Genomic DNA, 54847 nt, shown 5'->3' with positions numbered 1-54847 from the left:
TCGTGGACGAACGGGGCTACGTCCTGGAGTGGAACGGCGGCGCCGAGCGGCTGCTGGGCCACCCGGCCGGCGACGTCGTCGGCAGCCCGGCGGGAAACCTGCTGGTCGCGGGGGGTGCGGACCCGGCCTTCCGGTCGAACAGGATCCGCTGGAGCGGCATGGTCACCCTCCGCCACCGCGACGGGCACACCCTGTCCCGGTGGCTCCTCGCCCACCATCTGCGCCCCGCGGGCGGCGGCCCCGACCAGTGGCTGCTGGTCACCCCGCTGGAGGGCGGCACCCCCACCGCCCCCGACGACCCGCTGTCCACGGCCGCCCTCACCCAGTCGCCCTGTGCGGTCGCGGTCTACGACGACCGGCTCCGGCTCCGCTGGGTCAACGACGCCATGGGCCAGGTCATCGGCCTGCCCGAGGAGCGCATCAAGGGCCTGCGGATCTCGGAGATCGGCGGCGGACCGCGCAGCGCGGAGCTGGAGGCGCATCTGCTGCGGGTGCTCACCTCGGGCCGCGCCGAGGACATCCAGACCTATCTGCGCACCGGCGGCGAGGAGCGCGCCCACGCCTGGCTGGCCCGGATGGCCCCGGTCACCGACCGCGAGGGACGGGTCAGGGGCGTGTGTCTCGCGGCCCACGACTTCACCGAGAACCACCTGGCCCGGGAGCGGCTGCACCTGGTCAACGAGGCGAGCGTCCGCATCGGCACCACCCTCGACGTCACCCGGACGGCCCAGGAGCTCGCGGACGTCTGCGTGCCCGCGCTCGCCGACTTCGTCAGCGTCGACCTGCTGGACCCGCACGAGGGCGGCGATCCCGCGCCCGCGCTCGGCGCGCCGGTGGGGCTGCGCCGCGCCGCGCACCAGTCGGTGAACTCGGGAAGCCCCGAAGCCGTCGTCAAACCGGGCCAGTTGGAGTCCTACCCGGCCTCCTCCCCGCAGGCCGACTCACTGGTCGCGGGCCGCACGATCGTCGCCACCGTGGCCTCCGGCGAGCTGGAGGCATGGCTGACGGGCGACGAGGCGCGCAACGCGCTCGTCCAGGAGGTCGGCATCCACTCCACGATGTCCGTGCCGATCCAGGCCCGCGGTCTCACCCTCGGGGTCGCGGTCCTCACCCGGTTCCGCCGGCCCGACCCGTTCACCCCGGACGACGTGCTGCTCGCCGAGGAGGTGACGGCGCGCGCCGCGGTCTGCATCGACAACGCCCGCAGGTACTCCCGGGAGCGGGAGACCGCGCTCGCCCTCCAGCGCAGCCTGCTGCCCCGCTCGCTGCCGCGCACCGCGGCCGTGGAGGCGGCCTCCCGTTACCTGCCCGCGGCGCGGGCCGGGGTGGGCGGCGACTGGTTCGACGTGATCCCCCTGTCGGGCATGCGGGTCGCGATGGTCGTCGGGGACGTCGTCGGACAGGGCATCCAGGCCTCCGCCACCATGGGCCGGCTGCGCACCGCCGTCCGCACGCTGGCCGACATCGACCTCGCCCCGGACGAGCTGCTCACCCACCTCGACGACCTCGTCGTACGGCTGTCCGCGGAGGCCGGGAGCGAGGGCAGCCCCGGTGAGGTGGGCGCGACGTGTCTGTACGCGGTGTACGACCCGGTGTCACGGCGGTGCACGCTGGCGCGGGCCGGGCATCCCTCGCCGCTGGTGATCCCGCCCGGCGGCCGGGCCAAGCCGGTCGTGCTGCCGTCGGGGCCGCCGCTGGGCGTGGGCGGGCTGCCGTTCGAGTCGGCGGAGCTGGAGCTGCGCGAGGGGTCGGTGCTGGCGTTCTTCACGGACGGGCTGCTGGAGTCCCGCGAGCGGGACGCGGACGCCGGGCACGAGCTGCTGCGCGAGGCGCTGGCCGCCCCGTCCGACTCGCTGGACGAGACGTGCGACCGGGTCCTGCACACCCTGCTCCCGGTGGGCGGCGCCTCCGACGACGTGGCACTGCTCCTGGCGCGCACCCGGGGTCTGCCGTCCTCGCAGGTGGCGACCTGGCACATCCCGGCCGATCCGGCGCTGGTCGCGCCGATCCGCAAGCAGGTCGTCGAGCAGCTGGAGAACTGGGCTCTGCTGGAGGCCTCGTTCACGGCGGAGCTGGTGGTCAGCGAACTCGTCACCAACGCCATCCGCTACGGCGCCCACCCCATCAGGCTGCGGCTGATCCATGACGAGGCGACGCTGATCTGCGAGGTGTCCGACACCAGTCACACCGCACCGCATCTGCGCCGGGCCAAGACGTGGGACGAGGGCGGGCGCGGTCTGCTGCTGGTCGCCCAGCTCACCCAGCGGTGGGGCAGCCGGCACACCGGCGACGGGAAGACGATCTGGGCGGAGATCGGCCTCATCGAGGACGAGGACTGACCCCTCCGGCCCGCCCCTCCCGGGCGTCCGGCACCGATGTGCACCGTGCCGTCGCCGGGGTACTCCAGCACAGTGGAGTACCGGCGGGCACCGGGTCCCGTACCGGGGAGAGGAGTGCGGAGCGTCATGGCGAACACGCATCGACGGCGGACGGCCCTGCTGGCGGGTCCGGTCACGGCCCTCGCGCTGCTGACCGCGTGCGGCGGCGCCGACGGCGCCGCGGCGACGACGTCCTCGACACCGCCCGGCAGCTCCGCTCCGGCGGCCTCCGAGAGCGTCCCGTCGGCGACGCCCTCCGTGCCGCCGAGCGCCGGGCCCACCACGACCGCGCCGTCGGCCCGGCCCGCGAGCAACGCCCGCTGCCACACCTCCGAGCTGGAGGCGGTCCTCGGCCGCAACGACCCCGGGGCCGGGCAGGAGAACTTCCCCGTGGTCCTCACCAACACCTCTTCACGGACGTGCACCCTGCACGGCTATCCGGGGGCCGCCTTCGTCGACGCGCAGGGCCGGCAGCTCGGCCCTGACCCCCTGCGCACCCCCGGCGCGGAGGTCGTCACGGTGACACTGGCTCCGGGGGACAACGCCTGGTCGGGCATCACCTTCGCCAATCCGGAGATCAGCGGGGCGCGCACCGCCGTTCCGGACGCGCTGCTGGTGACACCGCCGGACGAGCGGGACCCGCTGAAGGTGTCGTGGTCGGCCGGTGAGGTGCCCGTGTCCGGCGACGAGCCCTCGGTGCGCCTGACGCCGTTCGGCGCGGGGCCCGGCGGCTGACCCTGCGGACGGGGTCCTTACCCTGGCCTGTTTTCATGGGCGGGTACGCCCGCGTCCCGAAGGAACCGCCCTGAACACCCCGCTCGCCGAAGCCCTGTCCGCAGTCCTGCTCGTCGCCGTGCTCGCCTGGGCGGTCATCCGCCCCAAAGGCCTGCCGGAGGCGGTGCTCGCGGTCCCCGCAGCCGCCGTGCTCATCGTCGCGGGGGCGATCTCCCCTGAACACGCCTGGGCGGAGGTCGAGCGGCTCGGGCCGGTGGTCGGCTTCCTCGCGGCGGTGCTGGTCCTCGCCCACTTCTGCGATGTCGAGGGGCTCTTCCGGGCCTGCGGCGCCTGGATGGCGCGCCGCTCGGCGGGCAGTCCTGGACGGCTGCTGACCTCGGTGTTCGTACTGGCCTCAGCAATCACGGCGGTACTCAGCCTGGACGCCACGGTGGTGCTGCTGACGCCGGTCGTGCTGGCCACGGCGGCCCGCGCCGGGGTCCGTGCCAAACCGCACGTCTACGCCTGCGCGCATCTGTCGAACACGGCGTCGCTGCTGCTGCCGGTGTCCAATCTGACGAACCTGCTGGCGTTCGAGGCGAGCGGGCTGAGCTTCACCCGGTTCGCGGCGCTGATGGCCCTGCCCTGGCTGGTGGCGATCGGCGCCGAGTACCTGTTGTTCCGGCGCTTCTTCCGCAGCGACCTGACGGCGCCCGCGCACCCGGTCGAGGCCGGTGAGGCGCCCGAGCTGCCGCTGTTCGCGCTGGTCACCGTGGGCTGCACGCTGGCCGGGTTCGTGGTGGCCTCGGCGGTCGGCGTGGAACCGGCGTGGGTGGCGCTCGTGGGCGCGCTCGTGCTGGCCGGGCGGGCGCTCGTGCGGCGGCAGGCCGGGCCGCTCACGGTGGTACGGTCCGCCGCGCCGGGCTTCCTGGCGTTCGTGCTGGCGCTCGGCGTGGTCGTGCGGGCGGTCGTCGACAACGGGCTCGCGGACGCGCTGCGGCACGTCCTGCCCTCGGGGACCGGTCTGGCGGCCCTGCTCGGCATCGCCGTGCTGGCCGCCGTGCTGGCGAACCTGATCAACAACCTGCCGGCGGTGCTGGTGCTGCTGCCGCTGACCGCGGCGGCCGGGCCCGGGGCGGTGCTCGCGGTGCTGATCGGCGTGAACATCGGCCCGAACCTGACCTACGCGGGTTCGCTGGCGACCCTGCTGTGGCGGCGGATCGCGCAGCGGCACGGGCACCCCGTCGAGCTGACCGAGTTCACCCGTCTGGGGGCCCTCGCGGTCCCGGCGTCCCTGATCCCGGCGACGCTGGCGCTGTGGGCGTCGCTCCAGGTCGTCGGGTAGGGCCGCTCGGCGGATGGGCCGGGCCGCCGTCGCCGGGACCTGCGACCCGGGGCAGCTCCCGCCTCGACGCCGGAGGGCGTCAGCGCCGGCCCCCACCGCCGTGGTGGTCGCCCGATCCGTAGCCGCCGCCGTAGCCGCCGTCCCAGTCGCAGGAGTACGTGGCGGCGCAGGAGGTCTCCGTGGCCGTCGGGGTGGTGGCGGACGGCTGCGCGGTGGAGGCGCTCGCGGACGGCGTCGGGGTGGGGCTCGCCTTCTTCGGCGTGGGTGTCGGGCTGGGCGCGGGCGGCGCGGAGGTCTCCGTCGCGGCGCCCCAGTTGACCCACTCCATCTGGGGGTCGGTCTTGGAGGTGTCGAAGACCCAGCGCTGCACCTCGGCCTCGTCCTGGCGGCTCTTGGCGACGAGGGCGCCCGTGCCGTCGGTGGCGGCGGGGGTCAGCGCGAGGTCCTGGTCCCAGCGTGGCACCAGGTTGCCCTGGAGGGTGAAGTCGTAGCGGACGTTCTTGGCGTTCGCCCCCGCGGCCGTGCACGGGGCGAGCCGTACCGAGTAGGCGATGTGGGAGTCCAGGCACAGATCGGGCTCGGCGACGCTGCGCAGCAGGCCGTCGGTCCGGTACGTCCAGAGCTCGGTCGGTGCCGCGGCGCACTTGGCGACCTGGACCTCGGCGCCCTGGACGGCCTTGCCGCCGGCGACGGAGACACAGAGCCCGGAGTCGACGTTGTGCAGCCGGCCGCTCAGATCGCCCTGGGCCTCGTCGCCGGAACCGACCCAGGTCGGGTCGTTCGTGGACCGGTCGGTGCCGGGGGCGTCGGCGACCTGGGTGCTGCCGCCGGCCTGGGCGGTGCTGTCGCCGTTGCCGAGGGACCACAGGACCAGCGGGATGACGACCAGGCCGCTCACCGTGACGACGGCCGCGGTGAGGTTGCGGCGCCGGGCCGCCGCGCGCCGGGCGGCTCGCTTGGCGGTACGGCGGGTGCCGGAGCCGCGGGGCGCCGCGGGGCCGCCGTCGAAGAACGCCTCGCCGGGGACGACCGGCCGCTCGTGCAGCAGCGCGGCCTCCTGCGGCATCGACCGCATCTCGACGTAGGCCGCTCCGCCCCAGCCGAGCACCGCCTCGGCGAGGGCGACGCCGAGTCCGGCGCCGAACTGGTGGAGTTGGTCGGCGATGTCCCGGCAGTGCTCGCAGCGGTCGAGGTGGGCGCGGAGATCGGGGTCGACGTCGACGCCGCCTCGCCGGTAGGTGACGTCGAGCATCCGCAGGAAGCTGCGGCACTCCTGCTCGGGGGCGAGTTCGCGGTGGACCTGGAGGCATTCCTCCCGCAACCGCTCGCGGGCCCGGCCGAGTTCGAGGCGGGCCGCCTCCTCGTCCAGGCCGAGGAGGGAGGCGGGTATCTCCATCGGCTCGGCCTCGACCTCGTGGTGCCACAGCAGGCAGCGGGCCGACTGGGGAAGCCGCTGGAACGCGGCGGAGAGCAGGCGTCGTTCGGCGGAGGGCAGCAGGCGCGCGGCGGCCCGGCCGCCGTCCTCGGTCTCGGAGCGCAGATCGGGGTGGAGCTGCTCCCGATTGCGGTCGGTGTCCCATTCGGCGGCGATCCGCCGTACGGTGACGAGGAGTTGGGGTCGCCAGGCGGCCGTCGGGCCGTTGTGCCGCAGCGTTTCCCCGAAAAGCCGTGTGAATGACGCGGTGGTGAGCATTCCGGCGGAACGCGCCCCGTCGGTGCACAACCGGGCATAGGCGAAGGCGGCTTCCCAGTGCCGGTCGAGGAGTTCACCGACGGGCTGGAGCGCCGGCGCGGCGCCGGTCCACTTCTTCAGCTCGGCACTGAGTTGTGCGTCGGTCACATCGAAGAGGCGGGCCGGAGCGGGAGAATTCGGCAGGCCTGCGTCATTCACGACTGCATTCCTCTCGGGGCTTACACAGATTGGTCCATACCGAAGGATATGGAGCCCCGTTGACGACAGCTCTCGCGAAGCGCGTGGGACTCCCACAAGCCTCGCACAGGTCAACTCGGCACAACAAGTGATCTCGCCGTTTTGTGCATTGCGTGCGTGACACGTTATTTTGACGAAACGTCAATAGCGTTCCGGGGTGGATTAGCGCTCTGTCGACAAGTGCTCTTTCGCCCGGTAAGCGCCGGGGGTCGTACCGAATCGCTCACGGAAGACCCGGTGGAAATGGAAGGGGCTCGCGAACCCCGAAGCGGCGGCGACCCGTTCCACCGAGAGTCCGGTCGCCTCCAGCAGCCGGGCGGCGTGCCGCAGCCGTGCCTCGCGCAGCGCGCGCATGGGTGAGACACCCGCCTGGCCCGTGTAGAGGTGCGCCAGCCGGGACGGCGACAGGGCGACCTGGGCGGCGAGCGAGGCGACGGTGTGCGGGGCGCCGGGGTCGGCGGCGATCAGTTCCTGGACCCGGCCGACGCGCGGGTCGAGGTCGGGCGCGGACACCGGTCCGCGCGCTCCCGCGGACGTCAGCAGCACGACCTCCTCCAGGGCGCACAGGGCGAGTTCACGGGCGGCGCTGCCGTGCGCCACGGCGATCCGGTCGTCGGAGCCGTCCGCGCGGGCCGGCGCCCGGTCCGCGCCGGGTCCGCGCGCGTCGGCGCGCATCCGGCGGAACGCGGCGTCGACCCGCTCGCGCACCCCGCCGGACGCGGGCGGGACGACGTACAGGCCGGTCCCGCGGTCGTGGGGGCGCAGCCAGGGCAGCCAGGTGGGGCGGACCCGGCAGTGCACCCACCAGAACCGCCAGTGCGGGGCGCCGGGTGCCGTGCCGTAGCCGTGCGGGCTGCCCGGGGCGAGCGCCACCAACTGGCCTGCCGTGGAACGGGTTTCGTCCGGGCCGTGGCGCAGCAGTCCGGCGCCGCCGGTGGTCCAGGTGAACAGCCAGCTGTCGGGACCGCGCGGGCGGGTGACACCGTACCCCGGCGGCTCGTCGTAGCGGCCGAGGACGACGAGGCCGGGCGGGGGCGCCGGTACATCCGGTGCAGCAGTCCTGGGCAGTCGCGCAGCGGTCATGAGCATCCTCCCGAGACGGTCCGCGACCTAGCGTGACATGGACGGACAGCGTGCAGGGGACGACAGAGGAGTGGACGCGTGACAGTCATGGACAGGGATGCCGCCGCACTGCGGGCACGGTTCGACGAGGACGGGTTCGTCGTGGTGCGGGGACTGTTCGGGCACGACGAGATCGACCGGCTGTGTGCCGCCTTCGCGGCGCTGCACGCGGCGGGTCCCGTCCCGGGGCACTTCGAGCCGCGGCCGGGCGGCGATCCGCTCGGGGTGTGGCCGCGGGTGATGCAGCCGCACGAGATCGCTCCGCCGGCCCGCGAGACGCTGCTGGACGCGCGGTTGCGGGAGGTGCTCGAAGTGCTGTTCGGCGAGGAGGTGCTCGCCGCGCAGAGCATGTTCTACTTCAAGCCGCCGGGGGCGCGCGGGCAGGCGCTGCACCAGGACAACTTCTATCTGCGGGTCGAGCCGGGCACATGTGTCGCGGCGTGGGTGGCCTGCGATGTGATCGACCGGGAGAACGGCGGCCTGGAGGTCGTGCCGGGCACCCACCGGATGGACGTGTTCTGTCCCGAGGAGGCGGACGCGGGGGTGTCGTTCGCGCGGGAGTACGTTCCGCCGCCGCCGGGGCTCGCGGCCGTGCCGGTCGACATGGCGCCGGGCGACGTGCTGTTCTTCAACGGCAGCCTGGTGCACGGATCGCAGCCCAACCGCACCGCCGACCGGTTCCGCCGCTCCTTCATCGGGCACTACGTCGGCCGTTCCGCCGAGCGGATCGGGGCGTACTACCGGACGGTGTCGATGCGGGGCGACCGGGTGGCGCTCGCCGAGAGCGAGGGCGCGGGTCCCTGCGGCACGGAGTTCGCGCCGCAGGGACCCCACTGAGCGCCGGTCGCCCGAGGGATCAGTGGCCGCTGATCGGGCGGGCCGTATAAGGCGCCTGGAGTTCCTCGATCTCCTTCTCGCCGAGCTCCAGGCCGACCGCGGCGACCGCGTCCTCGATGTGCCCGGGCCGGGCCGCGCCGACGATGGGGGCCGCGACGGTGTCCTGGTGCAGCAGCCAGGCCAGGGCGACCCGGGCGCGCGGGACGCCCCGGTCGGCGGCGATCCGGGTGACCGCCTCGACGATCGTGCGGTCGCTCTCCAGATAGAGACGACCCCCGAAGTTGTCGTTGCTGCTGCGCTCGGTGACGGTGCCCCAGTCACGGGTCAGCCGGCCCCGGGCGAGCGGGCTCCAGGGCAGCGCGTCGACGCCCTGGTCCGCCAGGAGCGGCAGCATCTCGCGTTCCTCCTCGCGGTAGAGGAGGTTGTAGTGGTTCTGCATGGAGACGAACTTGGTCCAGCCGTGCCGCTCAGCCGTGTACTGCATCTTGGAGAACTGCCAGGCGTACATCGAACTGGCCCCGAGATAGCGGACCTTGCCCGCCTTGACGAGGTCGTGCAGGGCCTCCATCGTCTCCTCGACCGGGGTGTTCGGGTCGTAGCGGTGGATCTGGTAAAGGTCCACATAGTCCGTGCCGAGGCGGGCGAGGCTGTGGTCGATCTCGGTCATGATCGCCTTGCGGGACAGTCCCTGGCCGTTGGGTCCTGGCCGCATCCGGCCGTTCACCTTCGTCGCGAGGACGATCTCGTCACGGTCGGCGAAGTCGCGCAGCGCCCGGCCGACGATCTCCTCGCTGGTGCCGTCCGAGTAGACGTTCGCCGTGTCGAAGAAGTTGATGCCCGCGTCCAGCGCCTGCCGGATCAACGGGCGCGAGGCGTCCTCGTCCAGCGTCCACTCGTGCACGCCCCGGTCGGGCAGTCCGTAGGTCATGCATCCCAGACAGATCCGTGACACGTCCAGGCCCGTCGAACCGAGCTTCACGTACTGCATCGTCGCTGCTCCCGCCTTCCGGGTGGTTACCCGCCGAGCGTACGGCCTCACCTGCACGTCCGGTCCGGTGGACCACGACAGTCGCACGAACACGTCCGGGCACCGCGCGGCCTCAGCCGAGCAGGTCCAGGGCCCGTTCCCAGCCGAACTCCTCTCCCGGTTGCCCCGAGTACGGCGGTCCGAACCGGACTCCCATGCCGCGCAGGCGTATCAGGGCGTCCTGGTGGGCGGGGTGGGCGGCCAGGGAGTCGGCGACGCACGGCAGGGCGGCGACGGGGACGCCGAGGCCGTAGGTCTCGCACAGGGTGGCCACCGCGAGGGTGTCGGCCATCCCGGCGGCCCACTTGTTGAGGGTGTTGAAGGTGGCGGGCGCGACGACGACGGCGTCCGGCGGCGGGAAGGGCCGCGGGTCGCCCGGGGTGCGCCAGGTGGAACGGATCGGGCGGCCGGTCTGCGTCTCGACGGCGGCGGCGTCGAAGAAGCCGTTCATCGCGACGGGGGTGGCGATGACCCCGACCTCCCAATCCCGTTCCTGGGCGGCGGTGATGAGCTTGCTGACGTCGGCGGCGATCCCCGCGGCGCAGACGACGACATAGAGGAAGGGCTTCCCGTCCGGTTCGGTCATCCGGGAACCCTACGGCGCGGGGGCCGTCCTACGACACGGTGATCGCGCTCACCGGGCAGGCGCGGGCGGCCTCGCGGACCATCGGGTCGGTGACGCCGTCGGTGGGGTCCGGCAGCAGCGTGCTGTAGCCGTCGTCGTCCTGGGTGAACACCTTGGGCGCGGCGAGGGCGCACTGGCCGGCGCCGATGCAGACGTCTTTGTCGATCTCGATCTCGATGTGCATGGCGTCGAGCCTCTTACCAGGTCACGGGGAGTTCCAGCATCCCCTGGATCGTGTCGCCGGGTTTGAAGGGGATCTCGTCCGCCGGGACGGCGAGGCGCAGGGCGGGGAAGCGTGCGAACAGGGTGCGCAGGGCGATCTCCATCTCCGCGCGGGCGAGGTTCTGGCCGAGGCACTGGTGGATGCCGAAGCCGAAGCCGACGTGGTGGCGGGCGGGCCGGTGCCAGTCCAGGGTGTCGGGTGCGGGGTAGACGTCCGCGTCGCGGTTGATGACCGAGGTGGAGAAGACCACCCCGTCGCCCGCGCGGATGGTGCCACCGTCGGTCTCGATGTCCTCGGTGGCCTGCCGCAGCAGTCCGTCCGCGATGGACAGCATGCGCATGAGTTCCTCCACGGCGCCGGGCAGCAGGTCCGGCCGCGCCCTCAACTCCGCCAGCTGGTCCGGGTGCTGGAGGAGGGTGAAGACACCCAGGGAGATCATGTTGGCGGTGGTCTCGTGTCCGGCGACGAGGAGGATCGTCGCGAAGGAGACGATGTCCCGGCGGTCCAGCTCCCCCGTGCGCAGCCGTTCGTGGACGAGTTCGTCCAGGACGCCCGCGCCGGGTTCCGGGTCCTTGAGCTTGCTGTCGATCAAGTCCTGGAAGTAGGCGTCCAGTTGATCCCGGGCGTCCTCCGCGTCGGCGGCCGTGGGCCCGCGCAGCAGCTTTCGGGACCGGCTCTCGAAGAAGTCGTGGTCGCCGTAGGGCACCCCGAGCAGGGCGCAGATGACCATGGACGGCACGGGCAGCGCGAACGCGTTCACCAGCTCGGCGGGCGGGCCCAGTTCGGTCATCCGGTCGAGCCGCTCGTCCACGATCCGCTGGATCGCCGGACGCAGTTCGGCGGCCCGCCGGAGGGTGAAGCTGGGCACCATCATGCGCCGCTGGGTGTGGTGCTCGGGGTCGTCGTAGGAGAGCAGGGCGATCTTCCGCTTGCGCACGGCCGAGAAGCGTTCGGTGGGCGCGGGGAAGTCGGTCCGGGTGCGGTCGGAGGACAGGCGCTGGTCCGCCAGCAGCTCGCGGGCCAGGGTGTGGCCGGTGACCAGCCAGGCCGGACGCCCGTCGAAGAGGGTGATCCGGGTCAGCGGGCGGGCCTCGCGCAGCGGGGCGTAGGCGGTCGGGGGGTGGTAGGGGCAGGTCCGGTCCTGGGGGAACGCGACAGGTTCCGTTTCCGTCATGGAAGACCTCGCAGACGAAGGGTGCGTCGAGCAGCTCCCATTAGATGCCCCGGGCATCCATCCGGCACCGACAAGTTCGGCCAGTTCGGTGAGCGGGGCGATCTGGCCGGGGATGGCCGCCAGGGCGCGAAAACCGGTTGTGGCCGCTCCCCGGCGGACCGCACAATCCCGCCATGTCCAAGACCGCAGCCCTCCTGCCGCCGACCACCGCTGCCGCTCCGGCGCGGTGCCGACAGCAGGCCCGCCGTCCCGGAAGGCCGACGCCTGTCGCGTCGTGACCGGCGCGCTCGTCGCGGGACTGCTCGCGGGCTACGGCATCGCCGTGCCCGTCGGCGCCGTCGCGACCTATCTGATCTCCCTCACCGCCCGCACCTCCCTGCGCACCGGTGTCTGCGCCGCCCTCGGCGTGGCCGCGGCCGACGGGCTGTACGCCCTGGTGGCCACGCTCGGCGGTGCGGCGCTCGCCGCCGCGCTGCGCCCGTTCCTCGGGCCGCTGCGCTGGGCCTCCGCGCTGGTGCTGCTCGCCCTGGCGGCCCGGGGTGCGGTGACCGCCGTACGCCGGTACCGCGCCCGTCGCCTGGACGTCCGCGCCGATCCGCCGCCGCCGAGTCCCGCGCGCGCCTGCCTGGCCCTGTTCGGGATCACGCTGCTCAACCCCACCACGGTGGTGTACTTCGCGGCCCTCGTGCTGGGGGGCCGCACCGGTGGCCCGCCGACGGAGCAGGGCGTGTTCGTCCTCGCCGCGTTCGCGGCGTCCGCGAGCTGGCAGGTGCTGCTGGCCGGGGGCGGGGCGATGCTCGGGCGGGTGCTGACGGGCCGGCGGGGGCGGCTGGCGACGGCGCTGGTGTCGAGCGGGGTGATCGTGGTGCTGGCGGCACGGATGGCCGTATGAGGCGGGGGCCGGACGCGGGACGGATGTGGCGCGATGTGTCCGTCCCCAGGACCGTCGGACCCGCGGGATCACGCCGCCTGGATGATTGACGGGGCTCCCGATGTTGGAAGTGACGGTGAGACAGCCGCCGGCAAGGCGGCCCGTACACGACGATGGGACGGATGACATGCCTCTGGAGGGCGAGTACGAACCCAGTCCGACCGGATGGGTCCGTGAGCAGGTGGAGCTGTACGAACGGTCGGGCGGCACCGAGGGGACGACCCTGCGGGACACGGGCCTGCCCGTCATCGTGCTGACCACGCGGGGCGCCCGCAGCGGCAAGATCCGCAAGACGCCCCTGATGCGGGTCGAGCACGAGGGCCGGTACGCGGCGGTCGCCTCCCAGGGCGGCGCGCCGAAGCACCCCGTGTGGTTCCACAACGTCCAGGCGGAGCCGCTCGTCGAGCTCCAGGACGGGGCCGCCAAGCAGGACATGGTCGCCCGCGAGGTGACCGGTGCGGAGAAGGCCGAGTGGTGGGAGCGGGCCGTGGCGGCCTTCCCGCCCTACGCCGAGTACCAGAAGAAGACCGACCGCTCGATCCCGGTGTTCGTCCTGGAACCGGCCCCGCGGGACTGACCGGACCGCACACGCCCTGGGCCCGCCCGCACGACGGGCGGGCCCAGGGCGTTCGAGGAGCGGGCCCAGGGCGTTCGAGGGGTTCGAGGCCTTCGCGGAAAAATCTGTCGGCGGCGCGCATGAAGCACCACGGGCCGGGAACCTGTGCGCTAGGCCCCGCCGCGCTCCCCCGTCGCGGCGGGGTCCTCCCGCGTCTCGCGGGCGTTGCGGTCGGTGATGTCGAGGAAGATCTGGTCCCCCTCGGGGAAGGTCTGCCCGATGGACCGCTTGATGCGGACGGCGACCTCCTCCACGTGTTCGCTCTCCATGCCGGGCACCAGGTCGACGCGGGCCGCCACCAGGGCCGACTCCAGGCCGGTGCGCATCGTGAAGAGGGCCTCCACGCTGTCGATCTCGGGCTGCGCGTCCAGCAGCGCGCGGATCCTGTCGCTGCTCTCGGGGTCGACCGCCTCGCCGATCAACTGGTCGCGCGCGTCACGGCCCAGCCGGTAGGCGACGTAGACGAGCAGCACCCCGATGGCCAGTGAGGCGGACGCCTCCCAGACGACCTGCCCGGTCACCATGTGCAGGGCCATCCCGGCGAGGGCGAGCGTGACGCCGAGGACCGCCGTGCCGTCCTCGGCGACGACCGTGCGCAGCGCGGGGTCGCGCAGCCCGCCGTCCTTTCCGCCCTGGCTGCGCATCTGGTGCAGGGCCCGCAGCAGCGACGCCCCTTCGGCGAGGAACGCGACGCCGAGCACGACCAGTCCGGCGACATAGCCGCCGAGTTCCTCCCGCGCCCCGGAGCGCAGCGCCTCGATGCCCTGGTAGACGGAGAAGCAGCCGCCCATGACGAAGATGCCCACGGCGGCGAGCAGCGACCAGAAGTAGCGCTCCTTGCCGTAGCCGAAGGGGTGGCGGGCGTCGGCCGGGCGCCGGCTGCGGCGCAGCGCCGCCAGGAGGAAGATCTCGTTGACACTGTCGGCCACCGAGTGCGCGGCCTCCGACAGCAGCGCCGGAGAGTGCGCGAGAAGGCCGCCGACCGCCTTGGCCACGGCGATCAGCAGATTGGCGCCGAGGGCGACGAGCACGGTGACCCGCGTGCCGCGGTCGTTGTGGTGTCCGGTGGGCGCATCGCGGTCGCTCCCGTGGCCGGTGGGTGCCTCGCGGTCGTCCCCGCAGCCGGCGGACGTACCGCGATCGTCCCCGTGGCCGACGGGTGCCTCGCAGTCGGTCTGGTGGCCGGCGAGTGCCTCGTGGTCGTCCCCATGGCCGGTGTACGTCCCGGGATCGCTCCCGTGGCCGGGGTGCGCACTGCGATCGCTCCCGTGGCCGGTGGACGTACCGCCGTCGACCCCTTGTCCGGTGTGTGCCTCGCGGTCGTTCTGGTGGCCGGTGGACGTTCCGCGGTCGTTCTCGTGGCCGGTCGATGTGCCGCTCATCCCCGCCGACTGCCCCTCTGCGCGCGGCTCACACGCGCTGCCCCTACCCGGCGCGCGGATCAGGTGGCACCGTCGGGCCATGACCAAGAAGCACCGGCCCATGAAGCTCAAGCTGCCCCTCGCCTACAAGCCGCTCGGACTCGCGCTGGGGTGGGGCGGCGGCGCCTTGTCGGCGCTCGCCTTCCGCAAGGCGTGGCGGGCGCTGCGGCACGAGGACGACGCGCCCGACCCGCTGGACCGGGACCGGGGCTGGGGCGAGATCCTGCTCGCCGCGGCGGTGCAGGGCGCCATCTTCGCGGTGGTGCGCAGCGCGGTGGACCGCACGGGCGCGAAGGCCGTCGAGCGGTCCACCGGGATCTGGCCGGTCGACGACCGGCGCGGGCGCGACTGACCTAGGGGGTGTTGCGACAGTCCGGTGCGGCGAGGGTACGTGCCGGGCGCCGCACAGGACTGTCGCAACACCCCCCTAGAACGGTCCCCCTTCGGCCGTCGTGGGCGGGCGGCGCAGGGTGAAGGAGTGGCCGGCCGGGTCCGCGTAGCCGCGCTCCGCGAACGGACCGGGCCCGTCCCTGGTCTCCAGGGGGCGTCCGCCCAGTCCGATGATCCTGCGTTCCGCCTCGTCCAGGTCCTCGACGACGAACTCCAGGTGGACCTGGAGGGAGTTCTCGGGGCGCGGCCAGGTCGGCGGCGGCGCGTTGACGTCGCGGCGGAACGCCATCCTGGTCCCTTCGGCTCCCCTGATGCCCACCTGGTCGACCGTGACGTCGGTCTGCTCGCCGTCGAGCAACTCCTTGTAGAACGCCGCGAGTTTCTCCGGTTCGGTGCAGTCGAGAACCAGGACGCCCGCTTCCACCAGTGCCATGTCCCCTCCGAAGGATCCGGGTGCGGGGCGTGGGTGCCCGCGTCCCTCTCCGATGCGGATATCCCGGATCGGCGGATTCAGTCGGCGGGCCGCCTTATCCGTGACGGGCAACGGTAAATGACGTGTCGTCAGGCCGGATCACCACGCCGGACCGCACTCCGCTTGGCGGGGCGGCGGGCCGGTTCAGGGGTTCACGGGCCCGCGGGGCGCGCTCGCGCACCCGGGCGGTGCGCGAGTATACGCAGCTCAACTGCGTCCAGCAGTAACGGAGATCACCGACAGACCGCGGTGTAGATCATTTACCCTCTGGGAAGCATCGTTCCGCTTCTAGGTTCAACTTTCTTGCCAGGAAGCCGAGTTCGAGTGCTCGGACGGTTCCCCCCGCACCGTCCGGTCGCAGCGGTGAGGGCCCTGCGCGCCGTCTCCCGGAAGGAACCACATGCCACAGGACGCCAGCTTCGACATGCCCTCCGACGCCCCCTGGCTCCCGCCCACCGAGTCGGCGGACGCGCTGACCAGGCTTCTCGCGCAGGGCATCAACGGGATCACGGACCGCTACCGCACGGCCCAGGAGGCCGCCCGGCAGCGGCTGGAGGCGGTCGGCGCCCCGCACGCCGGCACCGCGCACCCCCGCACCGCACGCCCCGGGACCTCGCTGCGGGTGGAGGGCGCCCTGCGGCCGGCCCGGCCCGAGTTCCTCCCGCCGGACGAGGAGGGCCGCGCCCGGCTGAGCCGCCTGGACGCCGGCCTGCGCACGATAGAGGCGGCCTTCCCGCAGGTCGCCGCCGACGCCGAGATGTGCCGGCTGACCTGCATGATGCTCGAAGGGGCCTGGCGGACCCGGGCGCTCACCCCGCCCGCCGGGCCGGAGGAGGGGACGGACGTCTGCTCCTGCCCCCTGTGCCTCCGGCTGCCCTCTCCCCCCGAACGCGCCCTGGACGACTACGGCTGGCGGCAGAGCGCCGGCCGTCCCCTCACCGTGAAGACCTGGCCGAACCGCCCGGAGCTCGACAGCGTCCTGACCGGCGGCTGGTCGTGGACCCGCCAGATGAACGACCTGGAACACGACCTCGGCCACCGGTACCGATTCGAGGACGACATCCTCGTGTTCCACGAGTACAAACGCGTGATCGACACCATCGACACCACGAGCCTGACCCGGCTCATCGAGGACCGTCTCGCCGAGGACTTCAGCACCAACACGGCACGGGCGCTGATCTGCGGGCTCTTCTCGGCGCACAAGCGGTCCGTGGACGAGTACTGGCTCCGCGAGCACGAGGCGGGCCGGGTCACGCTCCCCCAGACCAACCCGCTCACCCACGGCACCTACTCGGCCCTCCAGATGCTGGACTGCCTGTTCTGGCACGTCGCTCCGGACACCGAGCTGTGGCAGGAGGAGAACGTCGCCTCCCTGCTGCTGTGCCGGGTCATCGACGACATGGCGGACGTCCGGGCCGACGCCCTCACCGGCGAGATCAGCAACTTCTGGCTCGCCGGGATGCCCACCCACACCAAGGCCCTCTACGCGGCCTGCGCCATCGCCCTCGTCAAGTACGGCTGCATGCCCGAGGCGCACCAGCCGATGTGGAACACCTGGCTGCTGACCACCACCGTCGTCTGGATGGGGCTCACGGGCCGCCACGCCCTCTGGTTCGACGGCATCACGCAGGGCCTTCCCCCGGCCGAGGAGTGCCCGCTCTGCGACCTGGGGCCCAACCCCTGCACCGGCATCCTCACCGAGGGGACCACCCTCACCCTCGCCCCGCGCCCCGCCGTGGAGACGCTGAGCCCCCTGGCCGCCCGGCTGTCCGCGCGCTGCCGTGCCGAGTTCCCCTCGGCCTGGCCGCTGTTCGACGCCGAACTGCACGCCTTCGAGGCGCTGCACGGCACCTGGCAGGGGAGCGTCGAGAGCGCGTGGGAGATCCTCCGCCGCACCTACATAGCCGCCGTGGAGGCGTCCCGGAACGACCCGTCCCCGGCCCGCGCCCGTGCGGTCCAGCAGGATGCGGGGGCCGTGGGGTCCGAGCAGTTCCACACCCTGCACGACCCCGGCACCGGGCGGGAGGACACCGCGCTGCTCGCCTACATGTTCGGCGGCGCCCACCCGCACTTCCTGTGGAACGCCACGGGCCACCGCCCCGCGCAGGTCGCGGGCGACTGGCTCGACGGCTGAGCGACCGCAAGGCGCGACACGGCGCCGCCCGGCCGGAGTTCCGGCCGGGCGGCGCCGTCGCACGAGGGGTCAGACGGGGAACTCGACCGGCAGCCTGTCCAGCCGGGAGTCCCAGGTCGTGGCGGTCGAGGACAGCTCCTCCGGCGGCACGGACAGGCGCAGGCCCGGCAGCCGGTGCAGCAGCACGTCCACGCCGATCTCGATGATGGCCTGCCCGATGTTCTGTCCGGGGCACTCGTGCGGCCCCGCGCTGAACGCGAGGTGTGCGTGGTTGCCCTGGACGGCGACGGCCGCGTCGGGCCGTACCTCCGGGTCGACGTTCCCGGCGGCCAGGCCCAGGACGATCAGTTCGCCCTCCTGGATGTGGTGGCCGCCCAGTTCCAGGTCGGCGGCGGCGAACCGACCCGGCAGCACGGACAGCGGCGGGGTGTCCCACATGACCTCCTCGACCACCGAGGAGATGCTCATCTGCCCGCTGACCAGGCCGGACAACCGGGCCGCGTCGGTGAGGACCAGTTGCAGGACACGGGCCAGCAGATTGCTGGTGGTGGCGTGCGCGGCGATCAGCACGAGCCGCAGATGGCTGACGATCTCGTCGTGGTCGAGGCCGGCCGGGTGCTCCAGCAGGGCCGTGGCGAAGTCGGAGCCCGGTTCGGCCCGCTTGCGCTCGGCGAGTTCGGAGAGGATCTCCATGATCCGGCCGTTGTGCTCCAGGGCCGCCTCCCCGCCCTGGAACACCTGGGCGCACGACTCGACCAGGCGCAGCGCGTCCGCCGTGGGCAGGCCCAGGATGCGGGTGAGGACGAGCATCGGCAGATACTCGGCGTACTCCGCGACCAGGTCGGCGCACCCCTCGTCGATGAACGCGTCGATCTGCTTGTTGGCGAAGTACGTGGCGTGCCGTCGCACACCGCGGCCGGACGCCGCGAGCAGCCCGTCCGTGACCGCGCCGCGCAGCCTGCGGTGCGGTTCGCCGTCCTGGGAGACGCAGTCGGGCCGCCAGCCGACCATCGGGATCAGCGGGTGCGTCTCGGCGACCCGGCCCTCGCGCCAGTCCCGCCAGATCCGGGCGTCCCTGCTGAACTGGCGGGGGTTGTCCAGGACCCGCCGGTTCTCGCGGTATCCGAGGACCAGCCAGGCGGGGACGTCGCCCTCCAGCAGGACCGGCGCGACCGGGCCGTGCTCCTTGCGCAGCCGCTCGTAGATGCCCTGCGGGTCGGTGGCCGCCTCCGTCCCGTACAGCCGGGCGAGGTCGGCTCCGCCGTGCGCGACGGGGCAGCCGCGTGGGGCGTCGGCGCCGTTTAAGGGCTGATCGGTCATCGGGACTCCAGAACGGCGCCCGAGCGTTCCTTCAAGTGACGTATCAGGGCGACGAGTACGTCACGGCTGGAGGCACGGTCGCGGGCGTCGCAGGTCACGACCGGGGTGTGCGCGGGGATGTCCAGCGCGTCCCTGATCTCCTCGACCGGATAGTCCTTCGAATCGGGGAAGACGTTCAGCGCGACGACGAACGGCACGTTCTGCCGCTCCATCTCCTCGATCGCCCGGAAGCTGGAGGCCAGCCGCCGGGTGTCGACCAGGACGACCGCTCCGAGGGCACCCTTGAAGAGCCCGTTCCACAGGAACCAGAAGCGTTCCTGCCCGGGGGTGCCGAACAGGTACAGCGTCAGGCTGTCGTTGAGGCTGATCTTGCCGAAGTCCAGGCTGACGGTGGTCTGCGTCTTGTCGGCGACGCCCACCAGGGGGTCGACGTCGGCGCTGGCCTGGGTGAGGGTCTCCTCGGTGGTCAGCGGCTTGATCTCGCTGACCGAGCGGACCATCGTGGTCTTTCCGGTGCCGAAGCCTCCGGCGATCATCACCTTCACCGAGCGGGCGGCGCCGTCCGCGCCGTGCGCGGCGTCCGGCCGACCGGGGTGGTCAAAGCCTTTCAAGTCCACTGAGTACCTCCTCAAGGAGCGCGAGGTCGGGCCCGCGGCCGGCGTTGTGCGCCGGAATGGGGTCACGGGCTTCGACACGGTCCGCTTCCAGCAGGTCCGCGAGCAGCACCGCGAGAATGTTGAAGGGCAGTTGGAGGTGGGCGCCGAGTTCGGCGACCGACAGCGGATCACGGCAGCGCCGGAGGATCTCCTCGTGCTCGTGCTGCATCCCCGCGCCGGGTGGGGTGCGGGAGACGATGAGGGTCGCCACGTCGAGGCTCGACGCCGAACCGCCCGGTCCGCTACGTCCTCGGGTGACGACGTAGTAGCGCTCCAGACCGGACGGATCCGTGGGCGGGCGGGGAGCACTCATCCAGAGTGCTCCTCCAGCCGCGGGGTGGTGCCGAGGAGCTCACCCATCCTGCGGGCCACGTCCCTCATCTGGTGCCCGAGCAGCCCCTGGTCGAGGCCCTCGCGGGCGAGCACTCCGAGATACGTCTCGACGCCGGCGCGGACGACGAAGAGATGCCCGCCGTCGACCTCGATCATCGCCAGCCGCAGCTGCCCCGCGTACTTGGGGAACTGCTCGGCGACGGGCTGGGCGAGGGCCTGGAGGCCCGCCACCACCGCCGCGAAGCGGTCCACGTCGTCGGGGTCGTCGGCGCCGAAGGAGGTGATGGCCTTGCCGTCGCTGGAGGCCACGAGGGCGAAGCGGATCTCCGGGATGGACTCCACGAGGTCGCGGAGCGCCCAGCTCACGTCGGTTCCCTGTTGCGTCATGGGGACTAGTCGCTCTCTTCAGTGCGGTACTGCTCGGTGGGCTCCTGGCGCTCTGCCGTGGCGTCGCCCCGGTCCTCGGACGGGCGTCCGGCGGTGGCGAAGGCGGCGAGACCGGCGAAGGACGCGTCCGGCGGGACGGCGGAGACGGCCGTCTCCCCGGTCCGCCCGGTAGTACGCTCGGCCGGCTCGTGCCCGGCCGTCTCGCCCCGCCTGCTGCGGCGCCGGGGCAGTCCCCCGGGCGTGGTGTCCGACGGACCGGCGGTGCCGTCCGGATCGGCGTCGGTCCCGGCCGCGGGTTCCAGGACCGGGGCGGACGCGGCGGCCCGGTCCACGGGGGCCGTCGTCGGCGCGGCGGCGGGCAGCGGGCTGAAGTACTTGTGGGGGACGACCACGACCACCGAGGTGCCGAGCCAGGGCGAGTCCGCGTAGGTGACGCGGATGCCGTAGCGGCGGGCCAGGATGCCGACGACGCGCAGGCCGATCGTGGCGTCCTCCGAGACGCCGCCGAGGCCGGGTCCCGCACCGGTGCCCGCGAGGGCCTGCGCGGCTTCGGACTTCTTCTCCTCGCTCAGGCCCTTGCCGGAGTCCTGGATCTCGATGCCGACGCCGTTGGGCACCTCCTTGCCGGAGACGAGCACCGGCTCGCTGGGCGGCGAGTAGCGGGCGGCGTTGTCCAGGAGGTGGGCGAAGATCAGCGTCAGGTGGTCCACGAGACCGCCGTCGACGCCGAGTTCGGGCAGATGCCGCACGTCGATGCGGTGGAAGTCCTTGATGCGGCCGATGCCGCCGCGGACCACGCTCAGCAGACGCTGCGGCTCCTGCCACTGGCGTCCGGGCCGGTCCGAGCCACCGAGCACGCCGATGCTCGCGGCGAGACAGTCGGCGGGGCCGATCTCCTGGTCGAGTTCCATCAGACCGCGGGCCACCGAGGGCAGCCGGCCGTGCTCGCCCTGCATCTCGTGCAGCCGACCGCGGAGCTTGCTGGTCAGGACGTGGATACGGTTGCCGATGCCGATGACGGCCTGCTCGGCGGAGGAGGACCGGTCGAGTTCGCGCTCGACACCGATCAGCGAGGTCCGCAGGACCTTGCGCAGTTCGCTCTGGAGTTCGGCGCTGACCTTGGCGCACCGGTCGGCGGCCGGAAGCAGGTCGTCGATGGGGTCACCGGCGCGCAACCGCTCCAGCGCCTGCGGGAGTTGTTCGTCGGCGAGCCGGGTGACCGCGGCCAGCTGGTGGGCGAGCTGCTCCCGCCAGACCTCGGCCTGGTCGGCGAGCTGGGACTCGTAGGAGGCGGCCTGGTCGGTGAGCCGCTCCTCGTGGGCGCGGGAGTCCTCGTTGAGCCGGTCCTCGTACGCGCGGGAGTCCTCGGCGAGCCGCTCCTCGTAGGCGCGGGACTGCTCGTCGAGCCGCTCCTCGTAGGCGGCGGCCTGGTCGGCGAGCCGGACGTCCTGGGCGGCGTGCTCGGCGGCGAACTTTCTCTCCAGGCCCGCGACATGCTGCTGCCACTGCTGGGAGTGCTCGGCCTGCGAGGCACGGGAGGTGCTCTCGCTGCGGGCGAGCTGCTCACGGGTACGGATCAGCAGCCGTACGCAGACGGCGCCGGCCGCTGTCGCGGCGGCGCCGGCGACGCCCGCGGCGATCCGCTCCGAGCTCATGAAGGTGGCGGCAACCGTCCCGCCTCCTAAAGCGAGCGGCATCAGCCACCAGCTGTACCAGGCGACAGGGGCCCGCGCCGCCGGCGGCGGAGTGGCGAGTTCCATCTGCATCCTTAGAAGCAACACGATCGAACAGGGGGGTGTGCAGGTCGGGGCGCGCGCAGACCATGGGCGACCGGAGTCGACGGATCGTGACCGGGTCAACTCGCAGCGCCGCAGGGGAGCTTATCGGGTTTGAAGCACAAAAGATCAACCGCGCGATCCTGCGGACGTGAAGGTTCCGTCACGCTGCGCCAGGATGTTCCGGTCGACAAATACCCATACTGACCAGGGCAGTTAGGGAACCGGACGGCGAACGGAAGCACGCTCCCCGCCCGGGCGCCGCCACGCTCGGTACAGGCGGCCCGGTGATCGCTTATGGCGCTTCCTGATCGTTCATCGCCGCAGGCCGGGCGGTCCTGTCGACATCATGGACAGTCGTCCAGCTATAGTGGACACCTGTCCAAGAGGAGTGAGGAAGTCCATGGAGACGGTCGCGAACGTACTGGTGGGCCTGGTGGCCGCGCTGCACGCGTACATCCTGGTGATGGAGATGTTTTTGTGGCAGAAGGGGCCCGGACTGAACTTCCACGGTTTCTCCACGGAGATGGCACGGGAGACCGCCCCGATGGCCGCCAACCAGGGGCTCTACAACGGCTTCCTCGCGGCGGGCCTGGTGTGGGGCCTGATCGCGGACGACCCGACCGGGTTCCGCGTCCAGGTCTTCTTCCTGGTCTGCGTCATCGTCGCGGGCGTGTTCGGCGCCGTGACGGCCAACCGGCGCATCCTGGTGGCCCAGGCACTGCCCGGCGCGCTCGCCCTGGCCGCCGTGCTCGCCGCCCGATGACACCCGACGCGGACCCCCGGGCGGCCCGCACCAGGGCCCGGCTGCGCGAGGCGCTGCTCGCCGAGTGCGCCGAGCGCCCCCTGCCGGAGGTCGGGGTGGCCGCGCTGGTACGGCGGGCCGGGGTCGGACGGGCCACGTTCTATGTGCACTACGACGGCCTGGAGGCACTGGCCGTCGACGCGTGCGCGGACGTCGTGCGCGAGGCCGTCGAGGCGCTGCACGCCTGGCGCGGGCGGCCCGACCCGGTGCACGCCCCGCCCGCGCTGGCGGAGTTCTTCGCCTCGCTCACCCCGCACACCGGCCTGTACGGCGCCCTGCTCACCCCCGGCGGCGGCGGACCGCTCGGCCGGGTGCTGCACCGGGACCTGCGGGCGTACAGCCTGCGCGAGCGCGAACTGGCGGGCGCGGCGGACGCCCCGCTGGTCGCCTCGGCCGTCGCGGCGACGTTCGCCGGGGTGCTGGGCGACTGGCTGCACGGGCTGCTGGAGGGCGGCCCGCGCGACATCGCCGACCAGGTCTGGCAGTTGCTGGTCGCCCTGCACGCGAGCCGCTGACGCTCACTTGCACAGACCGCCCTGCCGCACCCTGGGCCAGGCTTCCACGCCGTCGGGCGTGCGGACGTAGACCCGCGCGGGGTCGTCGGTGAGCCACAACCTCCAGTCGTCCAGGCGGTATCCGCTGTCGCGGGCGCCGGCGGGCAGGGTCGCGTCACCGTCGTAGCGACCGGTGAGGGTCTCGGGGCCCAGGACGCCCTGCGGGTCCCGGGCGTAGGTCCGGGCGTCCCGGCCCTCCCCCAGCCCGAGGAAGTGCGCCGACTGCCAGTCGCAGTGCGCGGCGCCGACCGCGCTGCTGACGACGGCGACCGGCACCCGGTCCCCGTCCCGGTCGGTCCACACCTCGTACCCCTTGGAGTCGGTCCAGCTCGCCGGGAGTTCGGCGGGGTCGCAGGAGGCGCTGGTCTCGGGTCCCCAACCGGGCCTGTCCTCGCGGTCCTTGGCGACGATCACGGCCACCTTCGTCCGGCCGCCGACGTCGTAGGAGTAGAGGACGCGGCCGGCCTCCTCCCGCTCCACGCGGTAGCCCCGCTCGGGGACTTCGGGCTGCTCCATGGCGAAGTACGCCCGCAGGCCGTCCTCGGGGGTGGCGCCGCCGTCGCCCTCGCTCCACGGGTCGCTGCCGCCCGCCGTGTAGATCTCCGCCTCGCACTCCAGCGCCCGGGCGGCGGCTCCCGAGTCGAGGAGTCCGGCCCGGCCGTCCTCGTCATCGACATCGACCTCCTTGACCGGCAGGTGCAGGAGGCCGTCGTAGGGCGTCGCCGGGGCCGTGCCCCCGACCACGACGTCCCCGTCACCCGTCCCGCATCCCGCCGCCACCGCGATCAGCAGCGCCGTCGTCGCCCTCACCCGAACCCCGCGCATCCCCACCCCTGTTCATCCGCGCCCGTCCTGCTCCTCCGACGCCGGGCGGCGGGGAAACGTTCGGGTGGGGAACCGTTCAGTGGGCCGCCTGGAAGGTACGCCGGTACGCCTGGGGCGACACCCCGATCGCGGTGTGCAGATGCTGGCGCAGCGAGGCGCCGGTGGCGAAGCCGACGCGGCCCGCGATCTGGTCCACGGACAGGTCGCTCGACTCCAGCAACTGCCGTGCCCGGGCGACGCGTTGCTGGATGAGCCAGCGGCCGGGGCTCATGCCGACCTCGTCGTTGAAACGGCGGGCGAAGGTGCGCAGGCTCATCCGGGCGTGGGCGGCGAGCTCGGTGAGGGTGAGGGGTTCACCGAGGTGCTCCATGGCCCAGGCGCGGGTGGCGGCGGTGCTCGCGGCGCCGCTCTCCGGGACGGGCTGCTCGATGTACTGGGCCTGGCCGCCGTCCCGGAAGGGGGGTACGACACAGCGCCGGGCGACCTTGTTGGCGAGTGCGCCGCCGTGGTCGGTGCGGACGATGTGCAGACAGACGTCGACGCCGGAGGCGGCGCCGGCCGAGGTCAGGATGCGGCCGTCGTGGACGAACAGGACGTCCGGGTCGAGCTCGACCTGCGGGTGGCGGCGGCGGAAGTGCTCGGTGACCTGCCAGTGGGTGGTGGCCCTGCGGCCGTCGAGGAACCCGGCCGCGGCGAGGACGAAGGCGGCGGTGCAGATGGACACCACGCGGGCGTCGGGACGGATCAGGGCGAGCGCGGCGGTGAGCTCGGCGGACAGCTCCAGGGGGATGTACGGGGCGGCCATGGAGGCGACGACCACGGTGTCGGCCGTGGCGAGGATCTCCGGGCCGTGCTCCACCCCGATGGTGAAGTCCGCGTTGCTGCGCACCGGCCGTCCGTCGACGCTGCACGTCAGCACCTCGTACAGGCCGTCGGCCGCGCCGAAGATCCGGCTGGGGATGCCCAGCTCGAAGGGATACACACCGTCCAGGGCCAGCACCACGACCCGTTCCACCCGCCGCTCGTCACGCATGGCACGATCCTATCGGAGGTTGGCCATCATGCCATTTTCCCGGGCGGCGGACCCCGGCAGGCTGGTTGACCATGAGCACTGTGAACACGATGCGAGCCATCAGCCAGGACGTCCTCGGCGGTCCCGAGGTCCTCAAGGAAGTGGAGCTGGAGCGCCCGGTCCCGCGGGCGAACGAGGTGCTGGTGCGCGTGCGCGCCGCCGGCGTCAACCCGACCGACTGGAAGCACCGCGCGACCGGCGGCTTCCTGGGCGAGCCGCCCTTCGTCCTGGGCTGGGACGTCTCCGGGGTCGTCGAGGCGGTCGGCGTCGGCGTCGCCCGGTTCGTGCCCGGCGACGAGGTCTTCGGCATGCTGTCCTACCCCTGGGGCCACGGCTCGCACGCCGAGTACGTCTCCGCCCCGGCCCGTTTCTTCGCCCACAAGCCGGCCTCCCTCGACCACACGCAGGCGGGCGCGCTGCCGCTGGTCTCGCTGACCGCGTGGCAGGCGCTGGTCGAGTACGCCGACGTCCGGCCCGGTCAGCGGGTCCTGATCCACGCGGCGGCGGGCGGGGTCGGCCATGTGGCCGCTCAGATCGCCAAGGCGCGGGGCGCTTACGTGATCGGCACGGCGAGCGCGGGCAAGCACGGCTTCCTGCGCGAGATCGGGGTGGACGAGGCGATCGACTACCGGGAGAGCGACTTCACGGAGGCCGTGAAGGACGTCGACGTCGTCCTGGACACCCTCGGCGGCGGCAACGACGTGCGCTCGCTGCGCGTGCTGCGGCCGGGCGGGCTCGTCGTCTCGATCCTGCCGGTCGGTTCGCCGGAACTGTTCGAGGAGGCCGAGCGGCTCGGGGTGCGGGCCCTGCGGATGCTCGTCGACGCCTCGCACAGCGGCATGAAGGCGATCGCGGAGCTGGCGGAGGCGGGGAAGCTGCGCCCCGCGATCGCGGGCACCTTCCCACTGGCCGAGGCGGCCGAGGCCCACGCACTCGGTGACACGGGCCGCACGACGGGAAAGCTGGTCCTGACGGTGGAGTAGGGGCCGAACGGGGTGAGGGATCTCACTGCGCACCACGAGAAGGGGTTCCGCCAGGCACTCTCCCGTGCCTGGCACGCCCTCTCATGAAGTTGCGCTGAGATTCGGCGACATATGTCAATCGAACATGCTCAAATTCACTCCATCGAGGGTAACTTGCAGTGCGGAGAACGGATCCGCGCTCACTCCGGACCCCGGAGACCCGGCTGGAGGCGATGTCGTCGTGGAGCAGGACTCCGCACCGGTGAGCCGGCATCTGCGCGTCCATGAGCACCGGGGGCACACGGTGCTGGAGTTCCGGGGCGAGATCGACATCGCGGCGGCGCTGGAGATCGCTCCCTACCTCGACCGGCTGACCGGCGGGGACGCTCCGCGGCTGGTGATCGACCTCGGCGGGGTCGAGTTCTTCGACTGCTCGGGGCTGCGGCTGCTCTACCGGGCCCGCCGCCGGGTCCTGGACCACGACGGGCGGCTGCACCTGGTGTGCGCCCACCCCCTGACCCTGCGGGTCATGCGGGTGACCGGACTGACCCGGCTGCTGCCGGCGCATCCGACGCTGGACGCGGCCCTGCAGCAGCCGGAGGCCCTCACTTGAGGATCTTGGTGACCTGCCCGGCACCGACCGTCCGGCCGCCCTCGCGGATGGCGAACTTCAGCCCCTCCTCCATGGCGATGGGCTGGATGAGCTGGACGAGCATGCCGGTGTTGTCGCCCGGCATCACCATCTCGGTGCCCTTGGGCAGGGTGACCACCCCGGTGACGTCGGTCGTGCGGAAGTAGAACTGGGGGCGGTAGTTCACGAAGAACGGCGTGTGCCGGCCGCCCTCGTCCTTGGACAGGATGTACGCCTGCGCCTCGAACTCGGTGTGCGGGGTGACCGTCCCGGGCTGGATGACGACCTGCCCGCGCTCCACGTCCTCCCGCTTCACCCCGCGCAGCAGCAGGCCCACGTTCTCCCCGGCCCGGCCCTCGTCCAGGAGCTTGCGGAACATCTCGATGCCGGTGACCGTCGTCCGCGTCTTGTGGTCGTGGATGCCGATGATCTCGACCTCCTTGTTCACGTGCAGCGTGCCGCGCTCGATCCGGCCGGTGACGACGGTGCCGCGCCCAGTGATGGTGAAGACGTCCTCGATCGGCATCAGGAACGGCTTGTCCACGTCCCGCCGCGGCTCCGGCACCGCCGTGTCGACCGCGTCGAGCAGGTCGAGCACCGACCGCGCCCACCGCTCGTCGCCCTCCAGTGCCTTGAGCGCCGAGACCTGGACGACCGGCACGTCGTCGCCGGGGAACTCGTACTCGGTGAGCAGGTCGCGCACCTCCAGCTCCACGAGTTCGAGGATCTCCTCGTCGTCGACCATGTCCGTCTTGTTGAGGGCGACGACGATGTACGGCACGCCGACCTGCCGGGCCAGCAGGACGTGTTCCTTGGTCTGCGGCATGGGGCCGTCGGTGGCGGCGACGACCAGGATCGCGCCGTCCATCTGGGCCGCGCCGGTGATCATGTTCTTGATGTAGTCGGCGTGCCCCGGGCAGTCGACGTGCGCGTAGTGCCGGCGCTCGGTCTGGTACTCGACGTGGGCGATCGAGATGGTGATGCCGCGCTGGCGCTCCTCGGGTGCCTTGTCGATCTGGTCGAAGGGCGTGAACGGGTTCAGGTCGGGAAACCTGTCGTGCAGCACCTTCGTGATGGCCGCGGTGAGCGTCGTCTTCCCGTGGTCGATGTGCCCGATGGTGCCGATGTTCACATGCGGCTTGGTCCGCTCGAACTTCGCCTTCGCCACTGGGGCCTCCAGGTCACCTGAGTGAGGCCGGGCCGCGCCCGGCTCTCCTCCCTGTCTATTCGCTGCGCCGCTCGTCGAACAGGGCGCTGACGGACTCACCGTTGTGAATGCGGCGCACGGCCTCGGCGAGCGCCGGGGCGATGGACAGGATGCGCAGCTTGTCGGTGCGCTCCTCCTCCGGCACCGGCACCGTGTTGGTGCACACGATCTCCAGGACGTCGGGCTGCTCCCCGATCCGCCTGAGCGCACCGGCCGCGAACAGCCCGTGCGTGCACGCCACCCGGATCGAACGGGGCTCCAACTCGCGCAGCCGGTCCAGGAGTTCGAGGACGGTGCTGCCCTTGGCGATCTCGTCGTCCAGCACGATCACGTCCCGGCCCCGCACCTCGCCGATGACGTCGCTGATGGAGACCCGGTCGTCCGCGAACCGCTGCTTGGCCCCGGCGGCGACCTGCGCGCCGATCAGCCGGGCGAACGCGGCGGCCTCCTTGGCGTTGCCGAGGTCCGGGGAGACGACGGTGGTGCGGGAGAGGTCGTACTGCTGGAAGTGCGCGGCCAGTTCGCGCAGCGCGTGCAGATGGTCGACGGGCACCGAGAAGAACCCGTGCACCTGCGGCGAGTGCAGGGTCATGGCCAGGACGCGGCTCGCGCCCGCCGACACCATCAGGTCGGCGACGAGCCGGCCGCCGAGCGAGATCCGGGGCGCGTCCTTCTTGTCGGAGCGGGCGTAGGAATAGTGCGGCATGACGACGGTGATCCGCCGGGCCGAGGCGCCGCGCGCCGCGTCGCACATCAGCAGCAGTTCGACGAGGTGCTCCTGGACGGGCCGCACCAGCGGCTGGACGAGGAACACGTCCCGCTCACGGCAGTTGGCCTGGAGCTGGACCTCCAGGCAGTCGTTGGCGAACCGGCTGACCCGGGTGGGGCTGAGCGGCACACCGAGGTGCGCGCAGACCTCCGCCGCCAGCTCGGGATGGGCACTACCGCTGAACACGGCGATGTCTCGCACGATCCGCTCCTCGCATGATCATCTCGGGCTGCCGTGCCTCATGCTACTGACCGGTGAAATTCGCTTGCGCCCCGCCCGCACGGCCGGGCCATGATGGCGGCGCACCTGTTCCCCTCACGTCAGGACCGTTCGCATGCGCCGACTCCTCGGAATCCCCCAGCCCTCCCACAGGCCCACGGTTCTCGAGGACATCACCCCGCATGCACACCCTGAACATCGGCATCCTGGCGCACGTCGACGCAGGTAAGACGAGTCTCACCGAGCGTCTTCTCTTCGACCACGGCGCGATCGACCGGCTCGGCAGCGTCGACGCCGGGGACACCCGCACCGACGACGGCGCCATCGAGCGCGAGCGCGGCATCACCATCCGCTCCGCGGTCGCCTCCTTCACCGTCGGCGGCACCCGGGTCAATCTGATCGACACCCCGGGGCACTCCGACTTCATCGCCGAGGTCGAGCGCGCCCTGGAGGTCCTGGACGGCGCGGTCCTCGTCCTGTCCGCCGTGGAGGGCGTCCAGGCGCAGACCCGCGTCCTGATGCGCACCCTGCGCCGGCTGCGGCTGCCCACGCTCGTCTTCGTCAACAAGGCCGACCGGGCGGGCGCCCGCGCCGAGGGGCTGCTCGCCGACATCCGGCGCCGTCTGACGCCGCACGTCGCGCCGCTCACCACCGTCCAGGGCATCGGCACGCCCGGCGCCCGGGTCACCCCGCTCCCGATCGGCTCGCTGGCCGAACCCCTCGCCGACGTCGACGCCGGCGTCCTCGCGGCGGTCGTGGACGGCCCGCCGCCCACCCCGGACGACCTGCGCGCGGCGCTCGCCGCCCGCACCGCCGACGGCTCCTTCCACCCTGTCTGGTTCGGCTCGGCCCTCGGCGGCCAGGGCGTCCCCGACCTCGTCGAGGGCCTGGTCCGGCTGGTCCCGCCGACGCCCTCGACCGGCGCGACGGCTCCCCGCGGCACCGTCTTCGCCGTCCGCCCGGGACCGTCCGGCGAACGCACCGCGTATCTGCGGCTGTACGACGGGCAGGTGAGCGCGCGGCAGCGGCTGACACTGCTCCGGCGCGACGCCGACGGGCGCACCCGCGAGGTCGCCGGCCGGGTCACCCGGCTCGACGTCGTCGGCGGCGACGGGACGCTGACCGCCGGGAACATCGCGGCCGTCACGGGGCTCACCGGTGTCCGGGTCGGTGACCGCCTCGGCGAACGCGGGCCCTTTGAAGGGCACTTCGCGCCCCCGACACTGGAGACGGTGGTCACCGCCCGTGTCCCGGAGCGGTCGGCCCGGCTGCGGGGCGCGCTGCTCGCCCTCGCCGACCAGGACCCGCTGATCCACGCCCGCCCGCTGCCGGACGGGGGCACCTCGCTGCTCCTGTACGGGGAGGTGCAGATGGAGGTGATCGCCGCGACCCTCGCCCAGGACTTCGGCGTCGAGGCGGACTTCGCGCCGGGCCGGGTGCGGTTGCTGGAACGTCCGCGCGGGGTCGGCGAGGCCTGTGCGGAGCTGCCCTGGCACGACGGCACTCGCTACTGGGCGACGATCGGGCTGCGCGTGGAGCCGGGGCCGCCCGGCTCCGGTGGGGTGTTCGGCTACGAGACCGAACTCGGCGCTCTCCCGCGGGCCTTCCACACGGCCATCGAGGAGACGGTCCACCTGTGCCTGCGGTCCGGGCTCGACGGGGCCGCCGTGACCGACTACCGGGTGACCCTCGTCCGCTCCGGGTTCGTCGGCCCGCTCAGCACGGCGGCGGACTTCCGCGGCCTCACCCCGGTCGTGCTGCGCCGGGCGCTGGAGCGGGCCGGGACCCGGCTGTACGAGCCGTACCACGCCTTCGAGACGGAGGTGCCGCTGGACGCGCTCGCTCCGGTCACCGCGCAACTGGCCGCGCTCGGTGCCGAGTTCACGGGTACGACGGGCGGGAGCACGGCGTGGGTGGTCACCGGCGCGATCGCGGCCCGGCGGGTCCGGGAGATGGAGCTGCGGCTGCCGGGGCTGACGCACGGGGAGGGAGTGTGGTGGTCGCGCCCGTCGGGCGACCGTGAACTGCGGTCCCCCTGAGTCCGGTTCGAGCCGGTCCCGCCGGGGCAGATCCTCCCCCTGTTCACGCCGATGCGCCGCCCGTGCCTCCGTCAACCGTCTCAATCCGTCGACAAGACGGTCTGGCGGTCGCTTTGAGGGGCATCCGGTGAAACAGGGAAGGAGGGCCGTCGCATGACGACACCCATCAGGCGCATGTCCAAGCGCATGCCCGGCTGGGCGAAGTTGGTGAGCGCCGTCGTACTGGTGCTCGTCGTCTTCTTCGCCGGCATCAGGTTCAGCCTGCTTCCGGGGCTCAAGGATTTCTTCGGCACGGAGACCCGTGACAACTCGGGCCCCGCACTGCTCCAGTCCATCCAGGACCTCAGCCGCTACGACGCCGCCTCCGGCAATTTCCAGGTCGTGGTCGACCTGGAGAAGGACGCCAAGTACCTGCCCGACACGATCCGCGGCACCCGCACCCTGTACGTCGGGGCGGGCACCGTCGACGCCTACGTCGATCTGGGCAAGGTCGGCGAGAACGACGTCACGGTCAACGAGGACCGTACGTCCGCCACGCTCGTACTGCCGCACGCCCAACTCGGCAAGCCCGCCCTGGACACCGACCGTTCGTACGCGGTGTCCAAGCAGCGGGGACTCCTGGACCGGCTCGGTGACCTGTTCTCGGACAATCCGAACGGCGAACAGGCCGTGCAGAAACTGGCGGTGAAGCACATCGGTGACGCGGCCAAGGAGAGCGGGCTGACCAAGCGGGCCGAGACGAACACCGCGGACATGCTCGAAGGTCTGCTGCACTCGCTGGGCTTCAAGGAGGTGAGCGTCACCTACAAGGCCTGACAGGTGCCGGGCGGGCCGTTCGAGGAGGAACGAACGGCCCGCCCGAAGAAGTGCGGGCACTGGCGCGGACCGATCGCATTCTCGGACCGTTCGGGGGTAACCGCCTTACGACACAGGGAAGTTGAAGACTGGAGGACCGCATGGCCCGTGCCGCCCAACGTCCGAGAACCGTGCTGCGACGGCGCACCGCCGAGGCGGCGAGCCCGCCCGGGAAGAGGACCTTCAGCCTGCCGAGGCGCAAAGAGGCGAAGCCCGAGTCCAGGACGGCGAAGCCGAAGGCGAAGACCTCGAAGCCGAAGACGAAAGCAGCGAAGCCGAAGGCGGCCGAGCCGACACAGGAGCCGCGGCCGAGGTCGAGTCCGCTCGCCATCCTCGGCCGGTTCGTCGCGATGCTGGTCGCGTTCGCCTTCATGGTCGCCTTCGCCGTCGTGCTGGCCCGGCTCACGCTGGAGCCGTCACCGGCGTCGGTGGCGCTCACGCACACCAATCTGCAACCCGGCAGCTCACTGCGGGCCTATCTCGACCAGCCCGAACTGCGGGACGCCGCCAAGCAGATCGGCGGCAACATCCTGCTCGGCGTGCCCTTCGGCGTGCTGATGCCGGTGCTCGCGCCGCGCACCCGTGGGGTCCTGCGGGTGCTGCTCCTGACGGCGTTCGTGATGCTGCTGGTGGAGTGCGCGCAGGGGCTGCTGATCACCGGCCGGGCCTTCGACATCGACGACGTCATCCTGAACAGCAGCGGAGCGCTGATCGGTTACCTCCTGCTGGGCCGGCGGATGAGCCGGGCCGTGCACCGCCCGAAGCGGTCCAGGTGGCGGCGTCAGCGGACCGAGAGCTGAACGATGGCGGCGGTGCCGACGACCACGACGGCGGCGCGCAGAGCGGCGGGTCGCAGTCTGCGGCCCGCCGCCGCTCCGATCCGGCCGCCGGCCGCCGAGCCCGCGGCGATCAGCGCGACGGCCGTCCAGTCGAAGTCGGCGGCGACGAGGAAGAACAGCGCGGCGACGCTGTTGACCACGGCGACCAGCACGTTCCGCGCGGCGTTGAGGCGCTGGAGGTCGTCGTCGAGGAACAGGCCCATCAGGGACATGTAGATGATCCCCTGGGCGGCGGAGAAGTAGCCGCCGTAGACGCTGGCCAGCGCGAGCCCGGCGAGCAGCCACGGGCCGCCGTCGCCTCCGCCGGGCTCGTCGGCGCCCTCACCGGGTCCCCGGCGCTCGCGCAGCAGCCGGCCGAGCCGGGGCTGGAGCAGGACCAGCACCAGCGCGAACCCCACGAGGACCGGCACGATCCGCTCGAACGCGGACGACGGCAGGATCAGCAGCAGGGCGGCGCCCGTGACCCCGCCGAGCAGCGCGCCCCCGCTCCACCTCAGCAGCCTCCGCCGCTGGCCGCGCAGTTCCCTGCGGTACCCGACGGCTCCGCTGATCGCGCCGGGGATGAGTCCGAGCGCGTTGGAGACGGTGGCGGTGACGGGTGGCAGCCCGGTGGCGAGCAGCACCGGGAAGGTGATCAGGGTTCCGGAGCCGACGACGGCGTTGACCGCCCCCGCCGCGGTTCCGGCGGCGAGCACGGCGAGCATCTCTCCCAGGTCCATGCCACCGACCTTAGGAACCGAATGCTTCGGAAGTGACCGAAGTGTTCCCGACCGTCTCGGCCACTGGTCCGTACCAGGGTCTTGACGGCCCCTTACCTCACTTCTTAAATCAAGAGGCGACGCATTCCCCCCACCCCCCACCGCAGTGCGGCGCACCCGTCCGACGGGTCGCCGTACGGAAGGGAGAGCCGTGGGCGCCCCACGCCTTCTCCGGACCTGTCTGTTCGCCGCCCTGTCCGCCGTCCTCGTCGCGACCGCCGCGACCGGTTCCGCTCAGGCGGAACCCGCCGACGTCGGCGCCGCCGCCGCCGTGACGTTCTCCGACACCTTCGACGGGGCCGCCGGTGCCGCCGTCGACTCCTCGAAGTGGCAGACCGAGACCGGCGACAACGTCAACAACCACGAGCGGCAGTACTACACAGCGGGCACGCGCAACGCGGCCCTGGACGGCCAGGGCCATCTCGTGATCACTGCCCGCCGCGAGAACCCGGCCAACTACCAGTGCTGGTACGGCACCTGCCAGTACACCTCGGCCCGTCTGAACACCTCGGGGAAGTTCTCCGCGCAGTACGGGCACGTCGAGGCGCGGATGAAGATCCCGCGCGGGCAGGGCATATGGCCCGCGTTCTGGATGCTGGGCACCCCGGTGAACTGGCCGGCGTCCGGCGAGATCGACATCATGGAGAACGTCGGCTTCGAACCGTCGACCGTGCACGGCACGATCCACGGTCCCGGCTACTCCGGTTCGGGCGGTATCGGCGCGGCCTACACCCTGCCGAACGGCCAGGCCTTCGCGGACGCCTTCCACACCTTCGCGATCGACTGGGCACCGGGCCGGATCACCTGGTCCGTGGACGGGAACGTCTACCAGACCCGCACCCCGGCCGATCTGGGCGGCAACTCCTGGGTGTTCGACAAGCAGTTCTTCCTGATCCTGAACCTCGCGGTCGGCGGCTACTGGCCCGGCGACCCGGACGGTTCCACCACGTTCCCGCAGCAACTGGTCGTGGACTACGTGACGGTGACCACGGGCGACTCGGCCGCGGGGGTCCCGATCCGCGGCCTGGCCGGCAAGTGCGTGGATGTCGCCGCCGCCAACTCCGCCAACGGCACGGCCGTACAGCTCTACGACTGCAACGGCACCGCCGCCCAGCAGTGGACCGTGGGCGCGGACGGCACGATCCGCGCCCTCGGCAAGTGCCTGGACGTGACCGGCAACGGCACGGCGGACGGCACGACGGTCCAGCTGTGGGACTGCACCGGCGGCGCCAACCAGAGATGGGCGGTCAGTTCGGCCAACGACATCGTCAACCCGCAGGCGGACAAATGCCTCGACGTGACCGGCAACACCTCGGCCAACGGCACCCGGCTGCAGATCTGGACCTGCTCGGGCGGCGCCAACCAGAAGTGGACAGTCGGCTGATCCGTCAGGCGGTGTGCGGCTTCCAGGTGTACTTGTCGCCGCCCACCCAGCGCACGGCGTCCGGGTCGTCCATGTCGTGAATGGGGGCTCCGAAGGCGGCGGCCGTCTCCAGGACATCGGTGACGGTCCTCGCCTCGCCCACCACCACACCGTCGATCTCCACGATCCGGAACGGCGGGGTACCCGGCTGCACGCCGAGCACCAGCACCCGTGGATGGGAGATGTGCGGGCTCGCTATCTCGGTCATGCCATAAAGGGTAGAACGCATCTCGGAATGACGAACGGTACAAGTCGCCCACGATGCCCCGCGGTCCCCGCCGTGCGCTCCCCTCCCGGCTGGGCAACCCTTGAGGGGTGGACCCCGTCGACCCCCAGGAACCGGTGGATCCCCAGGCCCCGCCGGACCCCGTCGGGGCACTGGAGCGGATCGCCTTCCTGCTGGAGCGCTCCCTCGCGCCGACCTACCGGGTACGGGCCTTCCGTACGGCCGCCCGGGTGCTGGCGGCGCTGCCCGCGGCCGAGGTCAGGGAGCGGGCGCGGGCCGGCACCCTGGAGTCCCTCAAGGGGGTCGGCCCCAAGACGGCCCAGGTGGCGCGGGAGGCACTGGCCGGACACACGCCGGCCTACCTGGCGGACCTGGAGGACCGGGAGCCGGCTCCGGGCCCGCCGACCGAGGGCGGCGAGCCCCTGCGGGCGCTGCTGCGGGGCGACTGCCATCTCCACTCCGACTGGTCCGACGGCGGCAGCCCCATCGAGGAGATGGGCCGCACCGCCGCCGCGCTCGGCCACGAGTGGGCCGTCCTCACCGACCACTCCCCCCGGCTGACCGTGGCCCACGGTCTGTCCCCCGAGCGGCTGCGCGAGCAGCTGACGGTGGTCGAGGAGCTCAACGCCGGCTGGGCGCCGTTCAGGCTCCTCACCGGCATCGAGTGCGACATCCTCGACGACGGCTCCCTGGACCAGGAGGAGGAGCTGCTCGCGCGGCTCGACGTGGTCGTCGTGTCCGTGCACTCCAAACTGCGGATGGACGCCCGCGCGATGACCCGCCGCATGGTGCGGGCGGTACGGAATCCGCACGCGAACGTCCTCGGTCACTGCACCGGGCGGCTGCTCACCGAGCGGGGGCGGCCCGAGTCGGAGTTCGACGCGGACGAGGTCTTCGCCGCCTGCGCGGAGTCCGGCACGGCCGTGGAGATCAACAGCCGTCCCGAACGGCTCGACCCGCCCCGCCGGCTCCTGCGCCGGGCCGTGGCCGCGGGCACGCTCTTCTCCATCGACACGGACGCCCACGCGCCCGGCCAGCTGGACTGGCAGATCCACGGGTGCGCGCGGGCGGCGGAGTGCGGGGTACCGGCCGAACGGGTGGTGACGACATGGTCCCGGGAGCAGTTGCTGGCGTGGAGCGGGAAGGGGCGGCCGGCGCCGTGAGCCCCCTCACGCCCGGCCCCGTGAGCCACCTCACGCCATGACGCGGCAGAACGAGGAACACCCAGGGGTGGTTGCCCGTTGAACCACACGTGGGTGCGGACGGGACAGTGTCCCCGGGCCTCACCTTTTGCCCACAGGGACGATCGTTCGGCTGAAGCTCTGTGGAGCCTTTCGCCGAGAGGCGACCGCCGTCCGCGCCCACACCTCGAACCGCCCCGACCGTGATTCCCCCGTCCGGTCGGGGCTTTCCTCTGCCCGGACCGCGTCCGGAACACGGCCGCCGGCCGCCGCAGCCGCACTTGACTTCGAGTGCGCTCCAATTCGTAGCGTTCCGGACATGACCACCGCACAGCACAAGATCGGTTCCGGATTCGACGCCCGCAGCACCGCCGAGGACGTTCTCGCCGGCCTCGACCTGACGGACCGGCTCGCCGTCGTCACCGGCGGCTACTCCGGGCTCGGCCTGGAGACCACCCGCGCGCTCACCCGGGCGGGCGCCCATGTGGTCGTACCGGCCCGCCGCCCCGAGGCCGCGCGCGAGGCGCTCGACGGCATCGAGGGCGCCGAGGTGGACCGGCTCGACCTCGGCGCCCTGGACAGCGTGCGCGCCTTCGCCGAACGGTTCCTCGCCTCGGGCCGCACGATCGACGTCCTGATCGACAACGCCGGGATCATGGCCTGCCCCGAGACCCGGGTCGGCCCCGGCTGGGAGGCCCAGTTCGCCACCAACCACCTCGGCCACTTCGCCCTCGTCAACCGTCTGTGGCCCGCGCTCGCGCCCGGCGGTGCCCGGGTGGTCTCGGTGTCCTCGCGCGGCCACCACTTCTCGGGCATGCGCTGGGACGACGTCCAGTGGGAGCGCGGCTACGACAAGTGGCAGGCGTACGGCCAGGCCAAGACCGCGAACGTCCTGTTCGCCGTCCACCTGGACCGGCTGGGCGCCGAGCACGGCGTCCGCGCCTTCTCGCTGCACCCCGGCGCGATCCTCACCCCGCTCCAGCGACACCTGCCGAAGGAGGAGATGATCGAGCGCGGCTGGATCGACGACGAGGGCAACCTGCTGCACCCCGACTCCTTCAAGACGCCCGCGCAGGGCGCCGCCACCCAGACCTGGGCGGCCACCTCCCCGCAGCTCGACGGCCTGGGCGGCGTCTACCTGGAGGACTGCGACATCGCCGAACCGGCGGTCGAGGGCGACTCCACGCACGGGGTGAAGTCCTGGGCCACCGACCCCGGCGAGGCGTCCCGTCTGTGGGCCCTGTCGGCGGAACTCACGGGGGTGGACGCGTTCGGCGCCTGAAGCGCCTGAGGGCGCTTGAGGACGCTTGAGGACGCGAGCGGATCCGCCGGTCAGCCCGGTGACTCGTCGGGGCCCGGATGCTCGGGGTGGACGTTCGCGGAGCCCGAGTCCCCCTGGCGGGCGGTGCCCGCCTCGTCCGTCTCCGGGACGGCGGGGTCTCCCCCGTCCTCCCTCCCGCCCTCGTCCGCGTGCTCGTGCGCGTCCTCGTCCGTGGACGGCGACAGGTCCCAGGGGTCGTCGCCCTCGTGCGCCTGCTGGTCCGGCGGGTCCCTCGGGATCGGGGCGTCGCGTCGCTCGTCGGCCATGGCCGCCTCCCCTTGTCTTCTCGGCGTCGGGCGACCGGCGAGTACCTCGGCCCTCGTCCGGCGAAACCGGGCGACGGCCGCGCGTCAGTGCGGGGTGCGTTCCCGCAGGGCGGTGCGCCAGGCCGGGCTCGGGCCCTCCGGGGCCGGGTCGGGGCGACGGCCGCCGCGGGCGAAGAAGTCGGCGAGCGGGAGGATCGCGGCGCCGACGGTGACGGCGTCGGGGCCGAGCCGGCCGAGGTCGATGGTGACGTTCTCGGCGGGGTGGCGCAGGGAGTACTCGGTGGCGTACCGGCGCACCGCGGGCAGGAAGCGGGTGCCGAGCTGGAGGCCGGCCCAGCCGCCGATGAGGATGCGCTCGGGCTGGAAGAGGTTGATCAGGTCGGAGAGCCCGGCGCCCAGGTACTCGGCGGTCTCCTCCAGGACGGCGAGCGCGACCGGGTCGGCCTCGCCGCCGTCGGCCGGGTAGGCGGCGGCCAGCATCGCCGTGAGCGCGGTCTCCTCGTCGACGCCCTCGGGCGGGTGGCCGCCCTCCTCGCGCCAGCGGTCGAGGAGCGACTCGGCGCCCGCGTACGCCTCCAGGCAGCCCAGCGCCCCGCACCGGCAGCGGCGCCCGCGCACCCGTACGGTCAGATGGCCCCACTCGACGGCCCGGCCGTTCTCCACCTCGGGGGTGACCAGGCAGGCGCCGACGCCGGAACCGAAGAGGACGACGGCCGCGTTGAGGGCGCCGCGTCCGCCGCCGAACCACATCTCGGCCTGGCCGAGGGTCCGGGCACCGTTGTCGATGAAGTACCGGACGTCGTCCGGTAGTTCGGACGTGGATCGGAGCAGGGATTCCAAGGGGACCGCGTCCCAGCCGATGGTCTGGCCGTGGACGACCGCGCCCCGGTCGGGCGTGTGCTCGACGATGCCGGGGACGCCGATCCCGACCCCCAGGAGGCGCTCGGGCGGGACGGCGGCAGCGGCGAGGACCTCGGAGACGCCCTCGCGGATGTGCCCGACGATCACCTCGACGTCGTAGCCCTGCTGCTCCAAGGGGCGTTCGGCGCGGGCGAGTTCGGTGAGGGTGAGGTCGAACAGCTCGATCCGGACCCGGGTCTCGCCGACGTCGACGCCGATCATGTGGCCGCTGCCGGGGGCGACCCGCAGCAGGGTGCGAGGGCGTCCGCCGTCGGAGTCGACGCTGCCCGCCTCCTCCAGGAGGCCGTCGGCGACCAGGTCGGCCACGACGTTGCTGACCGACCCGGAGCTGAGGCCGGTCGCCGGGCCGAGTTCGAAGCGGCTGAGGGGTCCGTCGAAGTAGAGCCTTTGCAGCACGGCCGTCCGGTTGGCCCGCCTCAGATCGCGTACCGTACGCCCGTTCCGCCCCGCCATGTGGCTCCCCTTCACCCTGTCCGACCTGCAACATACCGCCGCGGGGCCACGAAAAGCGACTTCCTCCGCCTCTTAATTCACGATGTGAACTATGACGCCCACCCCTGAGCTCCGACGGGGGGCGACCCCGGGCCGCCCTCGATCCCGCCCGGCGTGCGCCTGCGGTACAGGGTACGGAAGGCACCCCGCACACCGGGCGCCGTTCGGGCCCGTAATTCATTGGCCCCTCCGTGCGGCGACCTCCTATCCTCGTCCCGTAACCTAGAGATCCTAGGTTTTGGACCACCAGGTTTCGTTTCGGGTCGTGTGCACGGCCCGCGGAAGGCTCCCCATGCGATCGCTCACCGAGCTCGACATCCGCAACTCGTTCGTGAACTGCTCCAAGGGCGAGGCCAAGCGGCTGGCCGTGCCGCGCGATCTCGACCGGCGCCCCTGGGACGACCTGGACTTCCTGGGCTGGCGCGATCCCGGCGCACCCGACCGCAGCTACCTCGTCACCGAACGGGACGGCCGCACCGTGGGCATCTCGCTGCGTCTGACCCCGGCCCAGCGCGGCCTCCTGCACCGCAGCATGTGCTCCCTGTGTCTGACCACCCACCCGGGCGGCGGCGTCTCCCTGATGACCGCGCGCAAGACCGGCACGGCGGGCCGCGAGGGCAACTCCGTCGGTCTGTACATGTGCACGGACCTGGCCTGTTCGCTGTACGTGCGCGGCAAGAAGGTCCCGCAGAGCACGCTGCGGATGGAGGAGAGCCTGACGACGGAGGAGCAGATCGCCCGCGCCACGGGCAATCTCTCCGCCTTCCTCGACAAGCTGTACGCCTGAACCGACAGGGAGCCGGGCGCGCACGCCCGGCTCCGGTTCAGGGCTTCCAGTGCGGGTCGCGTCCCAGGAACGCCAGCAGCGCCTCCGCGCTCCCCGCCCCCTCCGGCACGTCCAGCGCGGGCGCGAACACCCCGTAGGAGTCGCGGAGACGGTCGGCGAGCCGGTCGGCGACGGGCCGGATCCCGTCGGCGAGTTCCGCGGTGAGCGGCCGGTCCTGGCCGGTCGCGACGGCGATGTCCCAGGCGTGCACGGCCGCGTCCATCGCCGCCGCCGCGGCGGCCTGCCCGAGCGGCATCGGACCCAGCGGCGTCGGCACGTCCTCGGCGTCGGCGGGCAGCGCGGCGTAGGCGTCCGCCACCATCCGCAGGACGGCGTCGAGTTCGGCCGAGGGGTCCGCGGCGAGCGCGTCGGCCGGGGCGAACGGGTCCGAGCCGGGGCGTCCGCCGCCGATCGCGAGGCCGTAGCCCTGCTGGTCGATGCGGGCGTGGTTGAGGACCTGCCGCGCCGTCCACTCGCTGCACGGCGTCGGCGCTCCCCACGCCTCGGCCGGCACCGCGGCGACGACCTCCCGCAGATAGTCGTGCGCGCCCATGAGGACGCCGAGCCCTCGGGTGTCCGCCATCACTGTGCTCCCCTCTTGCCGCCGACCTGCCGATACCCACAATCTAGGCGTGCTTGCGGACAGTTACGGTCCGCAAGGGGCACGCCGGGTACAGGGAAAAGGGACAGCCTGAGAGATGCGAGACGTCCGTGCGTGGGTGGGGTCCCTGACGAGGTTCGAGAAGTGGGGCAACGACCCGGTCGTCGTCCAGACGCTGCGGTCCGCCGCCGCGGCGACGATCGCGTACGTCATCGCCCTGCGCGTCAGCCCCGAGGCGGCCCCGCTGACCGCGCCGCTGACCGCGCTGCTGGTCGTGCAGGTCACCCTGTACGCCACGCTCACCAACGGCATACGCCGGGTCAACTCGGTGGTGGCCGGGGTGCTGGTCGCCATCGCGTTCAGCCTGCTCGTGGGGCTGACGTGGTGGAGTCTCGCGCTGCTGATCGTGTCGTCGCTCGCGGTGGGACACCTGGTGCGGGTCCACGAGTACGTGCCCGAGGTGGCGATCAGCGCGATGCTGGTCCTCGGGGTGACGACCGTCTCGGACACGGCCTGGGCGCGGGTCCTGGAGACGCTGATCGGCGCGGTCGTCGGGCTCGCCTTCAACCTGCTGTTCGCACCGCCGGTGTGGGTGGAGGAGGCGGGCGAGTCGATCGAGGGACTGGCGCGCCGGGTACGGCAGTTGATGCTGAGCATGGGCGAGGAGGCGGCGGGCCGCACGCCCGTCGAGCACGCCACGGAGCGGCTGCGCGAGGCACGGCGCCTGGACCACGACATCGTCGAGGTGGACGCGGCGCTCAAGCAGGCCGAGGACAGCCTGCGGCTCAACCCGCGGGTCCGCGAGGCCCTGCTGCACCGGGTGGTGCTGCGCACCGGTCTGGACACCCTGGAGATCTGCACGGTCGTCCTGCGTGTGCTGGCCCGCACCCTCGCCGACCTCGCCAGGAAGCGCGACCCCGATCCGCTGTTCGCGCCGCCGACCGGGGCCGCCGTGGAGCGGCTGCTGTGCGAGATCGGCGACGCCGTGGTCAGCTTCGCGGTGCTGGTCACGGCCGACGTCAGTCACAGTGCCGAGTCGGCCGAGGAGCGGCTCGCCTCCGGGCTGCGCCAGGCGGCGGCCACCCGCGACAAGCTCGCGCAGCTCCTGCTGGAGGAGGTGCGGCGGGACGCCCGGCAGTGGCAGCTCCTCGGGGCGGTGCTGACCGAGGTGAACCGCATCCTGGACGAGCTGGACACCGAGCACCGTTCGCAGCGTCTGCTGGAGGAGCTGGACCGTACGGCCCGGGAGCAGCGCGAGCGCATGCCCCGGCTGACCAGGGCGCGGGAACGCCTGCGCCGCGGTCTGCCCGCCGTGGCCCGACGCTCCGGGTGACATGGCCGAGGGGGCGCGTTTGCGTGGCGGGGGCGGTCCGGGTCAGGCTGGCCGGCGACGAGCCGACCGACGACCTGGGGTGCGTGCGTGAGCAGGGGCGACTGGAGCAGGCGACGATTCATGGGCGCGCTCGCGGGTGTCTCCGCCGTGCCGGCCCTGTCCTCGTGCGGCGACGGGCCGTCGGCTCCTTCGGCCTCGGCCCCGCCTTCCTCGTCGGCCCCTCCCCTGGCGGCCCGGGCGCCCACCGGCTCCCCCACCCCTTCGGCGACCGCCGGGCCCGTGCTCCTCGCCCTGGGCACGTACACCTCGGCCGAGGGCGGCGGCAGGGGCGTCCGCTTCGCGACGTACGACGCGGAGAGCGGCCGGGTGGACGGCTCCGCGACCCTGAGCGGCGTGGGCGACCCGTCGTATCTGGCCCGGCATCCCGACGGGCGGACGCTCTACACGGTGAACGAGCGGGAGAAGGGCGCCGTGACCGCCGTCCGGCTCGCCGACCGCAAGGTGCTGGGCAGCCGGGGCACCGGGGGCGGGGCGCCCTGCCATCTGTCGGTGCATCCGGGCGGGCGCTGGCTGCTGAGCGCGAACTACGGCGACGGCAGTGTGGCCGTGCATCCGCTGGACGCGTCGGGGGCGATCGGTGAGCGGGCGGACCTGGTCACGCACACCTCGCCGAAGCCAGGACCGGGCCAACAGGGGCCGCACGCGCACCAGTTCGTCACGAGCCCTGACGGGGGGCATGTCCTCGCCGTCGACCTGGGCACGGACACGGTGTACACGTACCGGCTCGACGAGGCGTCGGGGAAGCTGACCGAGGTCGCGCGGGCGGGGACCCGGGCGGGCGCCGGGCCGCGTCACCTGACGTTCCATCCCGGCGGGCGGTACGCCTATCTGGCCAACGAGGTCGACAACACGGTCGCGGTCTGCGCGTACGACCCGGAGACCGGCCGTCTCCGTGTCGGCGCGGGGCAGTCGACCGGAACCGGCGCGGGCACCAGTTATCCGGCGCAGCTGCTGGTGACGGCGGACGGCGCGTACGCGTATCTCGCCAACCGGGGCCACAACAGCCTCACCCGGTACGCGGTGGAGGCGGACGGGGCGCGGCTCAGGCTCCTCGGCACGGTGCCGGTGGCCGGGGACTTCCCCCGGCAGATCGCGTTCTCGCCGGACGGCGCCCTGCTGTTCGCCGCGAACCAGCGGTCGAGCACGGTGAGCGTGTTCCGGGTGGACGCCGGAAACGGTGAACTGCGGCTCGCGGGCGAGCCGTTCGCGTCACCCGTCGCCGTCTGCGCGCTGCCGCTGTAGGGGGCGCGGGCAGGACGCGGCGGCGGCCTGGCTGAGCAGGACGTGCATGCGCTCGGTGAGCTGCGCGACGTCGTCGGCCGGCCGGTGGAAGGGCAGGCGTACGTCGCCGTGGGCGCGGGCGCGTTCGATGCGCAGGGTCAGTCCGTGCCGGTCGACGGCGATGGGCTGGACTTTGACCGCGCCGTGCAGGCTGTCCGGTTCGACGAGGCGGGTGAGGCGCTCGACGGCGTCGGAGTGGCAGTCGGCGAGGTGGGTGAGGAGCCGCGCCTCGGCGGTGCCGAGCGGGTCGGGCGCTGCCGAGGCGAACTCGTCGAGGTCGATGACGACGGCGCCGGACGGCTGGCGCAGCACCACGCGCGTGGCCCGGAAGGCGAGTTTGCCGTCGTCGGGGGCGAACCACCCGGCGAGCCACAGCCGGGCCCGGATACGGTTGCGCACGGGGACGGGCGACACGTCGGCGAACTCCAGCACGGCGGACGGCTCTCCGCGCGGTGCGCAGATCGCGGCCGCGAGCAGGGCACTGTCGTCGGGTACGTCGAGCAGCACCCGTCCGTCGTCGGTCACGGTGTGCGCGCCGACGAACTCCTCGCGTCCGCCGTCCGCGGTCACCGCGCAGGACCACGCGGTGGCGAGCATCGTGCGGGCGCGTTCCGCCGCGGACGGCGCCGCCGTCCAGCCGGAGCCGGCGCTTTCGCTGTCATCCATCCCAGAACCTCCTTAGGTAAGCCTTGCCTAACCTATCGAAGATCGGGGCGCACGCCAACCAGGTCCGGTGATCCTTTGCCCGCGTTTTCGGCCGACGGCCGTCGGCTCAGGGGGAGACGGCGCCCAGCAGAGCCCGCGCGCACAGGTCGCGCACCTGCTCACGGGAGAGGTCGGAGCCGCGCAGCCACTCCAGGCAGACGGCCGTGGTGAACGCCAGCCAGCCGCGCACCGCGAGCCGTGCGTCGGGCCGCTGCTCCAGCGCCGGCCCGAACTCGGGGTCGGCCGCCATCGCCGCGAGGATCTGCCGTTCCTGCGCGGCCAGGGCCCGCTGATAGACCTTGCGGACGGTCCGGTCCCCCGCCGCGTCGGCACGGTGGAAGGCGCGGTAGCCGTGCGCGTGCGCCTCGACGTACTCAAGGAACGTGTCCAGGCCCGCCGAGAGCTGCTCGCGCACCGGGATGCCGGGCACCGCCTCGGTCATCCGCAGCATCCGGGCACTCTCCCGCTCCACCACCGCCGCGAAGAAGTCCCGCTTGGTCGGGAAGTAGTGGTAGAGCAGCCCGCGCGAGACACCCGCGATCTCGGCGACGCGCTCGATCCACACGTCGTCGTAAGGGCTCTCCGAGAACAGCCGCGCGCCGACGGCGAGGAGCTGCTCACGGCGCTCCCCGGTACTGAGGCGGCGGCGGGTGCGCTCGCCCTGGTTCGCGGCCATGTCCGCACTGTACTGGACACATTCCCTTTACTTGACGTCGGTTCAACAGCGGGACCAGACTGAGCCCGGTTATTGAACTCACGTCCAACAGACCCAACCTGCCGTCGCAGCAAGGGAGATCACGTCATGGCGGAGACGAGCGTCCGGGCCCCGATGCCGAAGGGGTTCCGCAGCGCCGAGCACGGCTGGCCCGAGCTGCACCGCATCCCGCATCCGCCCCGCCGCGTCCCCCTGCTCGGCGACATCCTCGGCGCGAACCGCCGCACCCCGTTGCAGGACTCCCTGCGCTACGCCCGCCAACTGGGGCCCATCTACCGGCGCAAGGCGTTCAACCGGGAGTTCGTGTTCACCTGGGGCGCCGACCTCGCCGCCGACCTCGCGGACGAGTCGCGCTTCGCCAAACACGTGGGCCTCGGCATAGCCAATCTGCGGCCGGTCGCCGGCGACGGGCTGTTCACGGCGTACAACCACGAGCCCAACTGGCAGCTCGCGCACGACGTCCTCGCGCCCGGCTTCAGCCGGGAGGCGATGGAGGGCTACCACCCGATGATGCTGGCCGTGGCCGAGCGGCTCACGGCCCACTGGGACCGGGAGCTGGCGGCGGGCCGCTCGGTGGACGTGCCCGGCGACATGACCAAGCTGACGCTGGAGACGATCGCCCGCACCGGCTTCGGCCACGACTTCGGTTCCTTCGAGCGGGAGCGCCCGCACCCGTTCGTGACGGCGATGGTGGGCACGCTGACCTACGCACAGCGGCTCAACACCGTTCCCTGGGCGGGGCTGCTGAGGGAGGCGACCCGCCGCAACGAGGCCGACATCGCCTACCTCAACCGCACCGTCGACGACCTGGTCCAGGAACGCCGCGGCACGGCGGGCGGAGGCGGCGACCTGCTGGACCGGATGCTGGAGACCACGCGGCCGGGGACCGGGGAGCGGCTGTCGGCGGAGAACGTCCGCCGACAGGTCATCACCTTCCTCGTCGCCGGTCACGAGACCACCTCGGGGGCTCTCTCCTTCGCTCTGCACTACCTCTCGCTGCACCCCGAGATCGCGGCCCGCGCACGGGCCGAGGTCGACCGGGTGTGGGGCGACACGGCGGTGCCCGGCTACGACCAGGTGGCCAAGCTGCGGTACGTGCGCCGAGTGCTGGACGAGTCGCTGCGGCTGTGGCCGACGGCGCCCGCCTTCGCCCGGGAGGCCCTCACGGACACCGAACTGGCCGGGGAACACCCGATGCGGCGTGGCGCGTGGACCCTCGTCCTCACCCCGATGCTGCACCGGGACCCGGCGGTGTGGGGCGCCGACGCGGAGCGGTTCGACCCGGACCGCTTCGACCCCAAGGCCGTCCGCAACCGGGCCCCGCACGTCTTCAAGCCCTTCGGCACCGGAGCCCGCGCCTGCATCGGCCGGCAGTTCGCGCTGCACGAGGCCACGCTGGTGCTGGGCCTGCTCCTGCGCCGCTACGAGCTGCGCGCCGACCCCGCGTACCGGCTGCGGGTGACCGAACGGCTCACCCTCATGCCGGAGGACCTGCGGCTGCACCTGGACCGGCGGCAGGCGGCCACGCAGCCCGCGGCCACCGGGGCGCCCGCGTCCGAGGCCCCTGCGTCCGGTGCGTCCGCGTCCGGTGCGCCGGACACCTCACCGGCCCCGGAAGCCGGGTGCCCGCACTCCCCCGGGCCGTGAGCCACGCGGTCCGCGTCATCTGCCGAACACCTCGAACGTCACCGCGGGGGTTCCCCCGAAGCGTTCGCCCATGCGCGTGGCATGGCCGACGAGGAAGCCGCGGGCGTAGGTCTCGGGGTCCTCGTCCGTGAGGGCCCCGATGTAGGCGCGGTGTTCGAGCAGGGAGCGCACCGCGCGTTCCAGACCGGGGGTGGCGTCCACCGCGTGGGTGGGTGAGGACGAGCCGGCGACGGCGACCCAGCGGACGCCGTCCCACGGCTCCAGGCCCCGCTCGGTCAGCTCCGGGAAGATCCAGCGGTTGCCGGCGTCGCCCGCCGCGTCCAGGGTGGCGCGGCCCACCGCGACATGGTCCGGGGTGTTCCAGGCAACGCCGCCCCAGGTGTCCCGGTGGTTGAGGGTGATGACCAGTTCCGGACGGTGGCGGCGGATCGCGGCGGCGATGTCGCGGCGCAGCGCGAGACCGTACTCGATGACGCCGTCGCGGTGGTCGAGGAACTCCACCGTCGACACCCCGACGACGGCGGCGCTCGCCCGCTGCTCGCGCTCGCGCAGCGGGCCGCACTCGTCGGGCTCCAGGGTGTCGATGCCGGCCTCGCCGCGGGTCGCGAGGACGTAGGCGACCTCGCGGCCCGCGTCCGTCCAGGCGGCGACGGCCGCCGCGCAGCCGTACTCCAGGTCGTCCGGGTGGGCGACGACCGCGAGCGCGCGCTGCCAGTCCTCGGGCATGGGCTGGAGTTGACCGTTCGTCGGCTCTGTCATGGGTGCAGGCTAGTGCGCACCGCTGACATCGGCCCCCGGACCGGCGCCCGGCCCGGGGGCGGTCCTGGGCCGGTCCGGGACAAACCCCTAGGTCAGGCCTCGTCGCGGGCGAGGGCCAGGAGGCGGTCCAGGACGCGGGGGCCGCCGACACGGACGCCGTCGTGCTCGAACTCGTCGGTGACCCAGGTGCGCAGCCCCCGGACGGCGCGGGCGGTGCGCAGCGAGTGGGCGGTGTCCACGTACATGTCGTCGTGGTAGACGGCGGCGGCGACCGGGACCTCGTTGGCGGCGAGGCGGGCGCTGTCGTACAGGGGCTGCCAGTCGGTGCGGGCGGCGAGGAGTTCGGCGGTCTCCCGCAGCGGGCGCAGCGCCGGGTCGGTCTCGAACATCCAGGGGTGGATCGATTCGCCGGTGAACTGGAGCGGACCGTCACCGGTGAGCGTCTTGGCGGCGTCGAACTGCGGGAACTCGGCGCGGACCCGCTCGGCGGACCAGGCGGTGGGCCGCTGGTCCTGGCCGTAGATCGCCTCGTGGACGAGCGCGTACAGGGGGTGGCCCGCGTACGACAGGAGGCCCTGGACCTCCTCCTGGAACGCGTCGGACAGGGCGGGGCCGTGCGGGGTGCGGACGAAGGCGTCCTCCAGCAGGAAGTGGAGCCGGTGGCTGCCCTCGCCGCCGCCGAGGAGGATGCCGAGCGACTGGAAGGCCTCGACGGTCAGCCGGTAGCCGTTGGGCAGGACCACGTCGTGGTCGAGGAGGTGCTCGGCGATCCGGCGGGCCCGCTCGACGTCCTGCGGGTAACGCGCGTAGTGCGCGGCGACCTTGCGTTCGATGCGCGGGTAGGCGGCGCGGTAGACGTCGTCGGCGTGCGCGTCGAGCGAGGGCAGACCGCCGGTGACGAGGGCGGCGGAGAGGCCCTCGGGAGCGGCGGAGAGGTAGTTGACCGTGCAGAAGCCGCCGAAGCTCTGGCCGAGGACGGTCCAGGGGGCGCCGCCGGTGAGCCGCGGCCGGATCGTCTCGCAGTCGCGGACGATGGAGTCGGCGCGGAAGTGGGTGAGGTACTCGGCCTGCTCGGCGGGGCCGCCGCGCAGCGGGAGCGTCTGCCGGTTGGCGGGCGTGGAGTGGCCGGTGCCGCGCTGGTCGAGCAGGAGGACCCGGTACTCCTTCAGGGCGCGGCCGAGCCAGGCGGGCTTGCCGACGGTCCGGGTCGCGCCGAAGCCGGGGCCGCCCTGGAGGTAGACCAGCCACGGCAGGCCCTGGCCCGCCTTGTCGCCGGCGACCGCCTCACGGGCGTAGAGCTCGATCGTCTCCCCGCCCGGGTCGGTGTGGTCGAGGGGGACGGTGAAGCGGTGGTCGGTGAGGACGACGCCGGGCTGGCGGTAGGTCGCGGACAACGGGGCTCCCGGGACGGACTGGAAGGTCGGACGCGTCCCAGTTCAGCACACGCGCGTCCGATATCCGATCCCGGGATCATGAAAACGTACTGAACAGTCCGTCAGCGGGCGGAGAGGCTGGAGCGGCGGACGACGAGTTCGGGCTGGAGGACGACCCGCCGGTGCTCGTGCCGCCTGGGCGAGCCCTCCGTCTCGGTCTCCTCCAGCAGGAGTTCCGCGGCGAGGGTGCCCATGGTGACGGCGGGCTGGCGGACCGAGGTGAGCGGGACGGCCGCGGCCGCGGCGAACTCGATGTCGTCGTAGCCGACGATCGCGAGGTCGTCGGGGACGCCGACACCGGCCGCGTACATGGCCTGGAGAACGCCGAGGGCGAGGAGGTCGTTGGCGCAGAAGACGGCGGTGGGACGGTCGGCGAGACCGAGGAGCCGGGCGCCGGCGTCCCGGCCCGCGGCGACGTCCAGGCGCTCGGTGGGCAGCTCGCGCAGCGCGTCGGGGGCGAGGCCCGCCTCGGCGAGGGCGTTCTGGGCGCCGGTGCGGCGGTCGCGGACCTGGGTGAAGCCGGGCGGGCCGCTGACGTACGCGATGCTGCGGTGCCCGGCGTCGATGAGGTGCCGTACGGCGAGCGCGCCGCCGGCGACGTCGTCGACGGAGACCGAGCACTCCGTGGTGCCCTCGGCGACCCGGTCGACGAGGACGAAGGGGATGCCGTGGCGGCGGAAGGCGTCGATGTTGCGGCCGGTCGCGTCGGCGGGGCTCAGCAGGACGCCGCGGACCCGCTGCTCGGCGAAGAGGGAGAGGTAGTCGGCCTCCTCGGCGGGGCTCTGCGCGCTGTTGCACACCATCACGCCGAGTCCGGCGTCACGGGCGGCGCGTTCGGCGCCGCGGGCGACGTCGACGAAGAACGGGTTGCCCATGTCGAGGACGAGCAGGCCCATGATCCGGCTGCGGCCCGCGCGGAGTTGGCGCGCGGACTCGCTGCGCACATAACCGAGCCGGTCGATCGCCGACTGGACCCGGGCCCGGGTCTCGGTGGCGACCGAGTCCGGGCGGTTGATCACGTTGGAGACCGTGCCCACGGAGACTCCGGCGGCGCGAGCGACGTCCTTGATACCCACCGACTGGGCCATCGGGCTGGAACCTCCGGATGAACGAGGGGCGGCGGGCAGACCTTCACAGTACCGGCACGCCGCCCCATGGCGACTCGGATCCCTCGGGACCGGATCAGGCGGGCAGGGCGAAGTCGGCCACACGCAGCGCCGAGGGTGTCGTGCCGCTGGACTTCTCCTGGTACAGCACGGACAGGACGTTGTCCTGGGCGATCCGGGTCTCGTCGATCACGACCTCACCGAACGCGTTGAGGTCGGCGCCGTCGTACAGGAGCGTCCAGTCGGTGTACCCGGACGCCTTCGACGCGCCGGCGATCCGGCCGTAGGGGAAGACCGCGTACGCGTTGTCGTACTTGTCCAGGACCAGTCTGGTGCGCTGGCTGGAGTTGAGGGCGACGGGGATCTCCGTCTTCTGCCAGGTGCCGGAGGAGTTCTTGCGGACGTGGAAGGCACGGCCGTTCGCGGTCCGGTCGCTGACGTAGTTCGTGGTGCACTGGCCGAACCTGCCGGGGACGTAGCTGATGATCGCGTGGGGCAGGCCGGCGGAGTCGGTGGCCTGGCTCTCCTGGTTCATCAGGGAGTGGTCCGGGTTGAGGGAGTCGATCACCAGACCGCTGTCGGTGACGGCGACCTTGTCGCTGCCGCCGGTCGTGCCGACGGCCGTGCCCGCGTTGTTGCGCCAGGTGCGGCCCCGGTCGTCGGAGTAGACGTAGCCGGTGTCGTGGTTGGTGATGCCGCCGCTGTTGCACATGACGGCGGAGCTCTGCTCGCGCCAGGTGAAGAAGGAGTGCAGCCGGCCGTTGACGTCGTAGTCGATGCCGTGCAGGTACATGTTGCGGGCGGTCGAGGAGCCGTGCTCGCTGGTGTACGTACCGGTGGAGCTGGTCCATTCGCCGAGCGCGGTCCAGGTCGAACCGTCGTACTCGGCGAGGGCGTTGCGGCCGTTGCCGGAGACGGCGACCCGGTAGCTGAGCTGGAGCCTGCCCTCGGGGGTGGCGATGAACTGGGGGTAGGTGAACTGGGTGGTGAGGGCGAGACCGTCGAGGGTGGACTGCGGGCTGCCGAACCGGCTCGCCGTCCAGGTGAGTCCGGAGGGGTTGTCCAGGAGACCGGCGACGGACTTGACGTAGGTGAAGCCGTCGCTGTGCGAGTCCATGTTGAGGTGGAGCCGGCCGTCGGTCTTCGAGACGCCCATGGAGATGACGTTGTGGGAGTCGTCGTACTTCAGCTGGTGCGTGAGGGTGACGGTGGACCAGCCGGAGGCGCCGAGGGCGCGGCGGGCGACGACGGCGTACCGGGTGGAGGTGTACCAGGCGGCGTACTGGTAGCCCTTGTAGGTCAACAGGCCGTTCTTCTGGAACGAGTTGTTGTTGACGAGGCCGTCGTAGGAGACGAAGAAGATCGCGGTGCTGTCCAGCGTGGTGGTGCCGGTGCGGGTCACGGAGGGGCCGGGGTCGGCGGCGCTGGCCGTGCCGTTCGTGAGGGCGGTGGCGGACATGGCGGTCACGATCGCACCTGCCAGCAGGGTACGTCTTCTCATGGTTGCGGCTCCTGAAGTCGTCTTGTCCCGGTGGGGAGGGTCAGGCGAGGTGGAACACTTCGGTGAGCGGTTTCATGGCTTCGTCGGGCCGGGCGCCGTCCAGCGACTCGAAGAACGGCGCCATCTCCTTCTGCCAGCGGGCGTTGACCTCGGCCGCCTCCATGCCGGCCTGGGCGGCGGCGAAGTCCTCGGTCTCCAAGTAGCCGACCAGGAGGCCGTCTTCACGCAGGAACAGCGAGTAGTTGTGCCAGCCGGTGGCCGAGAGCGCGTCGAGCATCTCGGGCCACACGGCGGCGTGCCGCTCGCGGTATTCGTCGAGGCGTTCCGCCCTGACCTTGAGCAGAAAGCACACGCGCTGCATCAACAGCCTCCTGGGGCCTGGTTCTTGCCGGTGTTCGGGAGCGGGATCAGAAGTTGAACTGGTCGATGTTGTCCTTGTTGAAGACGGTGGGCTTGCCGAGGTTGATGACGCCGTCCTTGCCGATGGTGTAGGTGGTGTCGCCGGCCTTGAAGGTCTCGCCTTCCTTGCCGGTGATCTGGCCGGAGACGAGGGCGACGGCGGTGCGGGCGGCGAGGTCGCCGAGCTTGGCGGGGTCCCACAGTTCGAAGGCGTCGACGGTGCCGTTCTTGACGTACTTGCGCATGTCGTTGGGGGTGCCCAGGCCGGTGAGCTTGACCTTGCCCTTGTACTTGGAGCCGGACAGGTACTGGGCGGCGGCCTTGATGCCGACGGTGGTGGGGGAGATGATTCCCTTGAGGTTCGGGTATTCCTGGAGGAGGCCCTGGGTCTGCTGGAAGGACTGCTGGGCGTCGTCGTTGCCGTAGGCGACCTTGACGAGCTTGATGTCCTTGTACTTGGCGTCCTTGAGCTCGTCCTTCATGAAGTCGATCCAGGTGTTCTGGTTCGTGGCGGTCTGGGCGGCGGACAGGATCGCGATCTCGCCCTTGTAGCCGATCTGTTCGGCCAGGAGCTGGACCTCGGTGCGGCCGAGGTCCTCGGCGGAGGCCTGGGAGACGAAGGCGTTGCGGCACTCGGGCTTGGTGTCGGAGTCGTAGGTGACGACCTTGATGTCGTTGCTCATGGCCTGCTTGAGCGCCGTGCACAGCGCGCCCGGGTCCTGCGCGGACACGGCCATCGCGTTCACCTGCTGCTGCGTCAGGGTGTTCACGTACGACACCTGACCCGCCGTGTCCGTGGCGCTGGACGGCCCGACCTCCTTGTAGCTGGAGCCCAGTTCGGTCAGCGCGGCCTCGCCGCCCTTGTCGGCGGAGGTGAAGTAGGGGTTGTTGACCTGCTTGGGCAGGAAGCCGACGGTCAGGCCCTTCTTCAGCTCGGCGTTCGGATTCGCCTTGGCACCGGAGGAGGCCGCCGCGGAGGAGTCGTCCTCCACGTCCTTCTTGGTCGTGCCGCCGCAGGCGGTGAGCGCGAGGGCGAGCGAGGTGGTGGCGGCGAGGGCCGCACAGGCACGGCGGAGCGAGGACTTGCGCATGGTGGAGGTCCTTTACGAGGGTGAGCGGAGCGGAGTTACGAGAGCGAACGGAGCGGGTTACGAGGTCGGGGTCGAGGTGGCTCTGCGGCCCGCCCTCGCCACGGCCAGCTGGCGCGCGACCCGCGGGCCGAGCACGGAGAGGACGAGCAGGACGCCGGTCACGACGATCTGCGACTGGGCCGACACGTCCTGGAGACTCATCACGTTCTGCAACGCCCCCAGCAGGAAGACTCCGGCAATGGCGCCGCCGAGGGTGCCCTTGCCGCCGTCGAAGTCGATGCCGCCCAGCAACACGGCGGCGATGACGGACAGTTCGAGCCCGGTGGCGTTGTCGTAGCGGGCGCTGGCGTAGTGCAGCGCCCAGAAGATGCCGGTGAGCGAGGCCATCAGACCCGTCACCGTGAACAGGATCAGCTTCTGCCGCTTGACCCGGATCCCCGCGAACCGCGCCGCCTCCTCGCTGGCGCCGGTCGCGAACACGGACCGGCCGAAGGGGGTGGCGTGCAGGACGACCACGGCGATCGCGAGGAGCACCAGGAAGGGCAGCAGCGCGTACGGGATGAAGGTGTCGCCGATCCTCCCCGCGGCGAAGTCCAGGTACTGCGTGGGGAAGTCGGTCACCGCGTCCGAGCCCAGCACGATCTGTGCGATGCCCCGGTAGGCGGCGAGGGTGCCGATGGTGACGGCGAGGGAGGGCAGTCCCAGCTTGGTCACGAGGAGCCCGTTGACCAGACCGCAGACGACCCCGAGGAGCAGGCAGATCGGGATGATCGTCTCGATGGCCATGCCCTGGTTCCACAGGGCGCCCATGACGGCACCGGACAGGCCGGCGGTGGAGGCGACGGACAGGTCGATCTCACCGGAGACGACCAGCAGGGTCATCGGCAGCGCGATCAACGCGATCGGCAGGGTGCTGCCGATCAGGAAGGACAGATTGAACGCGTTCCCGAAACCGTCCACGAACCCGAAGGAGAGGAGCAGGACGACGAGCAGCAGCGCCCCGACGACCGTGTCCCAGCGGATCGCTCGCGTCAGTGACTCAGGCATGGCGGGCGTTCCTCTTCTTCAGGGCCGAGGCCACGCGCAGCGCGACGACCCGGTCGACCGCGATGGCGAGGATGAGCAGGATGCCGTTGATGGCCAGCACCCACACCGAACTGACGCCGAGGGCGGGGAGCACGCTGTTGATGGAGGTCAGCAGCAGGGCACCGAGCGCGGCCCCGTAGACGCTGCCGGAGCCGCCGGTGAAGACGACACCGCCGACCACGACCGCGCTGACGACCGTGAGTTCGTACCCGTTGCCGGTGCCGGAGTCGACGTTGCCGAACCGCGCCAGGTACAGCGCCCCGGCGAGTCCGGCGAGCGCCCCGCAGAAGGTGTAGGCGGCGAGGATGCGCTTGCGGACCGGGATGCCGGCGAGGCGGGCGGCCTCGGGGTTGGAGCCGAGGGCGTACAACTCCCGTCCGCTGCCGAAGTGCTTGAGGTAGTAGGCGGTCGCCACCAGTACGGCCACGGCGATCAGCGCGAGCCACGGCACCGCCGAGACACCCCCGGAGCCGAAGTCGACGAAGCCGTCGGGCAGATCGGCCGCGGTGATCTGGCGGGAGCCGACCCAGATGGAGTCGATGCCGCGGATGATGTAGAGCGTGCCGAGGGTGACGACGAGCGCGGGCACCTGGCCGAGGCTGACGAGCAGACCGTTCAGCAGACCGAAGCCGATGCCGAGCAGGACCGCGAGGAAAATGGCGACGACCGTACTGCCGCCGCCCTGGAGGTAGGTGCCGGCGGCGAAGGCGGTGATGCCGAGCGTGGAGCCCACCGACAGGTCGACGTTGCGGGTGATGACGACCAGGGACTGGCCGGTCGCGACCAGCACGAGGATGGTCGCGTTCAGCAGCAGGTCCTTGATGCCCTGTTCGGTGAGGAACTCGCTGTTGCCGAGCTGGGTGATGACGATCATCACCACGAAGACGGCCAGGATGGCCAGTTCGCGCATCTTGAAGACGCGGTCGACGAGCCGGGTGCCGCTGGACCTGGGCACGTCGGTCACGGGGGCCTTGTCGGGAGCGGTCACCGTCATGCGGCGGCCCTCCGGCGGACGGGGGAAGGGGTCGCACGGTTCATGCGGCGGCCCTCCCGGTGGCTGCGGCCATCACGGTTTCCTCGGTGGCTTCGGAACGGGAGATCTCTGCGGTGAGCCGGCCCTCGTGCATCA

At 72.3% G+C, this 54847-nt stretch carries 54 protein-coding genes (1 of these 54 cut by a window edge); 22 read left to right on the top strand and 32 right to left on the bottom strand.

What is annotated here, in order from left to right; all coding sequences use genetic code 11:
• The 3 genes from ACIPSE_RS23030 to ACIPSE_RS23020 all read left to right on the top strand — a co-directional run.
• Nucleotides 1–2339: the 3' portion of a SpoIIE family protein phosphatase gene (locus tag ACIPSE_RS23030; RefSeq protein WP_401665141.1), read on the top strand. 46 nt of this gene lie to the left of the window's left edge; the window shows 2339 of its 2385 coding nt (coding positions 47–2385); its start codon lies beyond the left edge, outside the window; the stop codon is at nt 2337–2339.
• Nucleotides 2340–2465: 126 nt separating this feature from the next.
• Nucleotides 2466–3113 carry a DUF4232 domain-containing protein gene (locus ACIPSE_RS23025; protein ID WP_401665139.1) on the top strand — a complete coding sequence of 216 codons (648 nt, stop codon included), beginning with the start codon at nt 2466–2468 and terminating at the stop codon, nt 3111–3113.
• A 70-nt stretch (nt 3114–3183) separates the two neighbouring features.
• Nucleotides 3184–4437 carry an arsenic transporter gene (locus ACIPSE_RS23020; protein ID WP_401666046.1) on the top strand — a complete coding sequence of 418 codons (1254 nt, stop codon included), beginning with the start codon at nt 3184–3186 and terminating at the stop codon, nt 4435–4437.
• Between the two features lie 79 nt (nt 4438–4516).
• Here ACIPSE_RS23020 and ACIPSE_RS23015 read toward each other — a convergent pair whose 3' ends face one another.
• Entirely contained in the window at nt 4517–6328 is a 1812-nt protein-coding gene (locus ACIPSE_RS23015; RefSeq protein WP_401665137.1) for a ricin-type beta-trefoil lectin domain protein, read from the bottom strand.
• A 201-nt stretch (nt 6329–6529) separates the two neighbouring features.
• The gene (locus ACIPSE_RS23010) at nt 6530–7450 is read right to left on the bottom strand and encodes a helix-turn-helix domain-containing protein (RefSeq protein WP_401665136.1); all 921 of its coding nucleotides are present in this window, start codon (nt 7448–7450) and stop codon (nt 6530–6532) included.
• 87 nt (nt 7451–7537) lie between these two features.
• Here ACIPSE_RS23010 and ACIPSE_RS23005 point away from each other — a divergent pair, with 87 nt between their 5' ends.
• Entirely contained in the window at nt 7538–8326 is a 789-nt protein-coding gene (locus tag ACIPSE_RS23005) for a phytanoyl-CoA dioxygenase family protein (protein ID WP_401666044.1), read from the top strand.
• Nucleotides 8327–8345: 19 nt separating this feature from the next.
• Here ACIPSE_RS23005 and ACIPSE_RS23000 read toward each other — a convergent pair whose 3' ends face one another.
• The 4 genes from ACIPSE_RS23000 to ACIPSE_RS22985 form a co-directional block, all read right to left on the bottom strand.
• Complete coding sequence (locus ACIPSE_RS23000; protein ID WP_401665134.1) at nt 8346–9314, bottom strand: aldo/keto reductase; 969 nt, start codon at nt 9312–9314, stop codon at nt 8346–8348.
• A 112-nt stretch (nt 9315–9426) separates the two neighbouring features.
• The gene (locus ACIPSE_RS22995; protein WP_401665132.1) at nt 9427–9939 is read right to left on the bottom strand and encodes a flavoprotein; all 513 of its coding nucleotides are present in this window, start codon (nt 9937–9939) and stop codon (nt 9427–9429) included.
• A gap of 28 nt (nt 9940–9967) precedes the next feature.
• A complete protein-coding gene (locus ACIPSE_RS22990; protein WP_401666042.1) occupies nt 9968–10156 on the bottom strand; it encodes a ferredoxin in 189 nt (62 codons plus the stop codon).
• Nucleotides 10157–10175: 19 nt separating this feature from the next.
• On the bottom strand, nt 10176–11375 hold the full coding sequence (locus ACIPSE_RS22985; protein ID WP_401665130.1) for a cytochrome P450: 1200 nt from the start codon (nt 11373–11375) through the stop codon (nt 10176–10178).
• A 274-nt stretch (nt 11376–11649) separates the two neighbouring features.
• On the opposite strand from ACIPSE_RS22985, the gene ACIPSE_RS22980 reads away from it, so the two are divergent.
• Both ACIPSE_RS22980 and ACIPSE_RS22975 read left to right on the top strand, forming a co-directional pair.
• A complete protein-coding gene (locus ACIPSE_RS22980; protein ID WP_401665129.1) occupies nt 11650–12267 on the top strand; it encodes a LysE family transporter in 618 nt (205 codons plus the stop codon).
• 166 nt (nt 12268–12433) lie between these two features.
• Nucleotides 12434–12883: a nitroreductase family deazaflavin-dependent oxidoreductase gene (locus tag ACIPSE_RS22975; RefSeq protein WP_401665127.1), complete on the top strand. Its 450-nt coding sequence runs from the start codon at nt 12434–12436 to the stop codon at nt 12881–12883.
• Nucleotides 12884–13032: 149 nt separating this feature from the next.
• Here ACIPSE_RS22975 and ACIPSE_RS22970 read toward each other — a convergent pair whose 3' ends face one another.
• Nucleotides 13033–14304 (bottom strand): cation diffusion facilitator family transporter, encoded by a 1272-nt coding sequence (locus ACIPSE_RS22970; protein WP_401665126.1) that lies wholly within the window; start codon nt 14302–14304, stop codon nt 13033–13035.
• 79 nt (nt 14305–14383) lie between these two features.
• On the opposite strand from ACIPSE_RS22970, the gene ACIPSE_RS22965 reads away from it, so the two are divergent.
• Nucleotides 14384–14695, top strand: a complete 312-nt coding sequence (locus ACIPSE_RS22965) for a DUF4235 domain-containing protein (RefSeq protein WP_401665125.1) — start codon at nt 14384–14386, stop codon at nt 14693–14695.
• A 75-nt stretch (nt 14696–14770) separates the two neighbouring features.
• Here the strand turns inward: ACIPSE_RS22965 and ACIPSE_RS22960 are convergent, their stop codons facing one another.
• Complete coding sequence (locus ACIPSE_RS22960) at nt 14771–15166, bottom strand: VOC family protein (protein WP_401665123.1); 396 nt, start codon at nt 15164–15166, stop codon at nt 14771–14773.
• Between the two features lie 439 nt (nt 15167–15605).
• Between ACIPSE_RS22960 and ACIPSE_RS22955 the strand changes: the two genes are divergently transcribed.
• Complete coding sequence (locus ACIPSE_RS22955; RefSeq protein ID WP_401665121.1) at nt 15606–17339, top strand: hypothetical protein; 1734 nt, start codon at nt 15606–15608, stop codon at nt 17337–17339.
• 69 nt (nt 17340–17408) lie between these two features.
• Here ACIPSE_RS22955 and ACIPSE_RS22950 read toward each other — a convergent pair whose 3' ends face one another.
• The 5 genes from ACIPSE_RS22950 to ACIPSE_RS22930 are packed head-to-tail and all read right to left on the bottom strand — an operon-like array spanning nt 17409 to nt 21795.
• A complete protein-coding gene (locus ACIPSE_RS22950) occupies nt 17409–18659 on the bottom strand; it encodes a cytochrome P450 (RefSeq protein WP_401665120.1) in 1251 nt (416 codons plus the stop codon).
• A complete protein-coding gene (locus ACIPSE_RS22945; protein ID WP_401665118.1) occupies nt 18656–19276 on the bottom strand; it encodes a GTP-binding protein in 621 nt (206 codons plus the stop codon). Before ACIPSE_RS22945 ends, ACIPSE_RS22950 begins: the two co-directional genes overlap by 4 nt.
• Nucleotides 19257–19628 carry a DUF742 domain-containing protein gene (locus tag ACIPSE_RS22940; protein WP_401665116.1) on the bottom strand — a complete coding sequence of 124 codons (372 nt, stop codon included), beginning with the start codon at nt 19626–19628 and terminating at the stop codon, nt 19257–19259. The genes ACIPSE_RS22945 and ACIPSE_RS22940 overlap by 20 nt, the downstream gene beginning before the upstream one ends.
• Complete coding sequence (locus tag ACIPSE_RS22935) at nt 19625–20035, bottom strand: roadblock/LC7 domain-containing protein (protein WP_401665115.1); 411 nt, start codon at nt 20033–20035, stop codon at nt 19625–19627. The genes ACIPSE_RS22940 and ACIPSE_RS22935 overlap by 4 nt, the downstream gene beginning before the upstream one ends.
• A 5-nt stretch (nt 20036–20040) precedes the next feature.
• Nucleotides 20041–21795, bottom strand: coding sequence for an ATP-binding protein (locus ACIPSE_RS22930; protein ID WP_401665113.1), 1755 nt, complete (start codon nt 21793–21795; stop codon nt 20041–20043).
• A 418-nt stretch (nt 21796–22213) separates the two neighbouring features.
• Between ACIPSE_RS22930 and ACIPSE_RS22925 the strand changes: the two genes are divergently transcribed.
• A complete protein-coding gene (locus ACIPSE_RS22925; protein WP_401665111.1) occupies nt 22214–22576 on the top strand; it encodes a DUF1304 domain-containing protein in 363 nt (120 codons plus the stop codon).
• Nucleotides 22573–23130 carry a TetR/AcrR family transcriptional regulator gene (locus tag ACIPSE_RS22920; protein WP_401665110.1) on the top strand — a complete coding sequence of 186 codons (558 nt, stop codon included), beginning with the start codon at nt 22573–22575 and terminating at the stop codon, nt 23128–23130. The genes ACIPSE_RS22925 and ACIPSE_RS22920 overlap by 4 nt, the downstream gene beginning before the upstream one ends.
• Nucleotides 23131–23133: 3 nt before the next feature.
• Here the strand turns inward: ACIPSE_RS22920 and ACIPSE_RS22915 are convergent, their stop codons facing one another.
• Complete coding sequence (locus ACIPSE_RS22915; RefSeq protein ID WP_401665108.1) at nt 23134–23994, bottom strand: hypothetical protein; 861 nt, start codon at nt 23992–23994, stop codon at nt 23134–23136.
• Nucleotides 23995–24070: 76 nt separating this feature from the next.
• Nucleotides 24071–25027 (bottom strand): GlxA family transcriptional regulator, encoded by a 957-nt coding sequence (locus ACIPSE_RS22910; protein ID WP_401665107.1) that lies wholly within the window; start codon nt 25025–25027, stop codon nt 24071–24073.
• A 71-nt stretch (nt 25028–25098) separates the two neighbouring features.
• On the opposite strand from ACIPSE_RS22910, the gene ACIPSE_RS22905 reads away from it, so the two are divergent.
• Nucleotides 25099–26049 carry an NADP-dependent oxidoreductase gene (locus tag ACIPSE_RS22905; protein ID WP_401665106.1) on the top strand — a complete coding sequence of 317 codons (951 nt, stop codon included), beginning with the start codon at nt 25099–25101 and terminating at the stop codon, nt 26047–26049.
• 220 nt (nt 26050–26269) lie between these two features.
• A complete protein-coding gene (locus tag ACIPSE_RS22900; RefSeq protein WP_401665105.1) occupies nt 26270–26641 on the top strand; it encodes an anti-sigma factor antagonist in 372 nt (123 codons plus the stop codon).
• On the opposite strand, the gene tuf is transcribed toward ACIPSE_RS22900, so the two are convergent.
• Both tuf and ACIPSE_RS22890 read right to left on the bottom strand, forming a co-directional pair.
• Nucleotides 26634–27827, bottom strand: coding sequence for an elongation factor Tu (tuf, locus tag ACIPSE_RS22895; RefSeq protein ID WP_401665104.1), 1194 nt, complete (start codon nt 27825–27827; stop codon nt 26634–26636). The genes ACIPSE_RS22900 and tuf overlap by 8 nt on opposite strands.
• 55 nt (nt 27828–27882) lie before the next feature.
• Nucleotides 27883–28836, bottom strand: coding sequence for a ribose-phosphate diphosphokinase (locus tag ACIPSE_RS22890; protein WP_401665102.1), 954 nt, complete (start codon nt 28834–28836; stop codon nt 27883–27885).
• A gap of 200 nt (nt 28837–29036) precedes the next feature.
• Between ACIPSE_RS22890 and otr(A) the strand changes: the two genes are divergently transcribed.
• The 3 genes from otr(A) (at nt 29037) to ACIPSE_RS22875 (ending at nt 32548) form a co-directional block, all read left to right on the top strand.
• Nucleotides 29037–30893: a tetracycline resistance ribosomal protection protein Otr(A) gene (gene otr(A), locus ACIPSE_RS22885; protein WP_401665101.1), complete on the top strand. Its 1857-nt coding sequence runs from the start codon at nt 29037–29039 to the stop codon at nt 30891–30893.
• A 153-nt stretch (nt 30894–31046) separates the two neighbouring features.
• Nucleotides 31047–31709, top strand: coding sequence for a DUF4230 domain-containing protein (locus ACIPSE_RS22880; RefSeq protein WP_401665100.1), 663 nt, complete (start codon nt 31047–31049; stop codon nt 31707–31709).
• A 140-nt stretch (nt 31710–31849) separates the two neighbouring features.
• Nucleotides 31850–32548: a VanZ family protein gene (locus ACIPSE_RS22875; RefSeq protein ID WP_401665098.1), complete on the top strand. Its 699-nt coding sequence runs from the start codon at nt 31850–31852 to the stop codon at nt 32546–32548.
• Here the strand turns inward: ACIPSE_RS22875 and ACIPSE_RS22870 are convergent.
• Entirely contained in the window at nt 32530–33306 is a 777-nt protein-coding gene (locus ACIPSE_RS22870) for a sulfite exporter TauE/SafE family protein (RefSeq protein WP_401665097.1), read from the bottom strand. The two genes, ACIPSE_RS22875 and ACIPSE_RS22870, sit on opposite strands and share 19 nt — an antisense overlap.
• 190 nt (nt 33307–33496) lie before the next feature.
• Here ACIPSE_RS22870 and ACIPSE_RS22865 point away from each other — a divergent pair, with 190 nt between their 5' ends.
• Nucleotides 33497–34729, top strand: coding sequence for a ricin-type beta-trefoil lectin domain protein (locus ACIPSE_RS22865; RefSeq protein ID WP_401665096.1), 1233 nt, complete (start codon nt 33497–33499; stop codon nt 34727–34729).
• Nucleotides 34730–34733: 4 nt separating this feature from the next.
• Here ACIPSE_RS22865 and ACIPSE_RS22860 read toward each other — a convergent pair whose 3' ends face one another.
• Nucleotides 34734–34976: a hypothetical protein gene (locus ACIPSE_RS22860; RefSeq protein ID WP_401665094.1), complete on the bottom strand. Its 243-nt coding sequence runs from the start codon at nt 34974–34976 to the stop codon at nt 34734–34736.
• A 107-nt stretch (nt 34977–35083) separates the two neighbouring features.
• Between ACIPSE_RS22860 and ACIPSE_RS22855 the strand changes: the two genes are divergently transcribed.
• Nucleotides 35084–36157, top strand: a complete 1074-nt coding sequence (locus ACIPSE_RS22855) for a PHP domain-containing protein (RefSeq protein WP_401665092.1) — start codon at nt 35084–35086, stop codon at nt 36155–36157.
• 337 nt (nt 36158–36494) lie between these two features.
• Nucleotides 36495–37457 (top strand): SDR family NAD(P)-dependent oxidoreductase, encoded by a 963-nt coding sequence (locus ACIPSE_RS22850; RefSeq protein ID WP_401665091.1) that lies wholly within the window; start codon nt 36495–36497, stop codon nt 37455–37457.
• A 50-nt stretch (nt 37458–37507) separates the two neighbouring features.
• Here the strand turns inward: ACIPSE_RS22850 and ACIPSE_RS22845 are convergent, their stop codons facing one another.
• Nucleotides 37508–37762 (bottom strand): hypothetical protein, encoded by a 255-nt coding sequence (locus ACIPSE_RS22845; RefSeq protein WP_401665090.1) that lies wholly within the window; start codon nt 37760–37762, stop codon nt 37508–37510.
• An 84-nt stretch (nt 37763–37846) separates the two neighbouring features.
• Nucleotides 37847–39136, bottom strand: a complete 1290-nt coding sequence (locus ACIPSE_RS22840) for an ROK family protein (RefSeq protein ID WP_401665088.1) — start codon at nt 39134–39136, stop codon at nt 37847–37849.
• Between the two features lie 331 nt (nt 39137–39467).
• Between ACIPSE_RS22840 and ACIPSE_RS22835 the strand changes: the two genes are divergently transcribed.
• Nucleotides 39468–39962, top strand: a complete 495-nt coding sequence (locus ACIPSE_RS22835; RefSeq protein ID WP_401665086.1) for an FBP domain-containing protein — start codon at nt 39468–39470, stop codon at nt 39960–39962.
• A 37-nt stretch (nt 39963–39999) separates the two neighbouring features.
• Here ACIPSE_RS22835 and ACIPSE_RS22830 read toward each other — a convergent pair whose 3' ends face one another.
• A complete protein-coding gene (locus tag ACIPSE_RS22830; protein WP_401665084.1) occupies nt 40000–40584 on the bottom strand; it encodes a TIGR03086 family metal-binding protein in 585 nt (194 codons plus the stop codon).
• 115 nt (nt 40585–40699) lie between these two features.
• On the opposite strand from ACIPSE_RS22830, the gene ACIPSE_RS22825 reads away from it, so the two are divergent.
• Together ACIPSE_RS22825 and ACIPSE_RS22820 are read left to right on the top strand one after the other, a co-directional pair.
• Nucleotides 40700–41935: an FUSC family protein gene (locus ACIPSE_RS22825; protein ID WP_401665083.1), complete on the top strand. Its 1236-nt coding sequence runs from the start codon at nt 40700–40702 to the stop codon at nt 41933–41935.
• A gap of 87 nt (nt 41936–42022) precedes the next feature.
• Nucleotides 42023–43237 carry a lactonase family protein gene (locus ACIPSE_RS22820; protein ID WP_401665081.1) on the top strand — a complete coding sequence of 405 codons (1215 nt, stop codon included), beginning with the start codon at nt 42023–42025 and terminating at the stop codon, nt 43235–43237.
• Here the strand turns inward: ACIPSE_RS22820 and ACIPSE_RS22815 are convergent.
• Together ACIPSE_RS22815 and ACIPSE_RS22810 are read right to left on the bottom strand one after the other, a co-directional pair.
• The gene (locus ACIPSE_RS22815; RefSeq protein WP_401665080.1) at nt 43205–43942 is read right to left on the bottom strand and encodes a DUF2470 domain-containing protein; all 738 of its coding nucleotides are present in this window, start codon (nt 43940–43942) and stop codon (nt 43205–43207) included. The genes ACIPSE_RS22820 and ACIPSE_RS22815 overlap by 33 nt on opposite strands.
• A gap of 106 nt (nt 43943–44048) precedes the next feature.
• Complete coding sequence (locus ACIPSE_RS22810; RefSeq protein ID WP_401665079.1) at nt 44049–44657, bottom strand: TetR/AcrR family transcriptional regulator; 609 nt, start codon at nt 44655–44657, stop codon at nt 44049–44051.
• A 126-nt stretch (nt 44658–44783) separates the two neighbouring features.
• Between ACIPSE_RS22810 and ACIPSE_RS22805 the strand changes: the two genes are divergently transcribed.
• Nucleotides 44784–46343: a cytochrome P450 gene (locus ACIPSE_RS22805; protein ID WP_401665077.1), complete on the top strand. Its 1560-nt coding sequence runs from the start codon at nt 44784–44786 to the stop codon at nt 46341–46343.
• A 15-nt stretch (nt 46344–46358) separates the two neighbouring features.
• On the opposite strand, the gene ACIPSE_RS22800 is transcribed toward ACIPSE_RS22805, so the two are convergent.
• The 8 genes from ACIPSE_RS22800 to ACIPSE_RS22765 form a co-directional block, all read right to left on the bottom strand.
• Entirely contained in the window at nt 46359–47102 is a 744-nt protein-coding gene (locus tag ACIPSE_RS22800) for a PIG-L deacetylase family protein (RefSeq protein WP_401665076.1), read from the bottom strand.
• Between the two features lie 92 nt (nt 47103–47194).
• Nucleotides 47195–48496: an alpha/beta fold hydrolase gene (locus ACIPSE_RS22795; RefSeq protein ID WP_401665074.1), complete on the bottom strand. Its 1302-nt coding sequence runs from the start codon at nt 48494–48496 to the stop codon at nt 47195–47197.
• A gap of 101 nt (nt 48497–48597) precedes the next feature.
• Nucleotides 48598–49623, bottom strand: a complete 1026-nt coding sequence (locus ACIPSE_RS22790) for a LacI family DNA-binding transcriptional regulator (protein WP_401665073.1) — start codon at nt 49621–49623, stop codon at nt 48598–48600.
• Nucleotides 49624–49717: 94 nt separating this feature from the next.
• Nucleotides 49718–51142, bottom strand: a complete 1425-nt coding sequence (locus tag ACIPSE_RS22785; protein WP_401665071.1) for a BNR repeat-containing protein — start codon at nt 51140–51142, stop codon at nt 49718–49720.
• Nucleotides 51143–51182: 40 nt separating this feature from the next.
• Nucleotides 51183–51503 (bottom strand): L-rhamnose mutarotase, encoded by a 321-nt coding sequence (locus ACIPSE_RS22780; protein ID WP_401665069.1) that lies wholly within the window; start codon nt 51501–51503, stop codon nt 51183–51185.
• Between the two features lie 46 nt (nt 51504–51549).
• Nucleotides 51550–52632 carry a rhamnose ABC transporter substrate-binding protein gene (gene rhaS / locus ACIPSE_RS22775; protein WP_401665068.1) on the bottom strand — a complete coding sequence of 361 codons (1083 nt, stop codon included), beginning with the start codon at nt 52630–52632 and terminating at the stop codon, nt 51550–51552.
• Between the two features lie 57 nt (nt 52633–52689).
• A complete protein-coding gene (locus tag ACIPSE_RS22770; RefSeq protein ID WP_401665066.1) occupies nt 52690–53679 on the bottom strand; it encodes an ABC transporter permease in 990 nt (329 codons plus the stop codon).
• Nucleotides 53672–54712, bottom strand: a complete 1041-nt coding sequence (locus tag ACIPSE_RS22765; RefSeq protein WP_401665065.1) for an ABC transporter permease — start codon at nt 54710–54712, stop codon at nt 53672–53674. The genes ACIPSE_RS22770 and ACIPSE_RS22765 overlap by 8 nt, the downstream gene beginning before the upstream one ends.
• Between the last annotated feature and the right edge of the window lie 135 nt (nt 54713–54847).

It is taken from the genome of Streptomyces sp. NPDC090106 (assembly GCF_044747265.1).
Classification (GTDB): domain Bacteria; phylum Actinomycetota; class Actinomycetes; order Streptomycetales; family Streptomycetaceae; genus Streptomyces.
Note: the sequence above shows the minus strand (reverse complement) of the source record. Positions and strands in the feature narration are given on the sequence as shown.

What these genes read in the sequence shown, in the direction of transcription:
- ACIPSE_RS23025 (WP_401665139.1), top strand. Translation starts at nt 2,466, where the DNA reads ATGGCGAACACGCATCGACGGCGGACGGCCCTGCTGGCGGGTCCGGTC.
- ACIPSE_RS23010 (WP_401665136.1), bottom strand. Translation starts at nt 7,450, where the DNA reads ATGACCGCTGCGCGACTGCCCAGGACTGCTGCACCGGATGTACCGGCG.
- ACIPSE_RS23005 (WP_401666044.1), top strand. Translation starts at nt 7,538, where the DNA reads ATGGACAGGGATGCCGCCGCACTGCGGGCACGGTTCGACGAGGACGGG.
- ACIPSE_RS23000 (WP_401665134.1), bottom strand. Translation starts at nt 9,314, where the DNA reads ATGCAGTACGTGAAGCTCGGTTCGACGGGCCTGGACGTGTCACGGATC.
- ACIPSE_RS22995 (WP_401665132.1), bottom strand. Translation starts at nt 9,939, where the DNA reads ATGACCGAACCGGACGGGAAGCCCTTCCTCTATGTCGTCGTCTGCGCC.
- ACIPSE_RS22985 (WP_401665130.1), bottom strand. Translation starts at nt 11,375, where the DNA reads ATGACGGAAACGGAACCTGTCGCGTTCCCCCAGGACCGGACCTGCCCC.
- ACIPSE_RS22975 (WP_401665127.1), top strand. Translation starts at nt 12,434, where the DNA reads ATGCCTCTGGAGGGCGAGTACGAACCCAGTCCGACCGGATGGGTCCGT.
- ACIPSE_RS22970 (WP_401665126.1), bottom strand. Translation starts at nt 14,304, where the DNA reads ATGAGCGGCACATCGACCGGCCACGAGAACGACCGCGGAACGTCCACC.
- ACIPSE_RS22965 (WP_401665125.1), top strand. Translation starts at nt 14,384, where the DNA reads ATGACCAAGAAGCACCGGCCCATGAAGCTCAAGCTGCCCCTCGCCTAC.
- ACIPSE_RS22960 (WP_401665123.1), bottom strand. Translation starts at nt 15,166, where the DNA reads ATGGCACTGGTGGAAGCGGGCGTCCTGGTTCTCGACTGCACCGAACCG.
- ACIPSE_RS22955 (WP_401665121.1), top strand. Translation starts at nt 15,606, where the DNA reads ATGCCACAGGACGCCAGCTTCGACATGCCCTCCGACGCCCCCTGGCTC.
- ACIPSE_RS22950 (WP_401665120.1), bottom strand. Translation starts at nt 18,659, where the DNA reads ATGACCGATCAGCCCTTAAACGGCGCCGACGCCCCACGCGGCTGCCCC.
- ACIPSE_RS22940 (WP_401665116.1), bottom strand. Translation starts at nt 19,628, where the DNA reads ATGAGTGCTCCCCGCCCGCCCACGGATCCGTCCGGTCTGGAGCGCTAC.
- ACIPSE_RS22935 (WP_401665115.1), bottom strand. Translation starts at nt 20,035, where the DNA reads ATGACGCAACAGGGAACCGACGTGAGCTGGGCGCTCCGCGACCTCGTG.
- ACIPSE_RS22930 (WP_401665113.1), bottom strand. Translation starts at nt 21,795, where the DNA reads ATGGAACTCGCCACTCCGCCGCCGGCGGCGCGGGCCCCTGTCGCCTGG.
- ACIPSE_RS22925 (WP_401665111.1), top strand. Translation starts at nt 22,214, where the DNA reads ATGGAGACGGTCGCGAACGTACTGGTGGGCCTGGTGGCCGCGCTGCAC.
- ACIPSE_RS22920 (WP_401665110.1), top strand. Translation starts at nt 22,573, where the DNA reads ATGACACCCGACGCGGACCCCCGGGCGGCCCGCACCAGGGCCCGGCTG.
- ACIPSE_RS22915 (WP_401665108.1), bottom strand. Translation starts at nt 23,994, where the DNA reads ATGCGCGGGGTTCGGGTGAGGGCGACGACGGCGCTGCTGATCGCGGTG.
- ACIPSE_RS22910 (WP_401665107.1), bottom strand. Translation starts at nt 25,027, where the DNA reads ATGCGTGACGAGCGGCGGGTGGAACGGGTCGTGGTGCTGGCCCTGGAC.
- ACIPSE_RS22905 (WP_401665106.1), top strand. Translation starts at nt 25,099, where the DNA reads ATGAGCACTGTGAACACGATGCGAGCCATCAGCCAGGACGTCCTCGGC.
- ACIPSE_RS22880 (WP_401665100.1), top strand. Translation starts at nt 31,047, where the DNA reads ATGACGACACCCATCAGGCGCATGTCCAAGCGCATGCCCGGCTGGGCG.
- ACIPSE_RS22875 (WP_401665098.1), top strand. Translation starts at nt 31,850, where the DNA reads ATGGCCCGTGCCGCCCAACGTCCGAGAACCGTGCTGCGACGGCGCACC.
- ACIPSE_RS22870 (WP_401665097.1), bottom strand. Translation starts at nt 33,306, where the DNA reads ATGGACCTGGGAGAGATGCTCGCCGTGCTCGCCGCCGGAACCGCGGCG.
- ACIPSE_RS22860 (WP_401665094.1), bottom strand. Translation starts at nt 34,976, where the DNA reads ATGACCGAGATAGCGAGCCCGCACATCTCCCATCCACGGGTGCTGGTG.
- ACIPSE_RS22850 (WP_401665091.1), top strand. Translation starts at nt 36,495, where the DNA reads ATGACCACCGCACAGCACAAGATCGGTTCCGGATTCGACGCCCGCAGC.
- ACIPSE_RS22845 (WP_401665090.1), bottom strand. Translation starts at nt 37,762, where the DNA reads ATGGCCGACGAGCGACGCGACGCCCCGATCCCGAGGGACCCGCCGGAC.
- ACIPSE_RS22840 (WP_401665088.1), bottom strand. Translation starts at nt 39,136, where the DNA reads ATGGCGGGGCGGAACGGGCGTACGGTACGCGATCTGAGGCGGGCCAAC.
- ACIPSE_RS22835 (WP_401665086.1), top strand. Translation starts at nt 39,468, where the DNA reads ATGCGATCGCTCACCGAGCTCGACATCCGCAACTCGTTCGTGAACTGC.
- ACIPSE_RS22830 (WP_401665084.1), bottom strand. Translation starts at nt 40,584, where the DNA reads ATGGCGGACACCCGAGGGCTCGGCGTCCTCATGGGCGCGCACGACTAT.
- ACIPSE_RS22825 (WP_401665083.1), top strand. Translation starts at nt 40,700, where the DNA reads ATGCGAGACGTCCGTGCGTGGGTGGGGTCCCTGACGAGGTTCGAGAAG.
- ACIPSE_RS22815 (WP_401665080.1), bottom strand. Translation starts at nt 43,942, where the DNA reads ATGGATGACAGCGAAAGCGCCGGCTCCGGCTGGACGGCGGCGCCGTCC.
- ACIPSE_RS22810 (WP_401665079.1), bottom strand. Translation starts at nt 44,657, where the DNA reads ATGGCCGCGAACCAGGGCGAGCGCACCCGCCGCCGCCTCAGTACCGGG.
- ACIPSE_RS22805 (WP_401665077.1), top strand. Translation starts at nt 44,784, where the DNA reads ATGGCGGAGACGAGCGTCCGGGCCCCGATGCCGAAGGGGTTCCGCAGC.
- ACIPSE_RS22800 (WP_401665076.1), bottom strand. Translation starts at nt 47,102, where the DNA reads ATGACAGAGCCGACGAACGGTCAACTCCAGCCCATGCCCGAGGACTGG.
- ACIPSE_RS22790 (WP_401665073.1), bottom strand. Translation starts at nt 49,623, where the DNA reads ATGGCCCAGTCGGTGGGTATCAAGGACGTCGCTCGCGCCGCCGGAGTC.
- ACIPSE_RS22785 (WP_401665071.1), bottom strand. Translation starts at nt 51,142, where the DNA reads ATGAGAAGACGTACCCTGCTGGCAGGTGCGATCGTGACCGCCATGTCC.
- ACIPSE_RS22780 (WP_401665069.1), bottom strand. Translation starts at nt 51,503, where the DNA reads ATGCAGCGCGTGTGCTTTCTGCTCAAGGTCAGGGCGGAACGCCTCGAC.
- rhaS (WP_401665068.1), bottom strand. Translation starts at nt 52,632, where the DNA reads ATGCGCAAGTCCTCGCTCCGCCGTGCCTGTGCGGCCCTCGCCGCCACC.
- ACIPSE_RS22770 (WP_401665066.1), bottom strand. Translation starts at nt 53,679, where the DNA reads ATGCCTGAGTCACTGACGCGAGCGATCCGCTGGGACACGGTCGTCGGG.
- ACIPSE_RS22765 (WP_401665065.1), bottom strand. Translation starts at nt 54,712, where the DNA reads ATGACGGTGACCGCTCCCGACAAGGCCCCCGTGACCGACGTGCCCAGG.